The following is a 54803-nucleotide window of genomic DNA, read 5'->3' as shown; positions in this document are numbered from 1 at the left end:
GCCGCGCATCCAGCCCACGAGGCCGAGCGCGAAGTTGTAGATGCGGTTGGTGATGCCCGCCGAGTTCATCAGGTTGCCGGCGAGGATGAAGAACGGCACGGCGAGCAGGGGAAAGGAATCCAGCCCGCCCACCATGCGGTGGATCACCACGTAGTCGGGAATATTGCCCGAGACCATCACGTAGACGAGCGAGGCTCCGGCCATCGCGATGGCGACGGGAATGCCCGAGGCCATGAGCCCCAGGAACAGCAGTTTGAAGCTGATCGGTCCCATCAGCGGGCCTCGTCCGCGAGCTCGGGCCGTTCCAGCACCGAGGCACCGCGCTTCCAGTTGGCAAAGGCGACGCCGGCCGAGCGCCACGCCATGAGCGCGAAGCCGAAGGCGACGAAGCCGTAGAGGATGCCGATGGGCCAATCGATGATCGCCATGCGCTGGCTTCCGATCTTGGTCATGAGGAAAATGGTGAGGTAGACGCAGTAGGCGAGGAACAGGAAGCGCAAGGCATCGACGAGCGTCGAGAGCGCGCGGTTCATGGCGTGCGGCATGAAGCGGTAGAAGAAATCCACCTGGATATGGTTGTTCTTCCGCACGTTGACCGCGGCGCCGATGAACACCGTGGCCACCAGCAGGTAGCGCGCGATCTCCTCGGTCCAGGAGGCGGAATCGTTCAGCGCGTAGCGCGTGAAGAACTGGTAGAAGATGACGATCGCGAGCACCCAGAAGATCGCGAACGCGAGCCAGTCCTCGAAGCGGTAGTGCGAGATGTCGATGGGCTCGTCGACGACGTGGAACTCGCCCTTCTCGTCAAGAACGTGCTCCTGCGGTTCTTCGCTCATTTCCCCTCCGTCGGGATTGGGACCAGCTCGCGGAGAAGCGCTTCGCGGCATGGTCCATGTGGCGGCGCATCGCGGTGCGTGCGGCCGCCGGATTTTTCTTGATGATCGCCTGCACCACCTCGCGATGCTCGCGGATGGCGACTTCCCAAAGCCCGGGTGTGTCGAAGTGGTGCTCGAGGCGCAGGAAGAGCGGCCCCATGCGCTGGTCCCACAAGGTCTGCACCACGAGCGCCAGCGCGCTGTTGCCGCTCGCCTCGGCGATCCGCAGGTGGAACAGGCGGTCGTTGTCGAGCGGCATCTTGTTGTCGCCCTTGTCGCGCTCCATCGCCTCGAGCGACTCCTCGATGGCGCGCAGCTGGGCCTTCGTCGCATGTTTCGCGGCCAGCGCGGCGCATTCGCTCTCGATGATCCAGCGCGCGCGAATCAGCTCGAACGGACCGGAATCCTCGGGCAGGCCGGGGCTCACCGTGGCGGTGCGGCGATTGTCGGTGACGTACACGCCCGAGCCCACGCGCACTTCGACGTAGCCTTCGACCTCGAGCGCGATCAGGGCCTCGCGCACCGAGGGCCGGCTCACGCCGAGCTGCTTGGCGAGGTCGCGCTCCGGGGGCAGGCGCGCACCACGCAGGTACTCGCCCGAATCGATGAGCTCGGAGATCTGGTCCGCGATCTGGCGGTAGAGGCGGCGGCTCTCGACGGCTTGAATGGGCATGTGAATCTGGTAAAGTGGTCAGGCCAATTCCGTCGCAGTCTCCACGGGGCACCAGACCCTGTCAAGCAATGCGGCGCCTCTCGGAAACCACAGCTACCGGATACCCACCATGGCCGACCGTCTCAAGGGCAAACTCGCCCTCGTCACTGCCGCCGCCGCGGGCATGGGGCGCGCTGCCGCCCTCGCCTTCGCCCGCGAAGGCGCCCAAGTCATCGCAACCGACATCAATGCCGGCCTCCTGAAGGAGATCGAGGGCAAGGACGGCATCCGCACGACCGTCCTCGACATGCTGGACGAAAAGGCCGTGAACGCCTTCGCCGAGAAGACCGGCGCCGTGAACATCCTCTTCAACTGCGCGGGCTGGGTGCACCAGGGGTCGCTGCTCGACTGCACGCTCGCCGACTGGGACCGCAGCTTCAACCTCAACGTGCGCAGCATGTTCGTCATGACCAAGGCGATGCTGCCCCGGATGATCGACAAGGGCGGCGGCGTCATCCTCAACATGGCCTCCGTGCTCGGCACCGAGAAAGCCGCCCCCAACCGCCTCGCCTACGCGGCCAGCAAGGCGGCCGTCGCCGGCTTCACGCGGGCGCTGGCGATCGACCACGTGAAGCAAGGCATCCGCGTGAATTGCGTCTGCCCCGGCACCGTGGATACGCCCTCGCTCGGCGACCGCATTAACGCGTTCGCCGATCCCGCGCAAGCGCGAAAAGACTTCATAGCGCGCCAACCCATGGGACGGCTGGCCACGGCGGAGGAAATCGCGGAAACTTTCGTCTACCTCGTCTCCGAAGAATCGTCCTTCATGACCGGACAGGCGGTTTTCGTCGATGGCGGCATGAGTCTTTAACTACAAGATCAAAGGCAATATCCACGGATAAACACGGATACACACGGATGTGCCTCGAAGCTGAATCCGTGTTTATCTGTGTTTATCCGTGGATGTCGCCCTTAGAGGAGAGCGAAGCGTGAAACTACTCAGATACGGCCCCTCGGGCCGCGAAAAGCCGGGCCTGCTGGACGACCAGGGCAACATCCGCGACCTCTCGAAGGTCATCGTGCAGATCGACGACGCGATGCTGGCGCCCAAGAACCTCGCGCGCATCGCCCGCCTGAAGCCCGAGACGCTCCCGATCGTGAAGTCGAAGCCGCGCCTGGGCGTCCCGTACGCGGGCGTGAGCAAGTTCGTCGCCGTGGGCCTGAACTACACGGACCACGCGGCGGAATCGAACATGCCGATCCCGAAGGAACCGATCCTCTTCATGAAGGCCACGACGTCGCTCTGTGGCCCCAATGACGACATCATCCAGCCGAAGAACTCCACCAAGCTGGACTGGGAAGTGGAGCTCGGCATCGTGATCGGCACCAAGGCGCAGTACGTGCCGGAGAGCAAGGCGCTCGATTACGTCGCCGGCTACTGCACGATCAACGACGTGTCCGAGCGCGACTTCCAGCTCGAGCGCGGCAGCCAGTGGGACCGCGGCAAGGGCTGCGATACCTTCGGCCCCGTCGGCCCCTACCTCGTCACCACCGACGAGATCACCGACCCGCAGACGCTCGGCATGTGGCTCGACGTGAACGGCGAGAAACGCCAGCGCGGCAACACCAAGACGATGATCTTCGGCTGCGCGCACCTCGTCTCGTACATCAGCCACTTCATGACGCTGCTGCCCGGCGACATCATCACCACCGGCACGCCCCCCGGCGTGGGCCTGGGCATGAAGCCCGCGCCGATCTGGCTCAAGCCCGGCGACGTGGTGACGCTCGGCATCGACGGGCTCGGCGACCAACGCCAGCGCGTCGTCGCGTACCCCGGCAAGTGAGCACGCGGGTCCCGCACACGCGGCTCACGCAGTGGGCCGTGGACTGCCTGCAGGCCGTCGGCTGCTCCGAGGCCGACGCGCAGCTCGTCGGCGGCTCGCTCGTGCAGACGAGCCTCTGGGGCGTCGATTCCCACGGCATCCTTCGCCTCACCCATTACCTGCGCCGCCTCACGATGGGCTCCATCGACGCGAAAGCGGAGCCGATGGTGAGGCGCACCGGCCCCGTCACCGCGCAGCTCGATGGCATGGATGGGCTCGGCATCATCCACGCCATGCGCGCGATGGAAGTCGCGATGGAGATGGCGCGCGCCAACGGCGTGGGTGTCGTCGGCGTCTCGGATTCGAGCCATTGCGGAGCGATGGGCCTCTACACACGCACCGCCGCGCGCGCCAAGCTGATCGGCATCGCGATGACGCACTCCAGCTCCGTCGTGGCACCGCACGGGGGCAAGGCCAAGTTCTTCGGCACCAATCCCCTCTCCATCGCCTTCCCGCGCACCCAAGGCGAGCCCATCTGCCTCGACATGGCCACCGCCCAGGTCGCGTGGAACAAGGTGTTGAATGCTCGCATCGAAAACGTGCCGCTCGAGCCGGGCCTCACCATCGACGCGAAGGGCGAGCCCACCACCGATCCGCACAAGGCCGAGGCGCTGATCCCCCTGGGCGGCGAAACGTATGGCTACAAGGGCTACGGCCTCGCGTTCATGATCGAGCTCCTCTGCGGCATGCTGAACGGCATGACCTACGGGCCGCACGTCACCAAGATGTACGAGGAACTCGACAAGCCCCGCAAGCTCGGCCACCTGCTGATCGCCATCGACCCGAAGCGCTTCGCCGGCGCCGCGACGATGGAAGGCACGGCCGAGATGATGATCAACGAGCTCCGCGGCGAAGGCGAAATCCTCTTCCCGGGCGAGCCGGAGCTGCAGGAAGAGCACCGCCGCCGTTCCGACGGCATCCCCATCGAGCCGGCCGCGCTCGCCGACATGAATGCCTGGTCCGAGAAGCTCGGCCTCCAACCCCTCACTCACGCAGAAGCCGCATGAAACCCGACCTCCTCCAGATGGGCCCGATGTACCCGCCGACACAGAAGGTGCTCGACGAGACCTACACCCTCCACAAGCTCTGGGAAGCGACCGACTGCGATGCGTTCCTCGCGTCCGTCGCGGACAAGATCACGGCCGTCGGCTCGACCGGCGGCAAGGGCATCGACGACGCGACGATGGGCAAGCTGCCGAAGCTCAAGGTCATCGCGCATTTCGGCGTCGGCGTGGATTCCGTGGACGTCGATGCGGTGAAGCGCCGCGGCCTCACGCTCACCAACACACCCGATGTGCTCACCGAAGAAGTCGCGGACCTCACGCTGGCGATCCTGCTTGCGGCCATCCGGCGCGTCCCGCAAGGCGATCGCTACGTGCGAGACGGCAAATGGCTCAAAGGGCCGATGCCGCTCACCGCGAGCCTGCAGTACGGCAAGACGGCGGGCATCCTGGGACTCGGCCGCATCGGCAAGGCGATCGCCAAGCGCCTCGAGGCTTTCAACGTGAAGGTGGCCTACCAGGGGCGCTCCAAGCAATCCGGCGTGCCCTATCCCTACTACGCCGACCTGCTCTCGATGGCGAAGGACGTGGACATCCTCATCGTCGCCGCTCCGGGTGGGCCGGAGACGCGCGGCATCGTGAGCCGACAGGTGTTGGAGGCTCTAGGTCCGGAGGGCGTGATCGTGAACATCGCGCGCGGCTCGCTGATCGACGAGACGGCGATGATCGAGGTGCTCAAGTCCGGCAAGCTGGGTGCCGCCGGGCTGGACGTCTTCGACAAGGAGCCGAAAGTCCCGGAAGAGCTGCTCGCGTTGGAGAACGTCGTGGTGCAGCCGCACGTGGGCAGCGCCACGCATCCCACGAGGAAAGCCATGGGCCAGCTCGTGATCGACAACCTCGCCGCGCACTTCGCCGGCAAGCCGCTCGTCACGCCCTACAGCGGGTAGGTAAAGGGCTAGCGGCTCTTCAGCGCGGGCCGCGACGGCGGCCTGGCGAGCGGAGCCGGTGCGCGTGCCGCGCCGGGACCCGCGTCGCGAAGCTGGAACACGCTCACCGCTTCCTCGAGCTGGCGCGCCTGCTCGCTCATCGAATGCGCGGCGGCGGAGGTCTCCTCCACCAGCGCGGCGTTGTGCTGCGTCACGCCCTCGATGTGCGTCACGGCACGGCCGATCTCGCTGATGCCCGACGATTGCTCGAGCGACGCCGACGAGATCTCGCCCACGACGCCCGACACCTTGCCGATGGAGCCGACGATCTCGGCCATCCGCTCGCCCGCCTCGGAAACAAGCTTGCGTCCGAGGCCTACCTTCTCCACGGAGACCTGGATCAAGCCCTTCACTTCCTTGGCCGAGGCGGCGCTGCGCTGCGCGAGGCTGCGGACTTCGGAGGCGACGACCGCGAAGCCGCGCCCATGCTCGCCCGCGCGCGACGCTTCGACCGCGGCGTTGAGCGCGAGGATGTTGGTCTGGAACGCGATGCCGTCGATCACCGCCACGATGTTGGCGATCTCCTTCGAGCTCACGTTGATCTCGTCCATGGTCGCGACGACGTTCTGCACGACTTCACCGCCGCGAGTTGCAACCGCGGTGGAAGTCTGCGCGAGGTCGCGCGCCTGCACGGCGTGCTGCGCGTTCTGCTTCACCGTCGCGGTGAGCTCTTCCATCGTGGAAGCGGTCTCCTCGAGCGACGAGGCCTGCTGCTCGGTGCGCGCCGAGAGCTCCGCCATGCCCTGCGAGATCTCGTGCGACGCTTCGCGCACGGAGCTGGCCGAGTTGCGGATATTGGCGATCAGCGCGGTGAGCTCGCCTTGCATGCCCTTCAGCGCGGCCAGCTGGCTCCGGGTGTCCCCGCGCTCGACATTGATCTGGACCGCGAGGTTGCCGCGGGCGATCTCGCGCACGATGCGCGTGGCGTATTCCGGTTCACCGCCGAGTTGCTTCCAGATGGAGCGCACGATCAGCGAGGAGACGATCGCGAGCGCCACGGCCACCAGCACCCCGGCCGCGATCATGGCCGCGAGCACGTTGCGGATGTTGCCCTGGGCGTTGTCCAGGCTGTCATAGAACCCGGACGACGCGGCCTTGGTGCCGACGTCCAGCTCTGTATTCAGGGATTTGAGCGCGGTTTGCATCGCGGCGACCGCCACCTGCGGATCGCCCTTCTCCATGCCCAGCATCAAGCGGGCGCTTTTGCCGGCGGGCGTGTAGTAGGCATCGAACATCGGGCCCACCTTGCCCGCGAAGGCTTCCTGGCCCGGCAGCGCGCCCACCTTGGCAATCAGCTCGCGGATCGCGTCGGCGCGTGCCGCCGCTTCCTCGAGCTTCTTCTTCTCGCCCTCGGCCACCGCGGCGTTGAAGTCGTCCGCGATGCGCGTCACTTCGGCGGAGAGCGCCTTCATGCCGTCCAGGCGCGGGTAGTCGACGACCGCCATGCTGCGAACGTGCATCAGCGCCTGCGACGCGAAGCCGATGCCCGCCGTGATTCCCACGGCAAACACCAGCACCGCGATCGCGGGCAGCGACCAGATTTGCTTGCGCACGCCGAGCTTCATGGCGGACCTACTGGATCGCGAGGACGCTCTTGACGGTCCCGTCCAGTGCGCCCTTCTCGATGTAGCCGATCGCGTTGGGGTCGGCAGCGACCGCCTTCTTCACGTCCGCGGAGGAACCGAGCTCCTTCGGAGGCTGGCCCTTGCCGCTGAACATCTGCTTGGCCCAGAAGGCCTTCACCTGGCCGGGGTTCTTGTCCGCGACCTTGGTGTAGAACTCGTCGCGCAGCGCCGAGCCTTCCTTCTGGTCCACGGGGGCCGCGGTGCCGCCGCCCGGGAACGAGGTGGAGCGCCCGAGGAAGAGCTGGGACACCTGGTCCGCGCTCATCGAGGCCGCGGGGTTCTTGGGGTTCACGATGACCACGAATTCAGCCTGCGCCGAAAGCGCAGCGAATCCCAGGGCCATGCCGATCACGAAAGTCTTCATGGCGTCCTCAGAACACGAAGTCGACAGCGGCGCTGTAGACGTTGACCTTGGAGCCGGCGAAGCCCGGATCGGCCTTCTGGAAGTTGCCCACGGCACCGTTCGGCAGGTCGACGCGGTCCCACTGGACCTTCACGTCGGCGTTCTTGTGGAACTGGTAGCGCGCGCCGATAGCGATCGTCTTCTGCGCGACGTTCTGGCCGGAGAGCAGCGTGTTGACGCCGCCGGCGACTGCAGCGAGCGGACCCACGGACGGCACGATCGACTGCGAGGTGGGGCTGTCGACCTTCACTTGCGAGAAGGTGATGTGCGGCATGAAGTTGCCGAAGCGATAGCCGCCCATCACGTACCACGACGACGTATCGGCCAGGAACAGGTCGGCCTTGCGCTTGCCGTACTCGCCCATCAGCAGCACGTTGCCGCTTTCGTACGAGGCGCCCACGGTCATGAACGTGATCTTCTTGTCGATGGTGTCGAGGTCATCGGCCAAGGCCGCGGCGCCCGGAACCAGCGCGTTGATCTGGCGCAGGCCGTCGAAGAGCGGCTGGATCGCCTGGTCGCGGTACGTGAAGTCCGTCTGCAGGTAACCGAGGCGGAAGTTCCACGGGCCCGACTCGGCGGTGAGCTGCACGCCGAACATGTTGTCGAGGTCCGCCGTGTTGTGTCCGCCCGTCGCCGAAACCGGGATATCCGTCGGCGCGCGGCCGATGTAGGCCTGGGCGCTCAGGTTCACGCCGCTCACGTCGTGGCGATAGGTGATGTCGCCGCCCTGGAACTTCGTGGTGGGCGACTGCGAGTACACGGCCGTCGGGGGACGCACCCAGGCGTAGGAGAGGCCTACGAGGCGCGAATCCGAGAGCATGAAGATGGGCACGGCCATGATGCCGCCGCGCACGGTGAGATCCGGCGTGAATGCGTAGCGCGCGAAGGCCCACTCGATGTGCGGGACGAAGTCGTCGTCGGCGGTGCGGTTGGCCACGGCCTGGATCACGGCGGAGAACTGCGGCGTGAACTGCGCGTCGACCTGGCCGGCGATCAGTGAATCGACGCCGAAATCGGCGCTCTTCTTGGCACCGCCGGGTTGGAGAACCGACGTGGCGTACTGGGCCTTGTCAGTGTCCGTCGCTACCGCGCCCAGCGTGCCGAAGCCGCTGAAGCGGAACATGGACGATGCGGTGGATGCGGACTCCTGCGCGAAAACGGCCACAGGCGTGCTGAGGGCGATCGCAATCGCGATCGCCATGCTCTTCTTTTGCATGGGGTTTCCCTGATGTCGATGTCAACTCGATTAGCGACATCTTATGCAGGGAGACTCAAAGCGCCTGTGACGCATCGCACTCGCGGCACTCGCGCGCATTGCAAGCGCAATGTCGGAAGGGGGAAATTCCAGCCCGCGAACCCTCGCGGAAACCTAGCGAAGGCCGTTCGTGCGGCGGAGCTCAGCGGCTTCGCGGGCCTTGATCTGTGCGGCCTCTTGCTGGGCGCGGTAGTGCTTGTCGGAGCGGATGTAGGCTTCCTCCGCCTCGCGGTTCTCCATCCACTGCACCTGCCGGTTCACTTCGGCCTGGGCGGCGTAGCGGTTGATGAGCTCGCTGCGCTGCCGGCGATCCTCGATGTAGCGCTCCGTGCGGGCCTCGGTCAGCACGTAGTGGCGCTGGCTATACCACTCGTTGCGGGAGGCGACCTCGTTGTAGCGCGACTGGGCGTTGCTGTAGTTGCGGTCGCGTTCTATCCAGTAGCGCATCTCGCGTTCACGGCGCAGGGCGTACTCCGCTTCGCGGGCTTCCTTCGCCTCGGCGAGCTGAGCCAGCTGCACGGCGGCTTCGGCGCGCACCTTGGCCTGCTCGGCTTCGACGCGCAGCGCCTCGGCGTAGCGGCGATCACGCTCCTGCGAACGATCGACGGCATGCCACGCGAAGCTCGTGAATCCGACGGTCACCATCGCGACGATCGCGACCGCTCGCCAGCGCGGGGGCATCGCCGTGAGGGCTGCACGATCGCGCTCGAGCTGCATGTCGTACCAGGTCTTGCGGGCGGGATGGGTGAGTGTCACGAACGCCTGGCGCAGCAGCCGGTCCTCGGCCATGCGCTCGGTTTCGTTCATCGGACACTGGTGAAGGGCCTTGAGCTTGCCCTCGAAGGCGATCTGGATGACCGCGGGCGTGGCTTGCTCGGAGACGCCCAGGACCTGGTAGTAGTCCTGCATTCGCGCCTACCGCTCGTAGAGTCGGGCGTCGAGCTGGCGGGTGAGCCGGTCGGCCTCGGCGTCGGTGCGACGCTGCTCGACGGCGCGCTCGTAGCGGTCATCCGCCTCGACGACCACGGCACGCGGCTCGTAGTAGCTGCGCTGCGAGGCGACGTCGCGGTAGTCCGAGTCGTAGGAACGGCTATCGGGCTGGTAGCGGACGGAATCGTAATCCTGGGGGGAGCGCCAGTCTTCTTCCACGGCCGGGGCCGCATAACGGACCGGAGCCCGGGCGCGCAGGCGCTGCTGCTGGATCTGGGCCTGCTGGTCGCGCTTGGCGACCACCTGTCGCTGCGCCTCCCCCTTCATGGTGAAGGCGAAGACCAGGACGAACATGAAGGCGGCGGCGCCGAAGCCGATGATGCGATGGGCGGGATTTCTCATTTGTGGATTCACGCTCCTGCCCGGATCTTAGGGCCGGACGCCCGGTATTCCTGTGAAGAACCGCACAATCCCGGCGTTTTGGCCCTATTTCTGGGGCGGGTAGACGGTTTTCCAGTCGGTTTTCATGTCCACGACCGTCCAGTTGCGCAGCTTCGCCTCGTCCCAGGCCTTGTCCAGCTTGCCGATGTGCGAGGTGCGGTCGTAGCTCCATTCCCGCTCGGCATCGGTATGGTGCACCAGACCCGCGAAACGCGCACCCGCGCCGGCGGCCGTCCACTGCAGCATCTGCAGGTCGCCGTCGGAGTTGCCGAACGCGAAGATCGGGCGCCGGCCGATGAAGCGGTTGATGCCGGCGGGCTTGCCGGGTCCGTCGTCGATGAACTCCACCTTGGGCGTCTTCAGCAGGATGGGCTTGCCGTCCGCGCCGGCCTTGAACTGCGTGGCGCCCGACGAGCCGATCACCTGCTCCGGAGGAATGCCATAGGCACGCTCGGCGAACGCGCGCATGAACTCGACGCCGCCCCCCGAGACGATGAAGGTCTTGAAGCCGTTGGCGCGCAGGTAGTCGAGGAGCTCCAGCATCGGCTGGTAGACGAGCTCGGTGTACGGCCGCTTGAAGCGCGGATGGCGCGCCGTTGCGACCCAGTCCTTCACGATGGCGTTGAACTCGTCGGTGGACATTCCCGAGTGCGTGGCCGCCATCATCTCGAGCAGGCCTTTCTGTCCGGCTGCCATCACGCCCTTCATGTCGCCGTCGATCGCCGCCTTGAACTGCGGCTTCTGCAGCCACTCCGGATGCTGCGGCGCCGTCGCTTTCACCCGATCGAGGACGAAGGCGAACTGGAAATAGATCGGCTGCTCGCTCCAGAGCGTGCCGTCGTTGTCGAAGGTGGCGATGCGATCGGCGGGCGCGACGAAGTCGGGAGAACCGCTCGTGGTGACGCGCTTCACGAAGTCGACGATCGATTTCTTCGCGGCGCCCTCGTTCCACGAAGGCAGCGGATCCGCCGGGGATCCCTGTGCGAAGACCGGCGTGGCAAAAAGAGGCGCCGTGGCAAGCACGGCGCTCCCGATCAGGAGACGGCGACGCGGGAGGTTCGTCATGGGCCCTCGCTCACGACTGCTACTTCACGGTATAGCCGCGCCCTTCGAGGCAAGCGCCGCGTGCCTTCTGGTACGCGCTCATCCCCGCTTGCGACTGCTGGGAAGCGGCAGCCTGTTGCTGCTGGCCCGCGGCGGCGTTCTGCCGGCGGCTCGCGCCGCGTGCAGCAACCGCACCGACGGCCGCACCCGAGCTCGCGTCCCCGTTGATGATCTCGCCGGCCACGGCGCCTCGCGCCGCACCGCGCACGCCCGAGCCTGGCGTCGCACCCTGGGGGGGTGGCGGGGCTGCAGCCTGCTGCGGCGGATTGGTGGGGTCGTACTTGCTCTGGTCGACGGCCCACGTGTGGCACGCGCCCTCGTCTTTCTTCTGCTGGTCGGGCGTCTGGCCCTTGGCGGGATAGACGTATTGCTGCGCTGACGCGCCTGCGGCAAGCATCAATCCGACCAGGAGGGCGGAGACTCGAACGGGATTGGCGATTCGCATGGTGGGATCCTCCTTTGCAAAGCCCAGCTTAGAGAGGGCATCGGCCGAGCGACATTGGCCCTTGGTGCACGCCTACTCCTTCACCGCGCCCGTCATCCCGGAGACGTAGTACTCCACGAAGAAGGAGTACATGACGGCCACCGGCAAGGATCCCAGCAGCGCCCCGGCCATGAGCGAGCCCCAATGGTAGACGTCGCCCTCCACGAGCTCCGTGATCACGCCCACCGGCACCGTCTTCACTTCGGACGACGACACGAACGTGAGCGCGTAGATGAACTCGTTCCACGACAGCGTGAACGCGAAGATCCCTGCCGAGATGAGCCCCGGCACCGCGAGCGGCAGGATGATCTTCACCAGGATCTGCCAGCGCGTCGCCCCGTCGATCAGCGCGCACTCCTCCAGCTCGAACGGGATCGAGCGGAAGTAGCCCATCAGCAGCCAGGTGCAGAACGGGATGAGGAACGTGGGATAGGTGAGGATCAGCGCCCAGCGCGTGTCGAAGAGGCCGAGCTTGAAGACGATGGCCGCGAGCGGGATGAAGAGGATCGACGGCGGCACGAGGTAGGCGAGGAAGATCAGCAGGCCCGTGATCTTGGAGCCACGGAAGCGCAGGCGCTCGATCGCGTACGCCGCGAAGACGCTCGCCGCCAGCGACGTGAACGTGGCGACCACGGACACGATCACCGTGTTCAGCATCCACTCCGGGTACGGCGTGTCGAAGATCAGCTTCTTGAAGTGCGCGAGCGTCGGCGCGATCACCCAGAACGGATTGCCTTCGCGCGAGAGCAGCTCCGCGTTCGGCTTGAACGACGTCACCACCATCCAGTAGAACGGAAACAGCAGCACGAACAGGAAGATCGCCAGCGGAATGTAGAGCGTGACGACCCGCCTCGGGATCGACTCGAGGTAGTTCATGCCCTGCGTGACTTGGTCTTCCTGCTTCATCAGTCCTTGCCACCTTGCTGCCAGGCACGTCTCTGCAAACCAAAGTACGAGAAAAGAATCGCCGCGAGCAGGAACGGCACCATCAGCGTCGCGAGCGCAGCGCCCTCCCCCAGCGATCCACCGGAGATCGCACGCTGGAAGGACAGCGTCGCCATGAGGTGCGTCGCATTGAGCGGCCCGCCGCGCGTGAGCACGTAGATCAGCTGGAAGTCGGTGAAGGTGAAGAGGACGGAGAACGTCATCACCACCGCGATGATCGGCGTCAGCAGCGGCAGCGTCACGAAGCGGAAGCGCTGCCAGGGCGTGGCGCCGTCCAGGGCCGCGGCCTCGTAGAGCGAGGGCGAGATGGTCTGCAGGCCCGCGAGGAGGCAGATCGCCACGAACGGCACGCCGCGCCAGATGTTGGCGGCCACGGCGGACAAACGCGCATTCCACGGGTTGCCGAGGAAGTCGATGTACTGGTTGATCAGCCCGAGCTTCATGAGCGTCCAGCTGATCACGGAGAACTGCGAGTCGTACAGCCACCAGAAGGCGATCGCCGAGAGCGCCGTGGGCACGATGAACGGCAGGAGCACGATGGCACGGAAGAAGGACTTGAACGGCAGGTGGCGGTTCAGCAGCAGGGCGAGCCACAGGCCCAGCACGAACTTCGCGACCGAAGCGACCGTTGTGTAGAAGAGCGTGTTGAAGAGCGAGAGCTGCGCGACGCTGTCGCCGACCAGGTACTTGAAGTTGTCGAGGCCGACCCAGACGCCCTCGCGCCCGAGCTTCGCGTCGGTGAAGCCCAGCCAGGTGCCGAGGCCGAGCGGATACGTGAGGAAAATCAGCAACAGGACGCCCGCGGGCAGCATGAACAGCAGCCCGAGGACGTTCCTGTTGTTGAAGAACTTTTGCATCACACCTTGTAGTAACGTTCGGCGCGTTTCTGCGCCTCGGCCGCCGCTTCCTGCGGCGTCTTGGAGCCGCTGGCTGCCGCGGCGATCATGTCGAGCACGATGTAGTCCGCGAGGCACGCGGCCGACGCATAGCCCAGCGGGCCGGCATGGCCGTGGTCCAGCATCAGCGCCGCGGAGTCGCGGTACGGAGTCGCCTTCGGGTCGTCCGTCCACACCGAGTTCTTCTCGTAGGCCTTGAGCGGCTGGCAGGTGTAGCCGATGGACGCCTTCATCCACGGGCCGTACTGCTCCTCTTCCATCATGAAGGCCATGTACGCCTTCGCCGCGTTCGGGACCTTGGAGTACTTGAACAGGAACATCTGCGTGATCTGCATCAGCTCCGTGGGCTTGCCCACCGGCCCGATCGGGAAGCGCGCGTGCTGGATGTCCGCCGCCAGCGCCTTCACCTTCTCGTCGGTGGAGTTCTTCGCCGCGTAGTAGACCGAGATGCCGTTCGCGGTGAGCGAGATCTGCCCGTCGAGGAACGCCTTGTTGTTCGACGGGTCCTGCCAGGAGAGCGTGCCCGGGATGAACGTGTCGTAGAGCTGCTTCGCGTACTCGAGGCCGGCAATCGTCTCCTTCGAGTTCACGACGACGTTGCCCTTCTCGTCCACGAGCTTGCCGCCATGCGACCAGAGCAGCCAGTGGCCCCAGTTGTTGCCGTCGCCCACGGCCTTGCCGAGCGCGAAGCCCGACGGCGTTCCCTTGGCCTTGAGCGCCTGGCAGAGCTTGAGGAAGCCTGCCGTGTCCTTGGGGATCGAGTCGAAGCCCGCGGCCTGGATGTGGCTCTGGCGATACACGAGCGCGTTGCCGATGATGCCCAGCGGGAACGCGATCCACTTGCCGTTCTTCATGCCGTACTTCTTGCAGACGTCGTACCAGCCGCCGTACTTGGCACCGAGGTAGTTGGCGACGTCGGAGACGTCCACCAGCTTGTCGGGATACTGGTGCGGGTCGTCGAACCAGCCGACGATCACGTCCGGGCCGCTGCCGATGTTGGCCGCCACGGCCGCCTTGGGCCGCACGTCCTCCCAGCCCTCGTTGTCCACGCGGACTTCGATGCCGGTCTTCTCGGTGAACTTCTTGGTGTTCGCCATCCAGAGGTCTTCATCACCCTGGACGAAGCGCTTCCAGCGGAGCACGCGCAGCTTCGCGCCCTTCTCCGGGACCCACTTCGCCTGGGCAAAGGCCTCCGGCGTCCACAGCGCGCTGCCTACGCCGACCGTGGTGGCCGCGGCCGCCCCAGCGGTGTTCTTCAGGAACTCACGTCTCGTGATCTTCGACATCGTTGTCTCCTCCGTATGAATAAAGGGGTCAGACTCCTTTATTGCTCGGTCAATAAAGGAGTCTGACCCCTTTATTTCCGCCTTCTCCTATTGCATCAGCGTCTTGCCTGATTCTGCGTCGAACAGATGGGCGTGCGCCGGGTCGGGCGCCAGCGAAATCGTTTCGCCCGCCTTGAAGGCGTGGCGCTCGCGGAAGACGGCGGTGATCTCCGAGCCGCCGATGCGCGCGAAGACCTGCGTGTCGGCACCGGTCGGCTCGACGACGACGACATGGGCCGGAAGGCCATTGCCGGGGGCGATCGCGAGATGCTCCGGGCGAACGCCGTAGACGACCTTCTGGCCTTCGGCGCCGGCCGCGCCGCGGGGCGCCGGGATGCGTGCACCTCCGGCCAGCTCCACCGAAGCGCCCTCGCCCGAACGGCGCAGCGTGCCGGTGAGGAAATTCATCGCCGGCGAGCCGATGAAGCCCGCCACGAAAATGTTGGCCGGGTTGTCGTAGAGCTCGAGCGGACGGCCGCGCTGCTCCACGATGCCGTCGTGCATCACGACGATCTGGTCGGCCATCGTCATGGCCTCGATCTGGTCGTGGGTCACGTAGATCGAGGTGGTGCGCAGGCGCTGGTGCAGCTCCTTCAATTCCGTGCGCATCGCGACGCGCAGCTTGGCGTCCAGGTTCGAAAGAGGCTCGTCGAAGAGGAAGACCTGCGGATCGCGCACGATGCAGCGGCCCATGGCGACACGCTGGCGCTGGCCGCCCGAGAGCTGGCGCGGATAGCGATCGAGGAGCTCCGTGAGGCCGAGAATCCCTGCAGCCTTTGCGACGCGCTCGGCGATCTCCGCCTTGGAGCGCTTGGCGAGCAGCATGCTGAACGCCATGTTGTCGCGGACCTTCATGTGCGGGTAGAGCGCGTAGTTCTGGAACACCATCGCGATGTCGCGCTCCTTCGGCTGCATGGTGTTGATCACCTTGCCGCCGATGGAGATCTCGCCCTGGCCGATCTCCTCCAGGCCCGCGATCATGCGAAGCAGCGTCGATTTCCCGCAGCCCGACGGCCCCACCAGCACCGTGAACTCGCCGTCGGCGATCTCGACATCCACGCCGCGAATGACGTGCGTGGTGCCGAAGTACTTTTGCACGCCCTTGATCGAGACGGCTGCCATCAGGCCCTTCCTTCCGAGACGACGTAGCGGGGACGGCCGGTCTTGGCCCAGTCGACGAGGTTTTGCGCGGCCTTGCGGCGCAGCTCGCACTCGGCTTCGGCGGAATAGAACGCGGCGTGCGGTGTCAGCAGCACGCGCGGGTGCTTCACGATCGGATGGTCCGCGGGCGGCGGCTCGAACGGCAGCACGTCGAGCGCCGCCCCGTCGAGTTGCTCGCTGTCCAGCGCGGCCAGCAGCGCCGGAATGTCCACGACCCCGCCGCGGGCCGTGTTCACGATCCACGAGCCGCGCTTCATCGAGGCCAGCGACGGCGCGTCGATGATGCCGCGCGTCTCGTCGTTCAGCGGTACGTGCGGGCTCACGAGATCGGACTCCTTGAACAGCGTGGCGTGGTCGACGCGGCGAACGTACGGTGGGAAATCCGAATCGGGGATGTAGGGATCGCAGGCGATCACCTCGCGGAAGACCTCGTGCGAGATCGACGCCATGCGCTTGCCGATGCGTCCCAGGCCGAGCAGGCCCAGCGTGAGCTCCGCGGGACGGCGCAGCACGCCCGGCGAGGTGTAGTGCCACGTGCCGCGGTGGACGTCGCGATCGTAGAAGCCGACGTGGCGCACGAGCGAGAGCGCCATGGCGAGCGCGTGCGTGGCAACCTCGCCCACGCCGTAGTCCGGGGAATTCGCGACCCACACGCCGTGCTTCTTCGCGTCCGGGACGTTGACCGTGTCGAAGCCCGCTCCGAAGCGGCTCACGATGCGCACCTCGGGCCGGGCGCCGAAGACCTTCGCGTTCATCGGCGCATATTGCGTGAGCAAGCCGTCGTAGCCCTTGGCCGCGGCGATCACGTCCTCTTCCGTCTTGCACTGGGCTGTCGCGACCTCCATGCCGGCTTCGCGCAGCAGGCCGACCTCGAGGTCCACGTCGTGGAAGTCGTAGTCGGTGATGAGGAATCGCGCCATCGTCAGTGGTTATCGCGAGGGACGGCCGAGCCGCTCTTGCCGACGAGGAAATCCAGGTCGCAACCGTCGTTCGCCTGGTTCACGTGGTCGACGTAGAGCTTCCAGTAGCCGCGCTGCATCGGCGGCTTCGGGGCCTTCCACTTCGCGCGGCGCTTCGCGAGCTCCTTCTCGGAGACGTGGAGCTCGAGCTTGCGGTTGGCAACGTCCAGCTCAACGAGGTCGCCGTCCTTCACGAGGGCGAGCGGGCCGCCCAGCGCCGCCTCGGGCGCCGTGTGCAGGACGACGGTGCCGTAAGCCGTGCCGCTCATGCGCGCATCCGAGATGCGCACCATGTCGGTGATGCCCTTCTTGAGGATGCGCTCCGGCAGCGGCATGTTGCCCACCTCGGCCATGCCGGGGTAGCCCTTCGGGCCGCAGTTCTTGAGGACCATCACGGAATTGGCGTCGATCTTCAGCTTCGGGTCGTCGATGCGCGCGTGGAAGTCCTCGATGTTCTCGAACACGACCGCGGGGCCCTTGTGCTTCATCAGCTTGGGCGTGGCCGCCGAGGGCTTGATGATGGCGCCGTCGGGGCAGAGGTTGCCGCGCAGGACCGCGATGCCCGTGTCCTTCTTGAAGGGCTTCTTGAACGGCATGATGACGTCGGGGTTGAAGTTCTCCGCGTCCTTGTTGTTCTCCCAGATCGACTGGCCGTTGGCCGTGATCGAGTCCTTGTTGAGCAGGCCCTGCTTGCCCAGCTCGCGGATCACGACCGGGAGGCCTCCGGCGTAGCAGAAGTCCTCCATCAGGTACTTGCCGTTGGGCATCAGGTTCACGAGCGTGTGGATGCCGCGGCCGAGCTTGTCCCAGTCCTCGAGGTTCAGCTTCACGCCGATGCGCCGCGCGATGGCAATGAGGTGGATCACCGCATTGGTGGAGCCGCCGATCGCTGCATTGACGCGAATGGCGTTCTCGAACGCTTCGCGCGTGAGGATTTTCGAGAGCGGGGCGTCCTTCTTCACGAGCTCCACGATGCGGCGCCCGGCTTGCCGCGCGAGCACGTTGCGGCGCGCGTCGACCGCGGGGTAGGCGGCATTGCCGGGAAGACCGACGCCGAGCGCTTCGACCATGGAGGCCATCGTGGAGGCCGTGCCCATCGTCATGCAGTGGCCATGTGAGCGATGCATGCAGCTCTCAGCCTCGTGGTACTCCTCCTTCGTGATCTTGCCGGCGCGCAGGTCTTCGGAAAGCGAGAACGTGTTGGTGCCGGAGCCGATGCGCTGGCCGCGATACATGCCGGAGAGCATTGGGCCGCCGGAGACGCCGATGGTCGGGAGGTCCACGCTCGAAGCACCCATCAGGAGCGCCGGCGTGGTCTTGTCGCAGCCCATCAACAGTACGACGCCATCGATCGGGTTGCCACGGATCGATTCCTCGACGTCCATCGAGGCGAGGTTGCGATAAAGCATCGCGGTCGGCCGGAGCAGCGTCTCGCCCAGGGACATCACCGGAAACTCGAGGGGAAAGCCGCCCGCCTCCCACACGCCCGTCTTCACGTGTTCCGCGAGCGTGCGGAAATGCGAGTTGCAGGGGGTGAGCTCGGAATAGGTGTTGCAGATACCGATGACCGGGCGGCCGTCGAACTGGTCGTGCGGAATGCCGCGGTTCTTCACCCACGAGCGATAGATGAAGCCCATCTTGCCGCCGCGGCCGAACCACTCCTGGCTGCGGCGTTTCTTGGTACCCGCCATTCGTCACTCCTCCGGATGAAGCGAGGGTCCACCGAATTAGGGTCAGGCCACCATTTCGCGCGCGGAGTCGAAATGGTGGTCTGACCCTAATTCGGTATGACCCCTTGATTTTGTCTTGGCAGACTACGTTGACCCCTTCCCGTTGGTCAAGTGGTCAGGCCAATTTGGTATCCTTGCCCGCTGGATTCCCGCCTTCGCGGGAATGACGTGGCCACGCCCGACGTGGCCCCACACCGTGACGGGAGCCTCATGAACCAGCTCGACCTGAAGGGCCGCACCGCCGTTGTGACCGGGGGCGCGGCGGGAATCGGATTCGCCATCGCCCAGCGCCTGACCGCCAGCGGGGCGCGCGTAAGCCTGTGGGACCGCGATGCGAAGGCGCTCGCCGAGGCCGCGAAGGCGATCGGCGGCACGACGCACACCGCCCAGCTCGACGTCTCGGACGAAGCGCAGGTGCAGCGCGCGCTGAAGGAGACGCTGGCGGCGATGAGCAAGGTCGACGCCATGGTCTGCAGCGCGGGCATCACCGGTCCCAACATGAAAGTCTGGGACTACCCCCTCGCCGACTGGAAGCAGGTGCTGGACATCAACTTGACCGGCGTCTTCCTCTGCAACAAGACTCTGGCGCCGCACATGTCGGCCAACAACTACGGGCGCATCGTGAACATCGCCTCGGTCGCCGGCAAGGAAGGCAACCCCAACGCGAGCGCCTATAGCGCCTCGAAGGCGGGCGTGATCTCGCTCACGAAGTCGCTCGGCAAGGAGCTCGCCGGCACGGGCGTGCGCGTGAACTGCGTGACGCCGGCCGCCGTGAAGACCGGCATGTTCAGCCAGATGACACAGGCGCACATCGACTTCATGCTCTCGAAGATCCCGATGGGCCGCTTCGGCGAGGTCGACGAGGTCGCCGCGCTCGTCGCCTGGCTCTGCACCGAGGACTGCTCGTTCTCCACCGCCGCCGTCTTCGACCTTTCCGGAGGGCGTGCTACGTACTAGTACGAGGCAAAACAGGGGGTGGAAAGGGTAGAATCGCGGTCTCATCGATCGAGGTTCGCCATGAAGAACAAGACTCTCCTGCTCGCCGCCACGCTCTTCGCCGCCTCGCCGGCCTTCGCCCAGGTCGAGGTCTGCGACATCCTCAAGATCGAAGAGGTCAACACGATCACGGTGCAGGTCGCGACCAAGACGAAGACCCAGCCCACGAAGGACGGCAAGGAGTGCCAGTACTTCGACGCCAAGCAGAAACCGGTGCTGACGCTGGAAGTGCGCGGCGCGAAGCTTCCGAAGGCCGAGCTCGACGTCGAGGCGGAGAACCTGCAGAAGATCTACCGCACGTCGGTGAAGCCGGTGGAAGTCGGCGACGGCGGATTCTGGCTCACCTCGAAGCAGGAGCTCTTCTTCCGCAAGGCGAAGAACATCGTGCGCATCGTGATCGCCCCCGCCCCCGACGCCAAGACCACGCAGGCGCGCAGCGAAACCATCGCCCGCCTCGTCGAGTCCCGCCTGAAGTGATCCGCGGCGCCGCCTGGCGCCTCGCTGCCGGTCTCGCGCTGCTGGCTGCGGCGATCGGCGCCCACGCCGCGCCCGAGCCGCTTCGCATCGGCTCCAAGCGCTTCACCGAATCGTATGTGCTGGGCGAGGTCCTCGTGCAGGCCGCCTCGCGCGCCGGCGTGCCCGCGGAGCACAAGCCCGGCCTCGGCAACACGGCGATCCTCTTCGCGGCGCTGCGCAGCGGCTCGATCGACGCCTATCCCGAATACACCGGCACCATCGCCGCCGAGATCCTCAAGTCTTCCGGACCGCTCGATCTCGCCACGATCAACGCGCGTCTCGCGCCGCTCGGCGTCGCGGCCACGGTGCCGCTCGGTTTTTCCAACAGCTACGCGATCGGCGTTCGCGAGGACGAGGCCCTGCGAGGCAATCTCGTGACGCTCGGCGATCTCGTGCGCGCGCCCCGTCTCGCGCTCGGCCTCTCGCACGAGTTCCTCGGCCGCCGCGACGGTTGGCCCGGGCTCAAGGCGGCGTACAGCCTGCCGCACTCGCCCACGGCGCTCGATCACGGCCTCGCCTACGAGGCCCTGAATGCCGGGCAGGTCGCCGCGATCGACGTCTACACGACCGATGCCAAGCTCGCGCGCGGCAACATCGTGCTGCTCGAGGACAACAAGAAATTCTTCCCCCGCTACGACGCGGTGATCCTGCATCGCGCCGACACGCCGAAGCACTACCCGATGGCCTTCGCCGCGTTCGCCGGGCTGGAGGGCCGCATCGACGAGGTCACGATGCGTTCGCTCAACGCGCGCGCCGAGATCGACCACGTGCCGTTCGCCGAAGTGGCGCGCACCTTCCTCGATGCCACTCCGACGACGGTTGGCACCGGTGGGCAGCGCGGGTTGTGGAAAGCGATCTTCGCGCCGGACTTCGGGCGCCTCACGCGCCAGCACCTGGTGCTGGTGTTCGGGTCGCTGTTCGCCGCGGTGCTCGTGGGCGTTCCGCTCGGCATCCTCGCCGCCAAGGTCCGCGCCGTCTCGCAGCCGGTGCTCGCGGTGACCGGCATCGCGCAGACCATTCCGTCGCTCGCCCTCCTCGCGATCCTGATCCCGATCACGGGCACGATCGGCGCGGTGCCGGCGTTGATCGCGCTGTTTCTCTATGGGCTGCTGCCCATCGTGCGCAACACGCATGCCGGGTTGCTCGGCGTGTCGAAGGGGCAACGCGACGCCGCCCGCGCCCTGGGACTGAAGCCGGGCACGATCCTCGCGCGCATCGAGCTGCCGCTGGCGCTGCCCACGATCCTCGCCGGCATCAAGACCGCCGCGGTGATCGGCGTGGGCACCGCGACCATCGCCGCCTTCGTCGGCGCCGGAGGCTACGGCGAGCGCATCGCGCAGGGCCTGGCCCTCAACGACAACGAGGCGCTGCTCGCCGGCGCCATTCCCGCGGCCGTGCTGGCGTTGCTGGTGCACGGTATCTTCGAAGTCATCGAACATCTCGCAGGACAGCACACATGGAACTCCAGCCAGGACGACTGACCCTCCCGCAGCTCGCGGAGTTCGCGCGCGCGCCGCAGCCGCTCACGCTCGGTGCCGCGAGCCGCAGCGCGCTTTCGGCCGGTGCGAATGCCGTCGCCGCGATGGTGCGCGCCGGAAAGCCCGTCTACGGGATCAACACCGGCTTCGGGAAGCTCGCGCAGACGCACATCCCCGACGACCAGCTCAATCTCCTCCAGCGAAATCTCGTGCTCTCGCACAGCGTCGGCGTCGGAGCGCCCCTCGCGGACGGCGTCGTTCGCCTCGCGATGCTGCTCAAGGTGGCGAGCCTCGCGCGTGGATATTCCGGCGTTCGGCCCGAGGTCGTCGACGCGATGCTGGCGTTGCTCGCCGCCGAGGTCTATCCGGAGATTCCGTCGAAAGGCTCCGTGGGCGCCTCCGGCGATCTCGCGCCGCTCGCGCACATGAGCGCCGTGCTGATCGGCCTCGGACGCGCCCATCACAAGGGCAAGGCCGTCTCGGCCGAGGAGGGCCTTCGCATCGCGGGCCTCAAGCCGCTCACGCTCGGCCCGAAGGAAGGCCTGGCGCTGCTGAATGGAACGCAGATCTCCACCGCGCTGGCGCTCACCGGCCTCTTCGCGATCGAGAACGTGTTCGCCGCGGCGATGGTCGCCGGCGCGATGAGCGTGGACGCCGCGATGGGCAGCGATACGCCTTTCGATGCGCGCATCCATGAGCTGCGCGGACATCTGGGGCAGATCACGGTCGCCGCGCAGTACCGGAAGCTCCTTGCGCAAAGCGCGATCCGCGCCTCGCACGTCACCGGCGACGACAAGGTGCAGGACCCCTACTCGCTTCGTTGCCAGCCGCAGGTGATGGGCGCGTGCCGTGATGTGATCGATGGCGCAGCGGCCACGCTGCTGCGCGAAGCCAACGGCGTGACCGACAACCCGCTCGTGTTTCCCGAGACCGGCGAGTCGCTCTCGGGCGGCAACTTCCACGCAGAGCCAGTCGCCTTCGCGGCCGACCACCTCGCGCTCGCCATCGCGGAGATCGGCGCGCTTTCGGAGCGGCGCATCGCGCTGCTGATCGACTCGTCCATCAGCGGCCTTCCGCCTTTCCTCACCGCGGCTTCGGGCGTGAACTCCGGCTTCATGATCGCGCACGTGACGGCGGCGGCGCTCGCGTCCGAGAACAAGTCGCTCGCACACCCGGCTTCCGTTGATTCGCTCCCGACGTCGGCCAATCAAGAGGATCACGTCTCGATGGCGACCTTCGCGGCGCGCCGTCTCGGCGACATGGCGGACAACACGTGCGGCATCGTGGCGATCGAGCTGCTCGCCGCGGCGCAGGGCATCGATTTCCGCCGGCCGCTCAAGACTTCGGCTCCGCTCGAGAAGGCCCACGCCATCATTCGCGGCGTGGCGGAGCACCTCGACGGCGACCGCTTCCTGGCCCATGACATCGAAGCGGTGAAGCCGCTTGTAGCGCGGGGCGCGTTCAAGGCGCTGGCGGGGTAGCGAGGTGGAAGCGCCGGTCCGATCGCTCCAGTCGATGATTTTCTCGGTGGTCCTGAGGATCATCGGCTCGGCGATCGTTGTCGGGGTAATCCTCGTCCTGGGGATCCTGAGCGCCATTCCCTATGGAGGCGGCGGGGAATTCCTGTCGCTGCTGAAACCCACGGTGCCCCTGCTCTGCATCTGGATCGGGTATCCGTTCGTGATGTACTTCGCGACGCCGGCGGGCAAGGGACGGGCGTTGGCGTCGTTCGTCGCGCTCCTCGCCGTAGCCTGGTGGTTCGCGTTTGGACAGCCGCATTGGGCGACCGACAGGCGCATGGCGCTTCGGGAGGAGGCCGTCGCGCTCTGCCGATCACAACCCGCGGGTACTCCGGAAGACTACAAAGTCGACGGCATCCTCGACGGCGCAGGCGCCTTGCACGGCGAGGAACTCCTCTCGCTGTTGACGACGCGGGGCATCCGTTCCGTCGCCCTGGGGCCCGGGCTTGGGAGCTCGTCTCCCGGTGTCTTCAACGGATCGGAGCGCCACGTGTTGCGCGTCCCGGACGGCGCCCAGTACGTGAAGCTCGAGTTGGTCGATCGCGATGATCGGCGATGTGCACCGGACGCGGCGTCCCGGCTGGGACTCTACTTCGAGGGCCCGCCTTTCACGCCACGGACGTGCCTCGCAACAACGCCGTCCGTCGCGAACCCGGTCTCCCATGTCCTGCGCAGCGAACCGCTCGCAGGGCACCGAGGCATGATCCGATGGTCACTCGTCGAGCAGGCGTCGGGGCGCGTCCGCGTCGGAATCGCGTCGGGCGATGAGCCGGGTCCCCCGATGAGGCAGGACTCCCGTGACGAGGCCGACTGGAAAAGCGTGGGAGACAAGGGCCGCATCAACTGCCGCAGTCCCTACAGCTCGATGTTGCAAACGCTTTGGGGACCGTTCACGCCCAGCCCGGCGTTGCTACTCTCGCGCCGCCCCGTCCCGGCCTCCGTTCCCTTCGAGGGCGCCGCCGCGCCCGATCTCCGGTTCCGGCAGGAGAAGCCCGAGTTGTCCAACCGGGAATGGAGCGACATCGTCAACGGACCCTCCTGGACCGAGGCGTACGAGCAAGCCGCGCGCACCGGATGGGGAAACTATCGCGGTGCGCTGGTTCGCCCCGTATCCGGAGAGTTGATCGAGCTGGGTGTGCTGGACAGAAGCGTCCCACGGCAAGTCCTGGCGCTGGCCGACGGCTTCATCGAGGTGCAGGCCATCGCTCGGTACACGAATGTCCGGGTCATCCGATACGACCTCGAAGGACGCGCGCTCTGGCATGGCGTGATGAAGCATCCGCCGCCGGGTCCCGACGAGCTCGTGCGGTTCGATCCCATGGCGCTCGCGGTACGGGACGGTGACCTCGTCGTCTACGGCTTCAAGCGCTTCGGGCAGCCGCAGAAAACCGAGGTCTACGTCTGGCGCACGGCGCTTCGCTGAGTCAGCCTTTGCGCGCGGTCACCGGCAGCGCGTTGGGCGCCGCGTTGCCGGACAACGCATCCACGCCCTCCTCATCCGAGACGTCGTTGTAGCTCGCACCCAGGACCAACGAGGCATTGGCGAGGCGCGTGCCGGGCGTGGCCTGGCCGAAGCCATGCGGAAGACAAACCGTGTCGGGCATCACGCGATCGGTGACCTTGGCGGTGACGCGAACCTCGCCGACGCGCGATGCGAGCGCCACCTGCCCGCCGTCCTCGATGCCCCGCGCAGCCGCGTCGTCGGGGTGGATCCAGAGCTGGTCGCGGCGCGGGCCCTTCGTGAGGCGATGCGAGTTGTGCATCCAGGAGTTGTTGCTGCGCAGGTGCCGGCGGCCGACCAGCTTGAGTCCGCCGGGCTTGTCTCCGAGCAGCTCCGCATTCACGCGCTGCAGGTCGGCGACGAAGGCTTCGGGCGCGCAAGCGATCTTCCCGTCCGGCGTCTCCAGGCGCTGCATCAACGACGGCGCGAGCGCCCCGAGGTCCACGCCGTGCGGAGCGTCCTTCAGGGACTCCATCGACACCTTGTCCTTCTGCGGCCCTTGCTTGAGCGCCATGCCGACCAGCACTGAAGGAGGCGGCATGGCCTTGTACTCGACGCCGGCCGCTTTCGCGTACGCGGCACCGAGTGCGTTGTAGATCTCCCAGTCGAACTTCGCGTCGGCCGGTTTCGCGAACACCGGCGCGTTGTAGCGCGCGACGTTGCGCACCGCGAACGCATTGAAGACCACGTCGTAGTTCTCGTGGGCCAGCATCGACGCGGGCGGCAGGATCACGTGCGCATGCCGCGTCGTCTCGTTGATGTAGATGTCGATCGAGGCCATGAACTCGAGGCCGGCGAACGCACGATCGAGGCGCCGTCCATTGGGCGTGGACGACACGGGGTTGCCCGCCATCGTGAGCATCGCTCGGATCTGCCCTTCGCCGGGCGTCTCGATCTCCTCGCTCATCGCCGCCGCCGGCAGCTCGCCGCCGAAGATCGGGCGGCCGCCCACGCGGCTCTTCGACTTGCCCCAGTTGCCGGGACGCGTGCCGGGCCCGGTCATCGCCACCGCGGGCAGCGTGGGCATCGCGCCACCGACGGCATCGAGATTCCCCGTGACGATGTTGAGCACCTGGATCAGCCATTGGCAGACCGTGCCGAACGGTTGCGTCGAGACACCCATGCGCCCGTAGACGACCGCCGAGGAAGCGTCGCGGAGCTCCCGGGCGATCGTGCGAACCTCCGTCGCCGAGATTCCCGTGCACGCCACGGCTTCCTCGACACCGAAGGCCCGGATCGCGGCCAGCGCCGCTTCAAGCCCACCGAGCTTGTCGCCATAGCGCTCGACACGCGGGGGCCCCAGCTCGAGCACCGCATTCACGAGCGCCAGCAGGAACGCCGCGTCGGTGCCAGGACGAATGAAATGGTGCCGCGTGGCCACCTCGGCCGTGTCGGTGCGCACCGGATCGATCACGACGACCTTGCCGCCGCGATCGCGGATCGCCTTCAGCCGCTTCGCCACATCCGGCACTGTCATCAGGCTGCCGTTCGAAGCGAGCGGGTTCGCGCCCAGCATCAGCCAGTACGCCGTTTGGTCGATGTCGGGAATCGGCAGCATGAACATGTGGCCGAACATCTCGCGCGCCACGACGTGATGCGGGAGCTGGTCCACGGAGGTCGCGGAGAAGCGGTTGCGCGTCTGCAGCGCGCGGATCATCGCCGGCGCATTGAGGATGCTGCCGACGTGATGCGCGTTCGGATTGCCGAGGTAGATGCCGAGCGCGTTGGGTCCGTGTGTCTTCTGGATCGCGGCGAAGCGATGGGCCACGAGGTCGATCGCCTCGTCCCACGCCATCGGCTCCCACTCGCTACCCTGCCGCCGCATGGGCGTGCGCAGCCGATCGGGATCGTGGTGGATGTCGATCAGCGCGACCGCCTTCGGGCAGACGTGGCCGCGGCTGAAGGGATCGTCCTTGTCGCCCTTCACGCTGACGATCTCTTCGCCGCGCGTGCGGATCTCGAGGCCGCAGATCGCCTCGCACAGGTGGCAGGCGCGGTACGTTGTCTTCGCTTCGGTCTCGGGCCGATCGTCGGGCATGGGTTCCTCCACGCGGGAGTCTATCCCTTCAGTAGAGGGCCCGGACGCCGTGCCACAGGTAGTCGCGCTCGCGGGAAGCCTCCGCGTCTTCAGGACGGTCCACGGCAAGGCGCACCATGACGAGCTGCTTGGGAACGTCGACGTAGATCGCCTGGCCCCTCAGCCCGCGAAAGCAGAACACCCCGGGCTTGGGATCGAGCCAGAGCTGGTATCCGTAGCCGAAGTAGAAATTGGCGACGCGAGGCTGCGTTGCCGGCAGCTGCGCAGTGGTCATCTCCGTCCAATATTGCCGCGACAGGATCGCCTCGGTTCCGCGCGCCGTGCCGCGATTGGCCAGCAGCAGGCCGAGCCGCCCGTAATCGCGCAACGTCGCGGCAAAGAACCCGTAGAAGCTCTCGACACCGTGCCGGTCCACCATCCACGCGGCGTCGCCTTCGGCACCCAGCCGGCTCCACAGCCGGCGCTCGGTGAACGCGGTCACGTCCTGGCCCGTCACGGCGCGAAGCACATGGCCCAGCGCCATCGTGTCGCCGCCGGAGTAGCTGAAGCGGCTGCCCGGCGTCCACTCCTGCTCGCGGTGGGCCGCCAGCAGCGCCAGGCTGCTCTCGCAGCCGCGGTGGCGCACGTGGCAGTCGGAGAGTTTCAGCAAGTCGGAGCTCGAGCTGCCCGTCGGAGCGTCGTCCCAGCGCGCGCCCGAGGTCATGGTGAGAAGCTGGCGCAGGGTGGCCTTGCCGTACGCGCTGTCGCGAAGCTGCGGCACGTAGCTGGCCGCCGTGTCGTCGAGGCTGAGGATCAGGCCGTCCTCGAGAGCGATGCCGACCAGGATGGCGGTGACCGTCTTCGCCATCGAGAACGACAGGAAGCGCTGGTCGGGCGTGCGATCGTACTGGTACTTCTCGAACACGATCTTCCCGTCCTTGATGACCAGCAGCGCCGTCGTGCGCGTCTTCTCGAGGTACTCGGAGAGCGTGGGATTCCGCCCCTTGAAGGCATACGTCGCCTTGTCGGGGTCGATCGGGGTGCCGCGCGGCAATTCCCAAACCGGCCCCGATCTCGCGACGCGCTTCGAAGCGAAGACCTTGTCGGGATGGCTGGCCGCGTCGACGATGAATGCTTCCTGCAGGCCAGTATCGGGGGTGCCACGGGAATAGCCGAACGGGCCGCGCAGCTCGGCCTTATCGGTTTCTGCGTGGGCACCGCACGCGATGGCCACGCCGATCGCGAGAGTGACCGCGCTACGCAACGTGAACGCCCTCGTAGTGCTCGACGGTCGGGAACGGATCGTAGAAGTGGTGCAGGAGCGCCTTCCACCTCAGGTATTCGGGCGAGCCCCGGAAGCCGACCGTGTGGTCCTCGAGCGTGGCCCACCGCACCAGCAGCAGGTAGCGGCTGCGATTCTCGACGCAGCGTTGCAGCTCGAGCCCGTTGAAGCCTTTCATCGAAGCGATGATGGCCTTCGCCTCGCCGAAGGCCGCTTCGAAGTCGGCCTCCTGTCCGGGTTTCACATCCAGGACTGCGGATTCCAGGATCATTTCGTCAGAGCCTGATGAAGTACGGCAGGGCCGTGAGGACGACGCCGATCACCACGAGAACGATCGTGTTGGAGACGAAGTAGGGGTAGACCATGAGCGCGATGCCGCAAACCATCGGCACGATCGCGGCCTGTTTCTTCCCGTACATGAAGTAGCCGAGGCCAATGGCCCCGAACACGATGCTCCAGAAGATCACCGCAGGGGACGGGAGATCGATCATCGCCTAGCGTTCGGTGGCGAGGCGAGCGGCATGGCAGCGCAAGTGATCGGAGATGAAGGTCTGGATGAACCAGTAGCTGTGGTCGTAGCCTTCGTGCTCCCGCAACCTCGGGGCGATCCGTGTCCCGTCGCAAGCGGCCACGAACTTCTCGGGCTGCAATTGCGTGCGAAGGAATTTGTCGCCGAGGCCCTGGTCGATGAGGATCTCGCCCGCGAACCCCGAGCCCTTCGCCAGCGCCGTCGCATCGAACGAGGCCCACGCCGCGCGATCGGCCCCGAAGAACTTCGAGAAGGCCTTCTCGCCCCACGGCACCTGCGAGGGCGCCACGATGGGAGCGAAAGCAGAAACGCTCCGATACTCGCCGGGATTGCGCAGCGCACAGACCAGGGCGCCATGCCCGCCCATCGAGTGGCCCATGATCGCCTGGCGTTCGACGTCGGCCTGGAAATTCGCGCCGATCACGCGCGGCAGCTCCTTCGTGACGAAGCTGTACATCCGATAGTTCGCGCTCCACGGCGCCTGGGTCGCGTCCACGTAGAAGCCCGCGCCGATGCCGAAGTCCCAGCTCTCGTCGTCGCCGGGGATGCGCGCCTCGCGCGGGCTCGTGTCGGGAGACACCAGCATCAATCCCAGCTCGGCGGCCACGCGCTGCGCGCCCGCCTTGATCATGAACGTCTCTTCGGTGCATTCGAGGCCGGCGAGGAAGTAGACGACGGGCACGCGGCGCGTCTGGGCCTGAGGCGGACGGAAGACCGAGAAGCGCATCGGCGTCGCGCACTCCTGCGACGCCACGCGATACGAGCCCTGCACCCCGCCGAAGCAGGGCCGCTCGCCGAGGATCTCGAGGGCCATCAGTTCACCTTCAATTCGTACTCGACGTCCTGCTCGAGGCCGTTGGCGATCACGCTGCCGTAGCGAGCCGTGAACTTGATCACGTGCCGCCCCTTCGAGGGAGGCGTCACCAGCAGCCAGTAGCCGTCCGATGCCGAGGGGTAGGGCTCCGCCTTGCCGAGCATGGGCGAGACCTTGCCGTAGACGTCGAAGCACTCCTGCGAGGAAACGCGAAAGCGCTTGGGATTCGCTATGGGTACGCCGTCGATCTCCGCGGTGAGCTCCAGGGCATCCGTCATCTTCAGCCTCGCCCCGGCACGTGCCGCGTCGCAGGTGCGCGAGCGATCGCCCTTTTGCAGGATCGGGAAGAAAAGGAACTTGCCCGCCGGCACCTCGCAGGTACGCCGCACCTTCGAGGAGCCAAAGCCACCGGCGAGGAACCACACGTCGCCGTTCTGCCCGGCCGCGCAGTTGGCGCCGGTCGGATCGTTCACGGGACTCGACGACCCTGGCACCGACATCGCCCACTGCCACCACTGCACCGTGAGTTGCTCGGGCGTGCGGTTGGGCAGGCCGGTACCCGGCGCCACCACGTCGGCGGCCGCGATGGTTGCTACCAGCAGTCCCAGCGAGGCAAGGAGGATTCGCATACCCGCATGATAGCGGGCCGATTATTTCCGGACGAGCGCGAGGCGCACCACCGGCCGCGTCGGCTTCCGGCGCGCGATGACCTCGAACCCGGCCTGGTCGAACATGCCCTTCGTTCCGAACCAGAGGTTGACGTCGTTCTGCGCCCCCTTCTTGTCCACGGGATAGCCCTCGACCAACCTCGCGCCGTGCTTCTTCGCATACGCGATGCCACCCTCCAGCAGCGCATGCGCCACGCCCTGCCCGCGGTATTCGGACGGCACGACGAAACAGATCACCGACCACGTGGGCTTGCCGTCCACCGGTTTCATGATCGGGCTCTTCTCGAGGCGCTTGAAGTCCTCGCGCGGGCCGAGGGAGATCCAGCCGACCGGCGTCTTCCCGCGGTAGGCGATGAGGCCCGGCGGCGTGCCGGAATCGGCGATCGCCTTCAGCTCGGCGCGATTCGCCTTCGACTGCGTCATGCCCTTCGGCAGCTCGCGCTTGCCGCTGTGGCGATACGCCATGCACCAGCACATCTTCGCGATCGAGCAGCCCTTCGCGGCGAAGATCGCTTCGAGATCGGGCCAGCGCCCGGGCGTGAGCGGACGGATCGTGAGTTTCGCGCTCATGTCTCCGCCCGCCGTGACGACTAGAACACCACCACGGCCCGGATCGATTCCCCGGCATGCATGAGGTCGAAGCCCTTGTTGATGTCCTCGAGCTTCAGCGTGTGCGTGATCAGCGGGTCGATCGAGATCTTGCCGTCCATGTACCAGTCCACGATCTTCGGCACGTCGGTGCGGCCGCGCGCGCCGCCGAAGGCCGTGCCCTTCCAGGTGCGCCCGGTCACGAGCTGGAACGGCCGCGTCTTGATCTCCTGGCCCGAGCCCGCCACGCCGATGATCACCGACACGCCCCAGCCGCGGTGGCAGCACTCGAGCGCCTGGCGCATCACGTCCACGTTGCCGATGCACTCGAAGGAGTAGTCCGCGCCGCCGTCGGTGAGCGCCACGAGGTGCGCGACGAGATCGCCCTCGACCTCCTTCGGGTTCACGAAGTGCGTCATGCCGAACTTCTCGGCCATCGCGCGGCGCCCCGGGTTCAGGTCCACGCCGACGATCTTGTTGGCGCCCACCATGCGCGCGCCCTGGATCACGTTGAGCCCGATGCCGCCGAGACCGAACACGACGACATTCGCGCCCGCCTCCACCTTCGCCGTGTTGATCACCGCGCCGATGCCCGTGGTGACGCCGCAGCCGATGTAGCAGACCTTGTCGAAGGGCGCGTCCTCGCGGATCTTCGCGAGCGCGATCTCCGGCAGCACCGTGTGGTTGGCGAACGTGGAGCAGCCCATGTAGTGGTAGATGGGCTGGCCGTCCAGGGAAAAGCGCGACGAGCCGTCGGGCATCAGGCCCTTGCCCTGCGTGGCGCGGATGGCGGTGCAGAGGTTGGTCTTGCGCGACAGGCAGGATTTGCACTGCCGGCATTCGGGCGTGTAGAGCGGAATGACGTGGTCGCCCTTCTTCAGCGTCGTGACGCCGGGGCCGACATCCACCACCACGCCCGCACCCTCATGGCCGAGGATGGCGGGAAAGATGCCTTCGGGGTCCGCGCCGGAGCGCGTGAATTCATCGGTGTGGCAGAGGCCGGTGGCCTTGATCTCCACCAGCACCTCGCCGGCCTTCGGGCCTGCGAGCTCCACCGTCTCGATCGTCAGGGGTGCGCCGGCCTTCCAGGCCACCGCAGCGCGCGTCTTCATGGTCGTTTCCTCCGACCCAGAAGCTTACTTCAAGCGCGCTACAGCGGGAGCCAGGTGAAGCCGTCGCCCGAACGGAAATACACGCGCGTCGCCTGGGCGTAGATCGACGTCTCGGGGACGAAGCCGAAGTAGCGGCTGTCGCGGCTGTTGCCGCGGTAGTCGCCCATCACGAACACGTGGCCGGCGGGGATGCGAATCGGCCCCACGTCCGGCCCGCCACCGCTCTTCAGCTCGAGCCGGGTCTTCTCGTCGTGGGCCACGCCGCCGATGTACACGCGGCCGGCGCGGACCTCGAGGACATCGCCCCCCACCGCGACGATGCGCTTGATGAGGCGAACGCCGTCGTCGGGCGCGTCGAAGATCACCACGTCGCCGCGGGCCGGTGCCTCGCCCTTCGTGAGCTTCGCGAGCGTGAAAGGCACGCGAAAGCCATAGGCCCGCTTGTCCACCACCACCCGGTCGCCCGGGAAGAGCGTGTTCTCCATCGAGCCGCTCGGCACGATGTAGTGGTCCGCGAACGACGAGCGGGTGACCAGCAGGCCCAGCATGAAGAGGATGAAACCGAGGTTCTGGCGGATCAGGCGCATGGATCTCTCCTGTCGATGCCGGTTGGACGGCGCGACGGCAGCGCGCGGATTCACCCGCGCCTAGTTCCCCTGCTTCTCCCCGTAGCTCTTGAAGGCTTCGACCGATTCCGTCTTGGGCGGCGTCCAGAGCACGACCCACTCCTCGGCGTTGATGCGGGCCCTCAGGGCTTCGCGCTGGGAGAGGAAGGTCTCGCGCGCCTTTGCGTTCAGCCCATCGGCGCGGGCGAAGAGGATTTCGAAATCGGCTCGCGTGGCACCGTGGTTCTCGAAGGCGACGAAGGCGTCCTTCTCGAGCGCCGTGCGGTCCGCCGTGTAGGACTTGAGGTCCGTCTCGATCGCGTCGAAGGTGCGGCTCACCGCTTCGCGCCGCAGGTCGTCCTGGATCGCATTGTTCGCCCGCTCGCGGAGGTCCCGGACCTGCTGGCCCGTGTGGAACAGGCCCGAGCTGCCGCCCATGGCGCCGCCGATCAGCAGCGTGCCGAGGAAGATGATGATGAGGGCCTGGCCGCGCTGGCTGCGTCGAAGGGTCGCCATGTCAGCGTCCCGACGCGACGAGGGCCGCGCGTTCGTACTTGGAGAGGTGTTTCCACTCCTCGGCCGTCGTGGCCGCGGTCATCTGCAGGTGGATGTCCAGGACGCGCGTGCGCGCGGCCTTGCGCTCGAGGTCGAACTGGTCGAGCCGCTCGGCGAGCTGCGAACGCTGCACGTCGCGGCGCGCGTTCATCATGCGAAGGTCCAGCTCGAAGTTCTCGAGGGTCGTGCGAAACCCCACCAGCTCGGACTCGAGGCGGCCGATCGAGGCCTGCACGATCGCGGCGCGGTTGGCATCGGTCACGGTCCTGGGCACCGCTTCGCTCATCTCGCGAAGCTCCTTCACGATCCTCTGCTGCTGCTTCTCGGGACCTGTCGCGCGGCTTGCACAGCCGGCGGCGGTGAGGACGAGGGCGGCGAGGGCCGCGGTGAAGGCAAGGACAAGGCGTGCGCGTGGAACTCGGTTCATTCGGCTTCCGGTATCGGGGATTCGAGCAGCCATCGTATCGCAGCCTCGCGCTCGGTGAAGTTGCGCACGTTCACGCCGCGGTTGAGGGCGACCGTCTCGGCGAAGGCGGCCCGGCCCGGCTTGTCGGGCGAGCTCTCCAGGTACGCAAGCTTGCGCAGTCGCGTTCCCGAAGCGCTGCGATCCGAGATCACGCGGAGGATGCTCGTCATGTCGAGGCTGGGGCCGGTGAACGCCAGCTCGAGCAGCACCTCGTAGCGGTTCAGGCGACGGCACGCGTCGCCCACCTCCTTCAACGCCCGCAGCGTGTTCTCTTCCGTGCGATCGCCGCGCACGATGGCATCCACATAGCCGGGCCGCTCCTCGACGATGAATTCGTACTCGGGCATGGGTCAGGCCGCGCGGGTCACCCGCGGGATCGGCGAAGGCAGCGCGAAACGCTCCGGCTTCGCGGGACACATGCCGCAATGCGATTCCTCTTCGCGATCGAAGAAGGCCTGGAGCTCCGCGTCCGTGCAGCCGGGCTCGAGCGGGGCGTAGCCGAGATAGGGCTTCCACGCTTCGGACAGGCCGTACTTCTCGTGCTGCATGCCGAGGTAGGCCAGCGGAGCGCACTTCCAGATGCGGCCTTCGAAAACCTGCGGGCAGACCTTGGCCGTGCAGTGCTCCCAGCTGCTGCGCGGCTGGCGGTCGTCGTACGGCTCCATCGCCGCGCCGAAGCCCTTGTAGCGCCGCGTCCACTGCCCGACGGAGGGATAGATCACGAGATGCGTGCCGTGCTCGCGCTGCCATTCGCCGAGCAGCTCGTACACCGGCGCCAGCTTCTCGCGATACTCCGGCCCGTCGTGGTGGACGGAGAGGCGAAGCGCGGCGTTGCCGTGCTCGCGAAGGGCGCGCGGCAGCTCCGGATGGCGATGCAGGAAGAATCCGTTCGTGACGATGCGCAGGTGGGCCTGCGGGAAATATTCGCGGGAGAGCGCCACGAAGTCGGTCAGCCGCGGGTTGATCGCCGGCTCCCCGCCCAGGAGCGAGAAGATCTGCGGGTCGAGGCGGCCGGCCCAGGGCGAGAGCCACTGCCGCGCCTCGTCGAGGCCGAGCATGCCCTTGTGCCCCTGGTTGGAGTAGTGCGAGCAGCTCTCGCACGTGAGGTTGCAACCGTGCGCGACGTGCAGCTCGAGGTTGACGATGCGTCTCACGGCACGGTCATTCGGTGCGCCACCACGCATCGGTCCCGTCGATGTGGATGAGGAGATCGCCTTCGAGATAACCGCCGTCCGCGGCCCGCAGCCGCAGGCCCGGTGCGACCAGCGCCTCGTAGACCTCTTCCCAGTCATCCCACTGCGCGGAGTCGTCGGACTCGTTCGCCTTCAGCAGCGCCAGCTCCTGCGCGAAGAGCGCGCGCACTTCCTCGAAGGCCATGGACGGGCGGAATGCCCCGGCCTGCCACGGAAAATCCGCCGCCTCGGGCTTGATCTCGATGCTGCCCAGGAGGACATCGCCCCGGACCAGGTCCAGGCTCACGGGCATCTTGCGGCTCGACATCGCTTGCTCCTTCTTCGTTGTTCTTGTGGGTACGGAGTTCACAGGCCCAGGTCGGACAGCCCGGGATGATCGGCGGGGCGCGCTCCCGCGGGCCAGCGGAACTTGCGCTCGGCCTCGGTGATCGGCAAATCATTGATGCTCGCATGGCGCTGGCGCATGAAACCGTGCTCGTCGAACTCCCAGTTCTCGTTGCCGTAGGAGCGGAACCACTGCCCGGCGGTGTCGTGCCACTCGTAGGCGAAGCGAACGGCGATGCGGTTGCCCTGCCAGGCCCAGACTTCCTTGATGAGCCGGTACTCCAGCTCCTTCGCCCATTTGCGTGTGAGGAACTGCACGATCGCCTCGCGGCCGCTGAAGAATTCGGAGCGGTTGCGCCACGCGCTGTCGGGTGTATAGGCGAGCGACACGCGCTGCGGATCGCGGCTGTTCCACGCGTCTTCGGCGGCGCGGGCCTTCTTCGCCGCGCCCTCGGCGTCGAACGGCGGCAGCGGGGGTCTGGGGTTTTCCATCGATGAAGATCCTCGGAGAGTCGGAAAACTATGCGCCGTTACGACGGCGACGTCATCCGGAACATGTAGAACAGGAAGGCGACGATGATCACGACCTTCCACAGCAGCGAACGCATGTACCACGGCGGTGGCCCGGTCACGTCGGTGTCCGTCGCATCGGGATTGGCCTTCCGGAAATCCTCCGCATATTCCGCGTCGCTGAAGCGCACCTCGACGACGTCCATGTCCGGGTCGAAGCGCACGGGCCAGACGCTCGTGTTCTTGCGCGCCCAGTAGAGGAGGAGGATCCCGAAGAATCCGATGAAGGGCAGCAGCGCCAGCACCCCGAGCTCGAAGAGCCGCCGGATCGCCTTGGGATCGACCACCGCCCGGAGCGCGAACAGCACGAAGTACAGGAACCCGATGTAGACGATCGCCCGCAACAGCAGCATGAGCGGGCTTTTCTCGAGGATCTTGTTCGCGAGCTCGTTGGAGCCGGCGTGGGCCGTGCACATCGGCGCGGTGAGATAGAGCACGTCGCTCTTCATCGTCATGCCGCCCGCGAGGTTGGGCCGCATCGACTTCACGCGGCCCACGCGGCTGGTGGAGCCCTTCAGCGGCTTCGCCTTGCCGCAGCGGGCACAGCGCGGGGGCCAGGAGAACGACTCGACATCCTCGCCGACGGAGACACGGACGACTTCGGTCATGGAAAAACGACTCTTTGGAATGGGGGGGTACGTTTGCGGGATAATCTTGCCATGACCCATCGACGTATCGGCGATACCTCGCGCATCATCCGCGCCCCTCGAGGCAGCACCCTCGCCTGCAAGAGCTGGCTCACCGAAGCCGCCTTCCGGATGATCCAGAACAACCTCGACCCGGACGTGGCGGAAAATCCCGCCGAGCTGGTGGTCTATGGCGGCATCGGCCGCGCCGCCCGCGACTGGGAGTCCTTCGACGCCATCCTCGCCGCCCTGAAGCAGCTCGGCGACGACGAATCGCTCCTCGTGCAGTCCGGCAAGCCCGTCGCGGTCTTCCGCACGCATGCCGACGCGCCGCGCGTGCTCATCGCCAACTCCAACCTGGTGCCGAAGTGGGCCACGTGGGACCACTTCAACGAGCTCGACCGCAAGGGCCTCATGATGTACGGCCAGATGACCGCGGGCTCGTGGATCTACATCGGTTCGCAGGGCATCGTGCAGGGGACATACGAGACGTTTGCGGAAGCCATGCGTCAGCACTACGGCATGGATTCCCGCCTTCGCGGGAATGACGGAAAGGAAGCGGGAACCCAGCCGATCCGATGGATCCTCACGGCGGGCTTGGGCGGCATGGGTGGAGCGCAACCGCTCGCGGCCACGATGGCCGGCGCGTCGATGCTCGCCATCGAATGCCGCCAGTCGCGCATCGACATGCGGCTTCGCACCGGTTACCTCGACAAGCAGGCGGCGACGCTCGATGAAGCGCTCGCGATGCTGCGTGAGACGAAGAGCGCCATCTCCATCGGCCTGCTCGGCAACGCGGCCGACCTCTTCCCGGAGATGGTGAAGCGCGGCATCCGCCCGGACCTCGTCACCGACCAGACCTCCGCGCACGACCTGGTGAACGGCTATTTGCCGTCGGGCTGGAGCGTCGAGCGCTGGGAGGCCGAGCAGAAGACGAACCCGAAGGCGGTCGAAGCCGAAGCGAAGAAGTCGATCGTCCGCCACGTGCAGGCCATGCTCGATTTCCACAAGGCCGGCATTCCCACCGTCGACTACGGCAACAATATCCGCCAGGTCGCGAAGGATGAAGGCGTGGCCGACGCGTTCGCGTTCCCCGGCTTCGTGCCCGCCTACATCCGCCCGCTCTTCTGCGAGGGCAAGGGACCGTTCCGGTGGGTCGCGCTCTCGGGCGACCCGGAGGACATCTACCGGACGGACGAGAAGGTGAAGCAGCTCTTCCCGGACGACGCGCACCTGCACCGCTGGCTCGGCATGGCGAAGGAGCGCATCAAGTTCCAGGGTTTGCCCGCGCGCATCTGCTGGCTGGGCCTGGGACAACGCCACGTCGCCGGCCTCGCCTTCAACGAGATGGTCGCGAAGGGCGAGCTGAAGGCCCCGATCGTGATCGGGCGGGACCACCTGGACACGGGCAGCGTGGCCAGTCCCAACCGCGAGACCGAGTCGATGAAGGACGGCAGTGACGCCGTCTCCGACTGGCCGCTGCTGAACGCGCTGCTTTCCACCGCGGGCGGCGCCACGTGGGTGTCGATCCACCACGGCGGCGGCGTCGGCATGGGCTACTCGCAGCACGCGGGCGTGGTGATCGTATGCGACGGAACGCCGGCCGCGGCGAAGCGAATCGAACGCGTGTTGTGGAACGACCCCGGGATCGGCGTCGTGCGCCACGCGGATGCCGGCTACGAAGATGCACGGGCGGTCGCGCGCCGCGAGGGGCTCAACACCCCGATGCTGCCGCGCTGACCGGCATGCTCCTCACCGAAGCCACCGCACCCCCATACCACTTGCGGCGGGGCTCGAGCCCGCTGATCGTCTCGATCCCCCATGCGGGCACGCTGATCCCCGCCTCCATCGCCCGCACGCTCACCGACGCGGCCGCGATGCGCACCGATACCGACTGGCACCTGCCGAAGCTCTACGACTTCCTCGGGGCGCTGGACGCCACGGTGATCGCGGGCACGCACTCGCGCTATGTCGTGGACCTCAATCGCCCGCGCGACGATACGAACCTCTATCCGGGCCAGGACACCACGGGCCTGTGCCCCGTGGACACGTTCGACCGCCGGCCCCTCTACCGGAATGGCCCTCCCGATCGCAAGGAGATCGAGCGCCGGATCGCGCGCTACTGGGAGCCATACCACTTGCGGCTTGCGTCGGAGATCGCGCGCGTGAAGGCCGAGCACGGGCGAGTGGTCCTATGGGACGCGCACTCGATCGTGGGCGTGGCGCCGCGGTTCTTCGAGGGCCGGCTGCCCGACCTCAACTTCGGCACGGCGGACGGAAAGTCCTGCGCGCCGGGTTTTTCGGCCACTATCGCATCCATGGCGGCCCGGCACCCGTACTCGCATGTGCTGAACGGCCGCTTCAAGGGGGGGTACATCACGCGGCGCTACGGCGCCCCCTCCAACGGCGTGCAAGCCATACAACTCGAAATGGTCCAAGCCATCTACATGGACGAGCACGCGCCCTACCCTTTCCGCGACGATCTCGCGGCCCGGATACGTCCTGTACTGCGGGTATTGCTCGAAACCGCTTCAGGTTGGGCAGAATAGCGGCATGGCGACCGAGGGGACCCGAGAAAAGCAGTCGACGCCCGTGCACCTGCGCACGCGGCTCACCATGGCGTTCGGCCTCTTCGCGCTGGTGGTCGTCTCCGGCCTCGGTACGCTCGCGTGGCACATGTGGAAGTCCACGCCCGGGCAGATCGTCCCGATCCTCCTCACGGCCGGTGCGTTCGTGGTCGCCATTGCCGCGTTCACCGGCTACCTCGTCGCGGGCAAGCTCGCGCGCCCGATGGAGATGTGGGCCAAGGCCGCGGACCGCATCGGCCTGGGCGAGCGCGACGTGGTCTTCCCGTCCTCCGGCGGCTCGCACGAGCTCGCGCGCGTGTCGGCCGCACTTCAGTCCATGTTCCACCGCCTCTCCGAGAAGGAAGAAGCTCTGCAGGCGCGCATCAGCGAGCGCACGGCCGAGCTCCAGTCCGCGACCGAGGCGCTGGCCCTCGAGCGCGAGCGCCTCGCCAACGCCCTCGACGGCTCGCGCATCGCCTATTGGGACCTCGACATTCCCTCGGGCCAGGTGCGCATGTCCGCCGAGTGGTCGCGCTTCCTCGGCGAGGACAAGGGCGAAACCCTCACCACGGTGAAGGATCTCCTGCAGCGCGTTCCCGAGGAGGAGCACGGGCTCCTGTCCGCGCGCATCTTCGCCGTGATGAAGGGCAAGCAGCCGCTCTACGACCTGGACCACCGCGTGCGGCGCAACGACGGCACGTGGATGTGGGTCCGCTCGCGCGGCCGCGTGATGGCGCGCGACGCGAAGGGCCACGCCATCCGCATGATCGGCACGAACGTCGACATCACCGCACGCCACCTCGAGCACGCCGAATGGCGCGCGCGCGAGCAGCGCCTGCGCCGCCTCATGGACGGCGTGGCCTCGGCGATCTGCCATGTCGACCTCGAGGGCCGCATCCTCTTCGCCAACGCGCGCTATCACGAGTACTTCGGCCAGGCCCCGGGCGAGGCCATCGGGCGCACGATCCTCGACGTCGCGAAGACCGAGGGTGCCAGCGCCTTCGAGGAAGCCCTGCCCCAGCTGAAGCAGGGCGAGACGGTGCACTACATCCGCGATGCCCTGTTTGCCAACGGCACGCTCGCGCTCCTCGAGGTGCGCCTGGTTCCCCACCGCGACGAGGCCGGAACGATCGACGGCGTCTACGCGATGCTCACCGACATCTCGGATCGCAAGTGATCGCGAGGCTGTTGGCAGTCGTAGCGCTCGCGGGCGCAGTCGGGTCCGCCGCGGCGCTGGAAGAAGTCCCGTTCGTCACCACGCCGGACAACGTCACGCTGAAGATGCTCGAGATGGCCCGCGTCGGCCCGCGCGACTTCGTGCTGGACCTGGGCTCGGGTGACGGGCGCATCGTGATCGTGGCGGCCAAGCGCTTCGGCGCGCGCGGCATGGGCGTGGAAATCGTGCCGCAGCTCGTGGCCGACAGCCGCGAGAACGCGAAGCGCGCGGGGGTGGCCGACCGTGCCGAATTCCGCGAGCAGGACCTCTTCGCGACCGACCTCGCGCAGGCCAGCGTGCTCACGCTCTATCTCCTGCCCGACGTGAACCTGGAGCTGCGCCCGAAGATCCTCGCGTTGAAGCCCGGCACGCGCGTCGTCTCGCACGACTGGGACATGGCCGACTGGAAGCCGGACCGCACCGAAAAGGTCGCCGCGCCCGACAAGAAGATCGGCCTGGAGAAGTCGAGCCGCGTGCACCTGTGGATCGTGCCCGCCCGGTTGGAGGGCGTGTGGTGCGCGAAGGGCGAGCGCCTCGAGATCGCGCAGCAGTTCCAGAAGGCCCGGGTCGAGGGGCGCGATGCGACGATCCAGGGGACGAAGCTGGTGCTGGCCCAGGGCACGACGCTCGAGCTCGAAGGTGAAAGCCTGCGCGTGACCGCCGCCAAGGGCGACCTCAGTCGGTTGCAATTGCTTACGTTTGCCCGCGCCCAGGGTCAACCCGCCTCCTGCGCCTCCCGTTGAACGGTCAGGACACTTCGTCCTGACTTCAGGAGGCAACCAATGAAGAAGCTGCTCACCGCAACCGTGATCTCGGCCCTGGGCCTTGCCAGCGGCGCCGCCCTGGCGCGCCCGTACGGCGACATGGGGCGCGTGATCGAAGCCCGTCCCGTCTACGAATCCGTCGCCACCACCACCCAGCAGTGCTGGACGCAGCCGGTGACACGAGTCGAGACGCAATACGTCCCGCAAACCAGCGGTGCCGGTGCCGTGCTCGGCGCGCTGGTCGGCGGTGCCCTCGGCGCGCAGGCCGGTGACCGCCACCATGGCCGCGACCACGGCGCCACCGTGGCCGGCGCGCTCATCGGCGGCCTGATCGGCAACGCGGTCGAAGGCTCGCGCAGCCCCGCGTATGCGCAGCCCGTGGCGTACACGCAACCCGTGCAGCGCTGCCGCCCGGTGCAGTCGGTCGCCAACCGCGTCGTCGCGTACGACGTGCGCTACGAGTATCGCGGCCGTGAGTACCGCACGCGCACCGTCCAGGCGCCCGGCCCGTACATCCCGGTCAACGTCGCGGTGTATGGGCGCCCGGCGCCGGTTGCGCCGGTGTACGTGCGCGGCTACGGCTACTGAGCTGCGTGACGAACGAGGGTCGGCCGCTTCGGGCCGATCCCGTAGGCCAGCTCGGCGGGCTCCTCCGCATCCCAGATCGCGAAGTCGGCCCGCTTCCCCACCCCCAGCACTCCGCAGTCATCGAGACCCAACGCCGCCGCGCCGTGGCACGTGGCGCCCGCGAGCGCCTCTTCGGGCGTCATGCCGAAGAGCGAGCACGCCAGGTGGATCATGAGGGTGAGCGATGTCGTGGGCGATGTGCCCGGGTTGGAGTCGGTCGCAATGGCCATCGGCACGCCGCGCTTTCGCAGCAGCTCCACCGGCGGCAGGCGCGTCTCGCGAAGGAAGTGAAAGGCTCCGGGCAGCATGACGGCCACGGTGCCCGCCTTCGCCATCGCTTCGATACCCGCTTCGCCCGTGTACTCCAGGTGATCGGCGGATAACGCACCGTACTCCGCGGCCAACGCCGCGCCGGCGAGATCCGAGAGCTGGTCGGCGTGCAGCTTCACCGGCAATCCGTGCGCGCGCGCCGCTTCGAAGACGCGGCGCACTTGTCCCGGGGTGAAGCCGATGCCCTCGCAAAACGCGTCCACCGCATCCGCAAGCCCGGCCATCGCCGCCTGCGGGATCATCTGCTCGCACACGAGGTCGACGTACTCGTCGGCCCGGCCCTTGAACTCGGGCGGCAGCGCATGAGCACCGAGGAGCGTCGTGCGGATGCGGACCGGACGGCCGTCCTGCAGGCCGCGCGCGACGCGAAGGCATCGAAGCTCGTTCTCGACGTCGAGGCCGTAGCCGGACTTGATCTCCACCACGCCCACGCCTTCGGCCACCAGGGCATCGAGGCGCTTCGCGGTCTGCGCGGACAGCGCTTCGTCGCTGGCGGCGCGCGTGGCGCGCATGGTCGAGGCGATGCCGCCGCCGGCCTTCGAGATCTGCTGGTACGTCGAGCCCTCGAGGCGCATCTCGTACTCGCGCGCCCGGTTGCCGGCATACACGAGGTGCGTGTGGCAATCGACCAGCAGCGGCGTCACCAGCGCACCCTTCGCGTCGATGCGCTCGCCGGCCGCGACCTCGGGCAGCGCCGTGGAGCCGGTGGGACCCATCCAGCGAATCCGCCCGCCCTCGGCGAAGATCGCGCCGTCTTCGATGAGGCCGTAGCGGCCGCCGCGCATCGTCGCGATGCGCCCGTGCAGGAGGAGGAGACGGTCCATGGAGGCCGTATCATAGCGCCCCATGACGAAAGCACTTTTCGCGCGCGATGCGCTGCTGCCCACCGGATGGACACGCGACGTCCTGCTCGAATGGAACGACGCGGGCGAGCTCACGCGCGTGTCACCCGGGGCAAGCGCAGCCGATGCGCCTGCCGCCCCCGGTCCGTTGTTGGCCGGCATGCCGAACCTCCATTCGCACGCGTTCCAGCGCGCGATGGCCGGTCTCGCCGAGACGCGCGGCCATCCCACCGACGACTTCTGGACCTGGCGCGAGGCGATGTACCACCTCGTCACCACGCTGGAGCCGGAGGATGTCGGCGCGATCTCCCTGCAGCTCTACGTCGAAATGCTGAAGCAGGGCTATACCTCGGTCGCGGAGTTCCACTACCTGCAGCACGATCGCGCCGGAGTCCCGTATGCGGATCGCGCCGAGCTCGCCGAGCGGGTGATCGCCTCGGCGCAGGCGAGCGGCATCGCGATGACGTTGCTGCCGGTGCTCTACACGCACGGCGGCTTCGGCCACCGGCCGCTCAACGCGGCGCAGAAGCGCTTCGGCGGCAATGCCGAATCGATCGCAGCGCTGCTACGTGATCTCGTCGATCGCCATGCCGGCACGCCGCTGCTGCACTTCGGAGTCGCGCCGCACTCGGCCCGAGCCGTCGATGCCGTGCAGCTGACCGACCTGATGCAGGCCATGGAGGGCATCGACGCCACCGCGCCCATCCACATGCACGCCTCGGAGCAGACCGGCGAGGTGCGCGAATGCTTCGAGACGCAGGGCGTGACCCCGATCCACTGGATCATGGACCTGGTGGATGTCGACCGCCGCTGGTGTTTCGTGCACTCGACGCATGCGACCGAGGAGGAACGCGAGCGCATGCGCGAGGCCGGTGTCGTCGCGGGCCTGTGTCCCATGACCGAGGCCAACCTCGGCGACGGCATCTTCCCGTTCGAGGAGCACTTCGCGCTCGGCGGGCGCTGGGGCGTGGGCGGCGACAGCCACGTGTCGCGCAGCCCCTTCGAAGAGCTCCGCGCATTGGAGTACAGCCAGCGGCTCTCGAGGCGCGTTCGCAACGTGACGGCAAGCGAGGCGGTACCCGACGTGGCCGCCAATCTCTGGCAGGGCGCGTGCGCCGGCGGCGCCCAAGCCCTGGGGCAGCCGGTGGGAATGATCGCCGTGGGCCGGCGCGCCGATCTCGTGGTGCTCGATGCCGAAGGCCCCGATTTCGAATCGCTCGCGGCATCCCCCGCCCTCGCGGTCGCCATGTTCTCGGGCATCCCCGCGCCGGTGCGCGACGTCTACGTGGGCGGCGTGCGCGTGGTGCACGACGGGCATCACGAAGCCGAGGAAACAGCGCGCGAAAATTTCCGCTCCGCCCTCAAAAGGGTGCGGAACGGGGGGCGTTTGTAGGACGGACTCCTACGAGAGGTGTCAGCAGAGTCCGATACACCCCGCGCGTCCCCGGAAGCGACACTCCCTTCAAGAAAGCCCATCCAGGGCTCCATGGAGTGGACATGGCCACGACGCACGACGCCTCGCATCGCACGTACGGCTTCCAGCCGGCGGTCCTCGATGCCCGCACGCAGGTCGTCTATCCGTGCCGCTACGAAGACGGCCGGCTCGCGCCCTTCCACATCTTCGACGGCCTTCCCGACGAGGTCGCGCCCCGGCACGGCACCTCGGCCCCGCCCGAAGACGAGAAGCCCCGGCTCGTGTGCGGCTTCCTCATGGCAGGCCGTTTCGTGACGCGCGAGGAAGTGCTGGCCCTGCCGCAGCGGTGAGCCCGGGCGCCATTGGCACCGCCAATCGCGCGAATCGGAACAACCAATTGGACTTCGGCCTCCAACGAGGCATAGGCTGGGCTCACCCAGCCGGATATCCGTTCGGTTCTCACTGAGGAGGCAGCCCGATGAAACCCCTTAAAGGCACCAAGACCCACGACAACCTCAAGGCCGCGTTCGCCGGCGAATCCCAGGCGAATCGCCGCTATCTCTACTTCGCAAACAAGGCCGACGTCGAAGGCCAGAACGATGTCGCCGCGCTGTTCCGCTCGACGGCGGAAGGCGAAACCGGCCACGCGCACGGCCACCTCGACTATCTCGCCCAGGTGGGCGATCCCGCGACCGATCTTCCGATCGGCTCGTCGCGCCAGAACCTGAAGGCCGCCGTCGCCGGCGAGACGCACGAGTACACCGACATGTACCCGGGCATGGCGAAGTCCGCCCGCGCCGAAGCCTTCGACGAGATCGCCGACTGGTTCGAGACGCTCGCCAAGGCGGAACGCTCCCACGCGAACCGCTTCCAGAAGGCCCTGGACCAGCTCTCCGACTAACCCACCGCAAAACCGGGGTCAGAGTAGAGTTTTTTCTTCACGGCGCAGGGCGTGAAGAAAACTCCACTCTGACCCCGGTTTTGATTTATCTCCCGACACCATGACCGTGCGAGAAGGCAGCCTCGAGGCGCCCACGCGCCATCCGATCGACTGGCAGAACCCCGAGTACTACGACAAGGGGAAGGCCTTCGCGGAGATGGAGCGCGTGTTCGACATCTGCCACGGATGCCGGCGGTGCGTGAGCCTCTGCGCTTCGTTCCCCACGCTCTTCGACCTGGTCGACGAGAGCTCCACGATGGAAGTGGACGGCGTGAAGAAGGAGGACTACTGGAAGGTCGTGGACCAGTGCTACCTCTGCGACGTCTGCTACATGACCAAGTGCCCCTACGTTCCGCCGCATCCGTGGAACGTGGACTTCCCGCACCTCATGCTGCGCGCCAAGGCGATCCAGCATCGCGAAGGCACGCCGCACAAGTGGCGCGACACGCAGCTCTCCAGCACCGACCGCAACGGCAAGCTCGCGACCATCCCGGTCGTCGTGCAGTTCGTGAATGCCGCGGCCAAGATGAAGCCGATGCGCGCGCTGGGCGAGAAGGTCCTCGGCGTCGACAAGGATGCGTGGCTGCCGGAGTTCGCCGCGAAGCCCTTCCGCAAGCACGCGCTCTCGAACATGACTCCGCCGGTGAAGGATGGGACGCGCACGCCGGGCAAGGTGGCGATCTTCTCCACCTGCTACATGAACTACAACGAGCCCGGCATCGGCCACGACCTGCTGAAGGTCCTCGACCACAACTCGATCGCCTACGAGATCGTCGAGAAGGAGGCGTGCTGCGGCATGCCGAAGCTCGAGCAGGGCGATCTCGATGCGGTGGCGGCGCTGAAGGACAAGAACGTCCCGGTGCTGGCCCGCTACGCGCGCGAGGGCTACGCCATCCTCACGCCGATTCCCTCCTGCACGCTCATGTTCAAGCAGGAGCTGCCGCTCATGTTCCCCGCCGACGCGGACCTGAAGGCGATCCAGGAGGCGATGTTCGATCCCTTCGAATACCTCGTGCTGCGCAACAAGGACGGCCTGCTCAAGAATGAATTCCCGACCGCGCTGGGGAAGGTCTCGTACCACATCCCCTGCCACTCGCGCGTGCAGAACGTGGGCCAGAAGACGCGCGAGGCGCTGGAGCTGGTGCCCGGCACCGAGGTCAAGGTGATCGAGCGTTGCTCTGGACACGCCGGCACCTACGGCGTGAAGAAGGAGTACCACGCCACGGCGATGAAGATCGGACGGCCGGTGTTTCGCCAGGTCGCCGAGTTCGAGCCGAATTACTTTTCGTCCGACTGCGCCCTCGCCGGCCACCACATCGAGCAGGGCCTGGGCGAGGACAAGAAGAACGCCCAGCTGAAGCATCCCCTCACGCTCCTCCGCATGGCCTATGGCCTGCCCGACTGAGCCGACTCATCCGTGTTTATCCGTGTTTATCCGCGGACAACGCTTTTCGCCTTAGGGTTTTGAACATGAAGATCGCCAGAGAAAGCCTGATGACCCTGGAGGCCTACGCGAAATCGCGAAAGGACTTCCGCGCCAAGGTCATCGCCCACAAGAAATCCCGCACCGTCCACCTGGGCGACCACGTGACGCTCCTCTTCGAGGACGAGCTCACGATCCGCTACCAGGTGCAGGAGATGCTGCGCATCGAGAAGATCTTCGAGGAGGAAGGCATCCAGGACGAGCTCGATGCCTACAACCCGCTGATCCCCGACGGGCGCAACTTCAAGGCCACGATGCTGATCGAGTACGAAGACGTGAATGAACGCGCCGCCGCGCTCGCCAAGATGAAGGGCATCGAGGACCGCACCTGGGTGCAGGTCGAAGGCAGCAGCAAGGTCTACGCGATCGCCGACGAAGACCTCGACCGCGAGAACGAGACGAAGACGTCGTCCGTGCACTTCGTGCGCTTCGAGCTCACGAAGGAGATGGCCGAATCGCTCAAGTACGGTGTGGCGCTCGCCATGGGCGTCGACCACGACGCCTACACCGTGTCCCTCGATCCCCTGCCCGCCGAAACCCGCGCGGCCCTGGTGAAAGACCTCACCTAGAAATGAATGGGGTCAGACTCCATTCATTCTTGGAACGGCAGGCTAAATGGAGTCTGACCCCATTCATTCTTTGATCTGCAGGCTAAATGGAGTCTGACCCCATTCATTTTCGGCTGCCGAGGATGGCGCCGCCGAGGATGAGGACCATCGCCACGATGGAGAGCGGTGTCAGCGCGCCGCCGCCGAAGAGCACCAGCAGCAACGTGGAGAGCAGCGGCGTGAGGTAGGCGAGGTTGCCGAGCGCGCGCGGGTCACCGCGCTTCAACGCCCGGTCCCACAGGAAAAACGCGAGGCCCATCGGTCCGAATCCGAGCGCGGCGATGAACGGCCACTCCGGGGCTTTCGGGACATAGGACGGCTCGAAGATCGCGTGGCACGCGAGCGCGAGCACGCCCGACAGCGCGCAGAACCACGCCACGTACCCCGTGGGGAAATGCGAGAAGCGCCGGGTCGCGAGCGAGTACGTGGACCAGATCACCGCCGAGGCGAGCGCGAACGCATAGCCCAGCCACGCCCCCTGCCCCAGCGATCCCGCGCTCGAAGCGATCAGCAGCGCGGCGCCGCTGAATCCCACCAGTGCGGCGATCCCGTGCCGCGTGCTCCACGCGATGCCCGGCACGATCACCGGTGCGAGCACGACGATCAGCAGCGGCCAGAGGTAATTCACGAGGTTCGCTTCCACGGGCGGAGCGAGCCGGAGCGCCAGGAACAGGAAGAAGTGGAAGCCGAAGAGGCCGTACACGCCGAGTGCGAGCGCGGCGGCCGGCGGCGGCTTGTGGCGAAACGCCTTGAAGCCGACGAGCGAGCCCATCAGGAGCGCCAGGCCCGTCAGCAGGAAGGGCGGAACGGCGGTCACCCGCGTCGAGATCGCCGCCAGCGTGCCCCAGAGCCCGATCGCTCCCAGGGCCAGCAGCGCGGCGCTCGCTCGACGGGGATCGACCGCGTCGCTCACGCCGTGTCGCTCACAGGCGCGCGATGTCCGGCATGGCAGCCCCGCCCAGCCAGGTGCGCGCGTACGCCTGGCGTGCGGACTTCTCCGCCGCCGCATCGCCCTTGCGCTTGTAGACCTCGGCCAGCCCCGCGAGCGCCCAGCCGTTGTTGCGCACGCGGCCGAGCGAATCGCGCAGCGCCTTCTCGGCCGCCTCGAGCCTGCCCTGCCGCAGGTACACCGAGCCCAGCGACTGGCGGATGGGGTAGTACCAATAGGCGGGCTCGGTATAGGCGAGCGAGTCCTCCACGACGATCGCCTCCTCGTACGCTTTCGCGGCGGCCGAGAGATCGCCCTGCGCGTCGGCCAACCGCCCGGTGGCGACGAGGCGCGCGGTCTGCACGATCTCCTTGCCGGGCACGTTCCAGTCCGCGTACGGCTTGAACTCCGCCTTCTGCTCGATCGCGGCCAGGGCGTCGATCTCCTTGCGGGCGTTCGGGAAGTCCTTCTTCTGCGCGAACGCGATCGCGCGCGTGTAGTGGCTCATCGAGCGCACGAGCACCTGTTCCGCGGGCGGCGCCTTCAGCGCGAGGATCGTGTCCGCGTCGCTGAACATGGCGTGCGCGAGGAACGGAGCCGCCTTCACCGGCTCCAGCACCGCGAAGGCCTTGATCACCTCGTCGGGCAGCGAGGCGTCGAGCTTGCCCGCGGCATCCAGCGCCGTGCGTCCGTCGCCGCCCATCAGCGCGGAGACCAGCACGAAATGGATGTTGTGCGGGTAGTACGCCGACTTGTACATCGGGTCCGACGGAGAGCTCTTGAAGTAGCGTTCGTCCGCCGCGATCGCGCGGCGATTGGCCTCGAGCGATTCCTTGTAGAGCCCCACGCGGAAGTAGATGTGCGCGGGCATGTGCACGATGTGCCCCGCGCCCGGCATGAGCGAAGCCAGGCGGCGCGCGTGCGGCAGCGCCTTCTCGGGCTTCGTCGACGCTTCGACGGCGTGGATATAAAGGTGGATTGCGCCGGGGTGGCTGGGATTGCGCGCGAGCACCTTTTCCAGCGTGCCGACGATCTCGCCCGCGCGGCCCTTCGGCTTGGCGCCCGCGGCATCCCAGTAGTCCCAGGGCTGCGTGTCCATCACGGACTCCGCATAGAGCGTGAGGACGGTGTCGTCCGCGGGGTACTTCGCCGCGACGGCCTTCATCGCATCGGCGAACGCGGTCTCGAGCGGAGCGCGATCCGCCTTGGCATCGGCCGTGTAGCGAACCTTCAGGGCCTCGATCAGCGCACGGTCCTTCGCGGGCGCACCGGCCGAGAGCTCGACGGCCTTCGCCAGTGCGGCCATCGCCGGCGCGATCGCCTCCGGCATCATCGGCGCGTTGATGTTGGGCCCGAGCACGAAGGCCTCGCCCCAGTACGCCATCGCGAGCTTCGGGTCTTCGCGCTGAGCGGCCTGGAAGGCGCGCTGCGCCTCCGCATGGTTGAACGCAAACGCCCAACGCAAGCCCTGGTCGAAATAGGCCTGCGCTTTCTTGTGGGTCGTGCCCACCTTGAAGGTGAGCGTGCCGAGGTTGTCGTACAGCGGCACGTCGCCGCCGGCGGCCTTCATGGGTTGCGGCTTGAACGGCTGCGTCTCGGTCTTCGCGAGCATCAGCTTCTGCAGCAGGCCCGGGCGGCCGGAGGTGCCGGGCTCGCAGGCGACACCGGGCTCGGCGAAGAGCGGATCGTAGGCGACCGGATCGCGGTCTCCGGCCGTGACGCGGCTCGCATAAAGGGTCGCGGATGCGATCACCCCGGCCGCGGCCAGGGCCAGCGCCACGCGACGCAGGGAAGGGTGGGGAACGTCGTTTTGGTCTTGGGAAGCCATGGAAATGTCCTTCGGGGTTGCGTCTGGACCGAACTATACCAACCAGTTGGTATGTTGGAAAGCCCTGTTACTACTGAAAATTCAGCACTTCTTGCTAATTGTCCGTATACAACATACCTTACGGTACGTATGAATGCCCAGCCGGATGCACCCCGCACCCCCCGGGACCCCGAGAAGACCCGGGACCGGATCCTCGACGCCGCCCAGGCCCTGATCCTCGAAGCCGGATTCAGCGCCACGACCGTCGACGCCGTGGTGGGCCGGGCGGGCATCACCAAGGGAGCGTTCTTCCACCATTTCGCCAGCAAGGCCGCCCTCGCCCACGCCGTCATCGAGCGCTTCGCCGAGTGGGACCGCAAGATGCTCGAGCAGATGGTCGTTCGGGCCGAACGGATCGCCAGCGATCCGCTGCAGCAGCTCCTCACGCTCCTGGCCCTCTACGAGGAAGTCTTCGAGACGCAGGGTGATCCTTCGTCGGGCTGCCTCTTCGCTTCTTACATCTACGAGAAGAAGCTCTTCGGGCCGGAGACGATCGACGTGCTGCGCGGCTCGGTGCGGGAATGGCGGCGCGTCATGCGCCACAGGCTCGAGCTCGTGCTCGTGAAGTACAAGGCGCGGCGCGAGGTGGATCTCGACACCCTGGCCGACCTCTTCTATTCGCTCACCGAGGGCGCGTACGTCATGACCAAGACCCTGGACGACCGCCGGCTGCTCGCCAGGCAGACGCGCGAGCTGCGCAATTACTTCGAGCTGCTGTTCGAACCGCGCTGATCAGGCGGCGACGGGTCGGGCCATGCGGATGGCCGGAAGCTTCACCGCGCGGATGGCCGCGGAGATCGTCTCGACGGCCAGCGGCCGGTCGAAACTGGTGCGCCATGCGAGCGCGATCTTGCGCGACGGTGCCGGCGACGAGAACGGCACGATGCGAAGCAGCTTCGACGCGTAGCGCGGCACGAGTGCCGTGGCCGGCAAGACACTGACACCCAACCCCGAAGCCACCATGTTGCGGATGGTCTCCAGCGAGCTGCCGGCGCGGCCGTCGGGAAGCGCCGTGTTCGACTGGCCCGGGCAGGCTTCCAGCACCTGGTCTCGGAAGCAGTGTCCGCTGTTCAGCACCAGCAGGTTCTCGTCGTTCAGCTCCGCGGGCTTCACCGTCTTGCGGTTGGCCCAGGGGTGGTCCTGCGGCACGACGATGGAGAACGGCTCCTCGTAGAGGAAATCGGTCTTCACGCCCGGCATGGAAAAAGGCAGAGCGATGATCACCACGTCCAGGTCGCCCTCGCGAAGCATGGGGGCCAGGTTGCCGGTGAGGTTCTCCTCGATCACCAGCGGCATGGCGGGAGCGGTCTTGCGCAGGATGGGGATGAGCTCGGGGAGCAGGTAGGGACCGATGGTCGGGATGACACCGATGCGAAGCGCCCCGGCCAACTGGTCCTGCGCCCCGCGGGCGAGATGCGTGATCTTGCCGACCTCGTCCAGTACCCGGCGCGCCTGCTCCACCACCGCCTGGCCGCGCGGCGTGGCGCGCACCTCGTTCTTGTTGCGCTCGAAGAGCTTCATCCCCAGCTCATCCTCGAGCTTGGCGAGGGCGAGCGAGAGCGTGGGCTGCGTCACGAAGCACTTCTGCGCGGCGCGGCCGAAGTGGCGCTCCTGCGCGAGGGCGACGACGTATTTCAGTTCGGTGAGGGTCATGGCGGCGAGCGGATTCTCGAGAGCGCGAGCGAAATGAAACGGCTCGATAGGGGCTGGCTATCGAAAGTATAACCACAATCAATTGGAAGAATCAATCAGAACTCTTCAAACTCGGGGCTGTCCTAATTGAACAATCGAACCGGAGACATCCCATGCTGAAGACTCGCGAAGGCCAGAAGATCCCCCAGGTCACGTTCCGCACCCGCAACGACGGCCAGTGGGGCAGCGTCACCACGGACGAGATTTTCAACGGCCGCAACGTGGTCGTGTTCGCCCTCCCCGGCGCGTACACGCCCACCTGTTCGTCCACGCACCTGCCGCGCTACAACGAGCTCGCCGCCACCTTCTCCAAGCTGGGCGTGGACGAGATCGTCTGCCTGTCGGTGAACGACCCGTTCGTGATGGCCGAGTGGCAGAAGGACCAGAACGCGCCCGAGATCACCTTCATCGCCGACGGCAACGGAGAGTTCAGCGAGAAGATGGGCATGCTGGTCGACAAGTCCGACCTCGGCTTCGGCAAGCGCTCGTGGCGCTACTCGATGCTCGTGAAGGACGGCACGATCGTGAAGCAGTTCGTCGAGCCCGAGAAGGAAGGCGATCCGTTCGAGGTCTCCGACGCCGACACGATGCTGAAGTACCTCTCGCCGACGACGGCCGCGCCGGAGCCGGTGGTGATCTTCGCCAAGCCGGGCTGCCCGCACTGCGCCCGCGCGAAGGAAGTGCTGGAGGCGAACAACGTCGCCTACGAGGAAGTCGCGATGGGCAAGGGCGTCACGTTCTCGACGATCCGCGCGGTCTCCGGCAAGGGCACGGCCCCGCAGGTCTTCATCGGTGGCAAGCTGATCGGCGGCGCGGACGAAGTCGAAGCGTACTTCTCGAAGGACAAGCGTAAGGCGGCCTGAGCACGGCCGACTCAAGGGGACATGGACACGCTCAAAGTGATCGACACCCTCAAGGTGGATGTGGCTGTCATCGGAGCCGGCACCGCCGGGCTTGCCGCCTATCGCGCCGTCAAGGCGCGGGGCGGCAAGGCCGTCGTGATCGAGGGCGGCCCGTACGGAACGACCTGCGCCCGCGTGGGTTGCATGCCGTCCAAGCTGCTGATCGCCGCGGCCGAGGCGTCGCACGCGATCGACCGCGCTCCGGGTTTCGGCGTGCACGTGGATGGCGTGAAGCGCATCGACGGGCGCCAGGTGATGGCGCGCGTGAAGGCCGAGCGCGACCGCTTCGTGGGCTTCGTCATCGCGGGCGTGGACAAGATCCCCGAGGCGGACCGCATCCGCGGCTTCGCCGAGTTCGTGGACCGCAACACCCTCCAGGTCGTGAACGGGCCGAGAATTTCCGCGCGCTCGATCGTGATCGCCACGGGCTCGCGTCCGAATGTCCCGCCGATCCTCGCCAACCTCGGCGACCGGCTCGTCATCAACGACGACGTCTTCATGTGGGACGACCTGCCCAAATCCGTCGCGGTCTTCGGCCCCGGCGTGATCGGGCTCGAGCTGGGCCAGTCGCTCGCGCGCCTCGGCGTTCGCGTCGTGGTGCTGGGGCGCGGCGGCCGCGTCGGTCCGATCTCGGATCCGGTGGTGAAGGCCGCGGCCGTCAAGGCCTTCTCGCGTGACTTCTGCCTCGATCCCGATGCGCACGTCGCGCGCGTGGAGCGCAAGGGCGACGAAGTCGAAGTGGAGTACGTGAACTGCGACGGCAAGACCGTGATCGAGCGTTTCGAGTACGTGCTCGCCGCGACCGGCCGCACGCCCAACATCGACAAGCTCGCGATCGCCAATGCGCATCTCGAGCCGGGCCTCTTCGGCGTGCCCGCGTACGACCGCAAGACGCTCCAGGTCGGCGACACGCCGATCTTCATCGCGGGCGACGCGGCGAACGACATGCCGCTCTTGCACGAAGCGGCCGACGAAGGCCGCATCGCCGGCGAGAACGCGATGCGCTTCCCGGCCGTCTCGCCGGGCCTGCGCCGCGCTCCGCTCGGCGTGGTTTTCTCCGATCCGCAGATCGCGATCGTGGGCGGCGGCATGGCGGCGCTCGCCAAGGGCACGTTCGTTTCGGGCGAAGTCTCGTTCGAGGACCAAGGTCGTTCGCGCGTGATGTTGCGCAACCACGGCCACCTCTGCGTCTACGGCGATTCCGCCGACGGCCGCTTCCTCGGTGCCGAGATGGTGGGCCCGGACGCCGAGCACATCGGCCACCTGCTCGCGTGGGCGCTGCAGGCGCGCATGACCGTGGCGCAGATGCTCGACATGCCCTTCTACCACCCGGTGGTCGAGGAAGGCCTGCGCACGGCGCTGCGCGACCTGGACGCCAAGCTGCGAGAAGCCCGCAAGATCGCCGCCTGAAGCGCGCGACCCGGTTACCGATAGCGGAGCCGGCCTCCTTCATTCGAACGGTGTATTCTCGCCGCACAACGAATGAAGTGGTCTGGCCCCGTTATTGTTTCAACCAAGAGGGTCCCGCCAACATGAAGAAGTTCGGTTTCAAGATCCAGACCCGCGCCGGGGGAACCGTCGACAACCTGGTGATCCAGGGGCGGGACCGCGACGAAGCCGAGCGGAAGCTCCGGCAGGTCTACCACCACTGCCAGATCCTCGAGGAGAAGCTGCTCGCCGACCCGGTGCCGGACGACGCGAGCCAGCTGGAGGGCGTGATCTCGCTCATCACGAGCGAGACGGATGCCGCGCCGGACCCCACGAAGGGCAGCCCGGGCACCTAGGCGCTAGGCGACGGCGGCGATGAACTGCGGCACGGCAACAGGTGCCGGTGCCGCGGGACGGTGGCCGAAGAACCCGGCCTGGCCCAGCTCCTCGTAGAGCGCGCGATAGTCGGCCGCGCCGCGAGAAGAATTATCGTGCGTGAAGACGTCCTCGTTCTTGTACGGGCTCTCGGCGATCGACACCGTCTCCGAGATGCGCGACTCGCAAAGATCCGCGCCCAGCTTCTCCTTGAACGTCGCGAGGATGTCCCAGGACATCTTGCGGCGACCGTCGAAGCGCGTGATCACGTAGCGGCGCTCCATGCGGTGGCCGAGCACGCGCTGCAGCGCGTTCAGCGTCTTCTCGACTTGAATCGCACCCTTCACGGCGAGGTAGTCCGCGGACACGGGGATCAGCACGCGATCGGCGGCGAACAGCGCGGAGAGCGACAGCACGCCCAGCATCGGGCAGCAGTCGATCACCACGGGGCGGTCGCCGTTCAGGCGCTCGCGATCCAGGCCATGCCGAAGCTTGTTGAGCACGTTCGGCCCCTTGCCGAACTGCGTGTCCACTTTCGAGAGCTCGAGATGCGCGGGAATGATCTCCCAGCCGCCGTGCGCGTTGCGCACGAGGTCGGCGAGCGGCCGCGATCCCTTGAAGTATCCGTACACGCTGTCGTCCGCCCCGACGGTGCCGGGACAAGCGATCGCAGTGAGGTGGGCCTGCGCATCGAGATCGATGGCGAGCGGGTCGTAGCCTTCGCGCGCGAGCGCGGCGGCGAGATTCAGGGTCGTCGTGGTCTTTCCCACGCCACCCTTGTGGTTGAAAACGGCGATACGAGCCA

General features: G+C 67.0%; 60 protein-coding genes (2 of these 60 cut by a window edge). 23 read left to right on the top strand and 37 right to left on the bottom strand.

Going from position 1 to position 54803, the window contains the following annotated elements; genetic code table 11:
• The 3 genes in view from DSM104443_RS08560 to DSM104443_RS08550 are tightly spaced (each overlapping or abutting the next) and all read right to left on the bottom strand, a layout consistent with a single transcriptional unit that may run on beyond the window.
• A protein-coding gene (locus tag DSM104443_RS08560) for a TRAP transporter large permease (RefSeq protein ID WP_212757050.1) crosses the window boundary here: on the bottom strand, positions 1–273 show its start. It extends 1131 nt beyond the left edge of the window; the window shows 273 of its 1404 coding nt (coding positions 1–273); it begins with the start codon at positions 271–273; its stop codon lies off the left edge, out of view.
• Positions 273–836, bottom strand: coding sequence for a TRAP transporter small permease (locus DSM104443_RS08555; RefSeq protein WP_171091278.1), 564 nt, complete (start codon positions 834–836; stop codon positions 273–275). The genes DSM104443_RS08560 and DSM104443_RS08555 overlap by 1 nt, the downstream gene beginning before the upstream one ends.
• Positions 805–1548, bottom strand: a complete 744-nt coding sequence (locus DSM104443_RS08550) for a FadR/GntR family transcriptional regulator (protein ID WP_171091277.1) — start codon at positions 1546–1548, stop codon at positions 805–807. The genes DSM104443_RS08555 and DSM104443_RS08550 overlap by 32 nt, the downstream gene beginning before the upstream one ends.
• Positions 1549–1657: 109 nt before the next feature.
• On the opposite strand from DSM104443_RS08550, the gene DSM104443_RS08545 reads away from it, so the two are divergent.
• From DSM104443_RS08545 to DSM104443_RS08530, 4 genes are all read left to right on the top strand, one after another.
• On the top strand, positions 1658–2398 hold the full coding sequence (locus DSM104443_RS08545) for an SDR family oxidoreductase (RefSeq protein WP_171091275.1): 741 nt from the start codon (positions 1658–1660) through the stop codon (positions 2396–2398).
• A 118-nt stretch (positions 2399–2516) separates the two neighbouring features.
• On the top strand, positions 2517–3371 hold the full coding sequence (locus tag DSM104443_RS08540) for a fumarylacetoacetate hydrolase family protein (RefSeq protein WP_171091273.1): 855 nt from the start codon (positions 2517–2519) through the stop codon (positions 3369–3371).
• Complete coding sequence (locus DSM104443_RS08535; protein WP_171091271.1) at positions 3368–4417, top strand: Ldh family oxidoreductase; 1050 nt, start codon at positions 3368–3370, stop codon at positions 4415–4417. Before DSM104443_RS08540 ends, DSM104443_RS08535 begins: the two co-directional genes overlap by 4 nt.
• A complete protein-coding gene (locus DSM104443_RS08530) occupies positions 4414–5358 on the top strand; it encodes a 2-hydroxyacid dehydrogenase (RefSeq protein WP_171091269.1) in 945 nt (314 codons plus the stop codon). The genes DSM104443_RS08535 and DSM104443_RS08530 overlap by 4 nt, the downstream gene beginning before the upstream one ends.
• A gap of 8 nt (positions 5359–5366) precedes the next feature.
• Here the strand turns inward: DSM104443_RS08530 and DSM104443_RS22030 are convergent, their stop codons facing one another.
• The 13 genes from DSM104443_RS22030 to DSM104443_RS08465 all read right to left on the bottom strand — a co-directional run bounded on the left by DSM104443_RS22030 (position 5367) and on the right by DSM104443_RS08465 (position 18616).
• Complete coding sequence (locus DSM104443_RS22030; protein WP_171091267.1) at positions 5367–6950, bottom strand: methyl-accepting chemotaxis protein; 1584 nt, start codon at positions 6948–6950, stop codon at positions 5367–5369.
• Between the two features lie 19 nt (positions 6951–6969).
• A complete protein-coding gene (locus DSM104443_RS08520) occupies positions 6970–7386 on the bottom strand; it encodes a substrate-binding domain-containing protein (RefSeq protein WP_171091265.1) in 417 nt (138 codons plus the stop codon).
• A gap of 7 nt (positions 7387–7393) precedes the next feature.
• Positions 7394–8641, bottom strand: a complete 1248-nt coding sequence (locus tag DSM104443_RS08515; protein WP_171091263.1) for a porin — start codon at positions 8639–8641, stop codon at positions 7394–7396.
• A gap of 153 nt (positions 8642–8794) precedes the next feature.
• Positions 8795–9589, bottom strand: a complete 795-nt coding sequence (locus tag DSM104443_RS08510; protein WP_171091262.1) for a hypothetical protein — start codon at positions 9587–9589, stop codon at positions 8795–8797.
• Positions 9590–9595: 6 nt separating this feature from the next.
• Positions 9596–10012, bottom strand: a complete 417-nt coding sequence (locus DSM104443_RS08505; RefSeq protein ID WP_171091260.1) for a hypothetical protein — start codon at positions 10010–10012, stop codon at positions 9596–9598.
• An 84-nt stretch (positions 10013–10096) separates the two neighbouring features.
• Entirely contained in the window at positions 10097–11116 is a 1020-nt protein-coding gene (locus DSM104443_RS08500; RefSeq protein WP_171091258.1) for an HAD family hydrolase, read from the bottom strand.
• 19 nt (positions 11117–11135) lie between these two features.
• On the bottom strand, positions 11136–11600 hold the full coding sequence (locus DSM104443_RS08495; RefSeq protein ID WP_212757047.1) for a hypothetical protein: 465 nt from the start codon (positions 11598–11600) through the stop codon (positions 11136–11138).
• Between the two features lie 72 nt (positions 11601–11672).
• Positions 11673–12545, bottom strand: coding sequence for a carbohydrate ABC transporter permease (locus DSM104443_RS08490; protein ID WP_171091257.1), 873 nt, complete (start codon positions 12543–12545; stop codon positions 11673–11675).
• Positions 12545–13441 carry a carbohydrate ABC transporter permease gene (locus DSM104443_RS08485; protein ID WP_171091256.1) on the bottom strand — a complete coding sequence of 299 codons (897 nt, stop codon included), beginning with the start codon at positions 13439–13441 and terminating at the stop codon, positions 12545–12547. Before DSM104443_RS08485 ends, DSM104443_RS08490 begins: the two co-directional genes overlap by 1 nt.
• Complete coding sequence (locus tag DSM104443_RS08480) at positions 13441–14766, bottom strand: ABC transporter substrate-binding protein (protein WP_171091255.1); 1326 nt, start codon at positions 14764–14766, stop codon at positions 13441–13443. Before DSM104443_RS08480 ends, DSM104443_RS08485 begins: the two co-directional genes overlap by 1 nt.
• An 87-nt stretch (positions 14767–14853) precedes the next feature.
• Positions 14854–15927: an ABC transporter ATP-binding protein gene (locus tag DSM104443_RS08475; protein ID WP_171091254.1), complete on the bottom strand. Its 1074-nt coding sequence runs from the start codon at positions 15925–15927 to the stop codon at positions 14854–14856.
• The gene (locus DSM104443_RS08470) at positions 15927–16886 is read right to left on the bottom strand and encodes a C-terminal binding protein (protein ID WP_171091252.1); all 960 of its coding nucleotides are present in this window, start codon (positions 16884–16886) and stop codon (positions 15927–15929) included. Before DSM104443_RS08470 ends, DSM104443_RS08475 begins: the two co-directional genes overlap by 1 nt.
• 2 nt (positions 16887–16888) lie before the next feature.
• Complete coding sequence (locus tag DSM104443_RS08465) at positions 16889–18616, bottom strand: IlvD/Edd family dehydratase (RefSeq protein WP_171091251.1); 1728 nt, start codon at positions 18614–18616, stop codon at positions 16889–16891.
• A 249-nt stretch (positions 18617–18865) separates the two neighbouring features.
• Here DSM104443_RS08465 and DSM104443_RS08460 point away from each other — a divergent pair, with 249 nt between their 5' ends.
• Genes DSM104443_RS08460 through DSM104443_RS08440 form a run of 5 tightly spaced genes read left to right on the top strand, consistent with a single transcriptional unit; the run spans position 18866 to position 24588 of the window.
• Positions 18866–19612 (top strand): SDR family NAD(P)-dependent oxidoreductase, encoded by a 747-nt coding sequence (locus tag DSM104443_RS08460; RefSeq protein ID WP_171091248.1) that lies wholly within the window; start codon positions 18866–18868, stop codon positions 19610–19612.
• 60 nt (positions 19613–19672) lie between these two features.
• Positions 19673–20128, top strand: a complete 456-nt coding sequence (locus DSM104443_RS08455; protein WP_171091247.1) for a hypothetical protein — start codon at positions 19673–19675, stop codon at positions 20126–20128.
• Positions 20125–21648: a glycine betaine ABC transporter substrate-binding protein gene (locus DSM104443_RS08450; protein ID WP_171091246.1), complete on the top strand. Its 1524-nt coding sequence runs from the start codon at positions 20125–20127 to the stop codon at positions 21646–21648. Before DSM104443_RS08455 ends, DSM104443_RS08450 begins: the two co-directional genes overlap by 4 nt.
• The gene (hutH, locus tag DSM104443_RS08445) at positions 21624–23126 is read left to right on the top strand and encodes a histidine ammonia-lyase (RefSeq protein ID WP_171091245.1); all 1503 of its coding nucleotides are present in this window, start codon (positions 21624–21626) and stop codon (positions 23124–23126) included. Before DSM104443_RS08450 ends, hutH begins: the two co-directional genes overlap by 25 nt.
• 4 nt (positions 23127–23130) lie before the next feature.
• Positions 23131–24588: a hypothetical protein gene (locus tag DSM104443_RS08440; protein ID WP_171091243.1), complete on the top strand. Its 1458-nt coding sequence runs from the start codon at positions 23131–23133 to the stop codon at positions 24586–24588.
• A 1-nt stretch (position 24589) separates the two neighbouring features.
• On the opposite strand, the gene DSM104443_RS08435 is transcribed toward DSM104443_RS08440, so the two are convergent.
• From DSM104443_RS08435 to DSM104443_RS08360, 16 genes are read right to left on the bottom strand one after another with little or no spacing between them, the layout of a single operon-like run.
• On the bottom strand, positions 24590–26704 hold the full coding sequence (locus DSM104443_RS08435; protein ID WP_171091241.1) for a molybdopterin-dependent oxidoreductase: 2115 nt from the start codon (positions 26702–26704) through the stop codon (positions 24590–24592).
• A 28-nt stretch (positions 26705–26732) separates the two neighbouring features.
• Positions 26733–27947, bottom strand: a complete 1215-nt coding sequence (locus tag DSM104443_RS08430; RefSeq protein ID WP_171091239.1) for a serine hydrolase domain-containing protein — start codon at positions 27945–27947, stop codon at positions 26733–26735.
• Positions 27940–28209 carry an antibiotic biosynthesis monooxygenase family protein gene (locus DSM104443_RS08425; RefSeq protein ID WP_246232698.1) on the bottom strand — a complete coding sequence of 90 codons (270 nt, stop codon included), beginning with the start codon at positions 28207–28209 and terminating at the stop codon, positions 27940–27942. Before DSM104443_RS08425 ends, DSM104443_RS08430 begins: the two co-directional genes overlap by 8 nt.
• 31 nt (positions 28210–28240) lie before the next feature.
• Positions 28241–28456: a hypothetical protein gene (locus DSM104443_RS08420; protein ID WP_171091234.1), complete on the bottom strand. Its 216-nt coding sequence runs from the start codon at positions 28454–28456 to the stop codon at positions 28241–28243.
• A gap of 3 nt (positions 28457–28459) precedes the next feature.
• A complete protein-coding gene (gene fghA, locus DSM104443_RS08415) occupies positions 28460–29308 on the bottom strand; it encodes an S-formylglutathione hydrolase (protein WP_171091233.1) in 849 nt (282 codons plus the stop codon).
• Entirely contained in the window at positions 29308–29937 is a 630-nt protein-coding gene (locus tag DSM104443_RS08410) for a hypothetical protein (protein WP_171091231.1), read from the bottom strand. The genes fghA and DSM104443_RS08410 overlap by 1 nt, the downstream gene beginning before the upstream one ends.
• Before the next feature lie 21 nt (positions 29938–29958).
• Complete coding sequence (locus DSM104443_RS08405; RefSeq protein ID WP_171091229.1) at positions 29959–30546, bottom strand: GNAT family N-acetyltransferase; 588 nt, start codon at positions 30544–30546, stop codon at positions 29959–29961.
• A gap of 20 nt (positions 30547–30566) precedes the next feature.
• The gene (locus DSM104443_RS08400; protein ID WP_171091228.1) at positions 30567–31676 is read right to left on the bottom strand and encodes an S-(hydroxymethyl)glutathione dehydrogenase/class III alcohol dehydrogenase; all 1110 of its coding nucleotides are present in this window, start codon (positions 31674–31676) and stop codon (positions 30567–30569) included.
• Between the two features lie 38 nt (positions 31677–31714).
• Positions 31715–32263: a signal peptidase I gene (gene lepB / locus DSM104443_RS08395; RefSeq protein ID WP_171091226.1), complete on the bottom strand. Its 549-nt coding sequence runs from the start codon at positions 32261–32263 to the stop codon at positions 31715–31717.
• Between the two features lie 60 nt (positions 32264–32323).
• On the bottom strand, positions 32324–32797 hold the full coding sequence (locus DSM104443_RS08390; protein WP_171091223.1) for a hypothetical protein: 474 nt from the start codon (positions 32795–32797) through the stop codon (positions 32324–32326).
• Position 32798: 1 nt separating this feature from the next.
• Positions 32799–33263 (bottom strand): hypothetical protein, encoded by a 465-nt coding sequence (locus DSM104443_RS08385; protein ID WP_171091222.1) that lies wholly within the window; start codon positions 33261–33263, stop codon positions 32799–32801.
• Positions 33260–33649: a hypothetical protein gene (locus DSM104443_RS08380; protein WP_171091219.1), complete on the bottom strand. Its 390-nt coding sequence runs from the start codon at positions 33647–33649 to the stop codon at positions 33260–33262. The genes DSM104443_RS08385 and DSM104443_RS08380 overlap by 4 nt, the downstream gene beginning before the upstream one ends.
• Before the next feature lie 3 nt (positions 33650–33652).
• Positions 33653–34456 carry a radical SAM protein gene (locus DSM104443_RS08375; RefSeq protein WP_212757045.1) on the bottom strand — a complete coding sequence of 268 codons (804 nt, stop codon included), beginning with the start codon at positions 34454–34456 and terminating at the stop codon, positions 33653–33655.
• Positions 34457–34463: 7 nt separating this feature from the next.
• On the bottom strand, positions 34464–34802 hold the full coding sequence (locus DSM104443_RS08370; protein WP_171091215.1) for a hypothetical protein: 339 nt from the start codon (positions 34800–34802) through the stop codon (positions 34464–34466).
• A gap of 38 nt (positions 34803–34840) precedes the next feature.
• Complete coding sequence (locus DSM104443_RS08365; protein ID WP_171091213.1) at positions 34841–35311, bottom strand: nuclear transport factor 2 family protein; 471 nt, start codon at positions 35309–35311, stop codon at positions 34841–34843.
• Positions 35312–35349: 38 nt separating this feature from the next.
• Complete coding sequence (locus DSM104443_RS08360; protein ID WP_171091210.1) at positions 35350–35997, bottom strand: hypothetical protein; 648 nt, start codon at positions 35995–35997, stop codon at positions 35350–35352.
• 51 nt (positions 35998–36048) lie between these two features.
• Here DSM104443_RS08360 and hutU point away from each other — a divergent pair, with 51 nt between their 5' ends.
• Genes hutU through DSM104443_RS08335 form a run of 5 tightly spaced genes read left to right on the top strand, consistent with a single transcriptional unit; the run spans position 36049 to position 41150 of the window.
• Positions 36049–37755, top strand: a complete 1707-nt coding sequence (gene hutU / locus DSM104443_RS08355; RefSeq protein ID WP_171091208.1) for a urocanate hydratase — start codon at positions 36049–36051, stop codon at positions 37753–37755.
• A 5-nt stretch (positions 37756–37760) separates the two neighbouring features.
• Positions 37761–38564 (top strand): N-formylglutamate deformylase, encoded by an 804-nt coding sequence (hutG, locus tag DSM104443_RS08350; protein WP_171091206.1) that lies wholly within the window; start codon positions 37761–37763, stop codon positions 38562–38564.
• A gap of 4 nt (positions 38565–38568) precedes the next feature.
• Positions 38569–39759 (top strand): PAS domain-containing protein, encoded by a 1191-nt coding sequence (locus tag DSM104443_RS08345; RefSeq protein ID WP_171091205.1) that lies wholly within the window; start codon positions 38569–38571, stop codon positions 39757–39759.
• 11 nt (positions 39760–39770) lie between these two features.
• Entirely contained in the window at positions 39771–40541 is a 771-nt protein-coding gene (locus DSM104443_RS08340) for an SAM-dependent methyltransferase (RefSeq protein ID WP_212757043.1), read from the top strand.
• Between the two features lie 39 nt (positions 40542–40580).
• On the top strand, positions 40581–41150 hold the full coding sequence (locus tag DSM104443_RS08335; protein WP_171091202.1) for a glycine zipper 2TM domain-containing protein: 570 nt from the start codon (positions 40581–40583) through the stop codon (positions 41148–41150).
• Here DSM104443_RS08335 and hutI read toward each other — a convergent pair.
• Positions 41144–42343, bottom strand: coding sequence for an imidazolonepropionase (hutI, locus tag DSM104443_RS08330; protein ID WP_171091199.1), 1200 nt, complete (start codon positions 42341–42343; stop codon positions 41144–41146). The two genes, DSM104443_RS08335 and hutI, sit on opposite strands and share 7 nt — an antisense overlap.
• A 22-nt stretch (positions 42344–42365) precedes the next feature.
• Here hutI and DSM104443_RS08325 point away from each other — a divergent pair, with 22 nt between their 5' ends.
• From DSM104443_RS08325 to DSM104443_RS08305, 5 genes are all read left to right on the top strand, one after another.
• Positions 42366–43754 carry a formimidoylglutamate deiminase gene (locus DSM104443_RS08325; protein WP_171091197.1) on the top strand — a complete coding sequence of 463 codons (1389 nt, stop codon included), beginning with the start codon at positions 42366–42368 and terminating at the stop codon, positions 43752–43754.
• Between the two features lie 104 nt (positions 43755–43858).
• Positions 43859–44125 carry a hypothetical protein gene (locus DSM104443_RS08320; protein ID WP_171091196.1) on the top strand — a complete coding sequence of 89 codons (267 nt, stop codon included), beginning with the start codon at positions 43859–43861 and terminating at the stop codon, positions 44123–44125.
• A gap of 128 nt (positions 44126–44253) precedes the next feature.
• Positions 44254–44676, top strand: coding sequence for a rubrerythrin family protein (locus tag DSM104443_RS08315; protein WP_171091194.1), 423 nt, complete (start codon positions 44254–44256; stop codon positions 44674–44676).
• 100 nt (positions 44677–44776) lie between these two features.
• Positions 44777–46120 (top strand): heterodisulfide reductase-related iron-sulfur binding cluster, encoded by a 1344-nt coding sequence (locus tag DSM104443_RS08310; protein WP_171091192.1) that lies wholly within the window; start codon positions 44777–44779, stop codon positions 46118–46120.
• A gap of 65 nt (positions 46121–46185) precedes the next feature.
• A complete protein-coding gene (locus DSM104443_RS08305) occupies positions 46186–46767 on the top strand; it encodes a DUF3501 family protein (protein ID WP_171091191.1) in 582 nt (193 codons plus the stop codon).
• 103 nt (positions 46768–46870) lie between these two features.
• Here DSM104443_RS08305 and DSM104443_RS08300 read toward each other — a convergent pair whose 3' ends face one another.
• Together DSM104443_RS08300 and DSM104443_RS08295 are read right to left on the bottom strand one after the other, a co-directional pair.
• A complete protein-coding gene (locus DSM104443_RS08300; RefSeq protein ID WP_212757041.1) occupies positions 46871–47719 on the bottom strand; it encodes a DMT family transporter in 849 nt (282 codons plus the stop codon).
• Between the two features lie 10 nt (positions 47720–47729).
• Positions 47730–49562, bottom strand: coding sequence for a tetratricopeptide repeat protein (locus tag DSM104443_RS08295; RefSeq protein WP_171091189.1), 1833 nt, complete (start codon positions 49560–49562; stop codon positions 47730–47732).
• Between the two features lie 129 nt (positions 49563–49691).
• Between DSM104443_RS08295 and DSM104443_RS08290 the strand changes: the two genes are divergently transcribed.
• A complete protein-coding gene (locus DSM104443_RS08290) occupies positions 49692–50333 on the top strand; it encodes a TetR/AcrR family transcriptional regulator (protein ID WP_171091188.1) in 642 nt (213 codons plus the stop codon).
• Here the strand turns inward: DSM104443_RS08290 and DSM104443_RS08285 are convergent, their stop codons facing one another.
• Positions 50334–51254 (bottom strand): hydrogen peroxide-inducible genes activator, encoded by a 921-nt coding sequence (locus DSM104443_RS08285; RefSeq protein WP_171091186.1) that lies wholly within the window; start codon positions 51252–51254, stop codon positions 50334–50336.
• A 152-nt stretch (positions 51255–51406) separates the two neighbouring features.
• Between DSM104443_RS08285 and DSM104443_RS08280 the strand changes: the two genes are divergently transcribed.
• The 3 genes from DSM104443_RS08280 to DSM104443_RS08270 all read left to right on the top strand — a co-directional run bounded on the left by DSM104443_RS08280 (position 51407) and on the right by DSM104443_RS08270 (position 53979).
• On the top strand, positions 51407–52156 hold the full coding sequence (locus tag DSM104443_RS08280; protein WP_171091185.1) for a glutathione peroxidase: 750 nt from the start codon (positions 51407–51409) through the stop codon (positions 52154–52156).
• A gap of 21 nt (positions 52157–52177) precedes the next feature.
• The gene (locus DSM104443_RS08275) at positions 52178–53605 is read left to right on the top strand and encodes a dihydrolipoyl dehydrogenase (protein ID WP_246232684.1); all 1428 of its coding nucleotides are present in this window, start codon (positions 52178–52180) and stop codon (positions 53603–53605) included.
• Positions 53606–53727: 122 nt separating this feature from the next.
• The gene (locus DSM104443_RS08270; protein WP_171088672.1) at positions 53728–53979 is read left to right on the top strand and encodes a hypothetical protein; all 252 of its coding nucleotides are present in this window, start codon (positions 53728–53730) and stop codon (positions 53977–53979) included.
• Positions 53980–53982: 3 nt separating this feature from the next.
• Here the strand turns inward: DSM104443_RS08270 and DSM104443_RS08265 are convergent, their stop codons facing one another.
• Positions 53983–54803, bottom strand: the 3' portion of a protein-coding gene (locus DSM104443_RS08265) for a ParA family protein (RefSeq protein ID WP_171091183.1). It continues 1 nt past the right edge of the window; 821 of the gene's 822 nt are visible here — the last part of the coding sequence; the start codon is cut by the window's right edge — 2 of its three bases fall inside, at positions 54802–54803; the stop codon is at positions 53983–53985.

This window comes from Usitatibacter rugosus, assembly GCF_013003965.1.
Taxonomy (GTDB): Bacteria; Pseudomonadota; Gammaproteobacteria; order Burkholderiales; family Usitatibacteraceae; genus Usitatibacter; species Usitatibacter rugosus.
Note: the sequence above shows the minus strand (reverse complement) of the source record. Positions and strands in the feature narration are given on the sequence as shown.

Excerpts from the sequence above, each read along its gene's own strand:
- DSM104443_RS08510 (WP_171091262.1), bottom strand. The coding sequence starts at position 9,589 with ATGCAGGACTACTACCAGGTCCTGGGCGTCTCCGAGCAAGCCACGCCC.
- DSM104443_RS08400 (WP_171091228.1), bottom strand. The coding sequence starts at position 31,676 with ATGAAGACGCGCGCTGCGGTGGCCTGGAAGGCCGGCGCACCCCTGACG.
- DSM104443_RS08335 (WP_171091202.1), top strand. The coding sequence starts at position 40,581 with ATGAAGAAGCTGCTCACCGCAACCGTGATCTCGGCCCTGGGCCTTGCC.
- DSM104443_RS08420 (WP_171091234.1), bottom strand. The coding sequence starts at position 28,456 with ATGATCGATCTCCCGTCCCCTGCGGTGATCTTCTGGAGCATCGTGTTC.
- DSM104443_RS08490 (WP_171091257.1), bottom strand. The coding sequence starts at position 12,545 with ATGAAGCAGGAAGACCAAGTCACGCAGGGCATGAACTACCTCGAGTCG.
- DSM104443_RS08325 (WP_171091197.1), top strand. The coding sequence starts at position 42,366 with ATGACGAAAGCACTTTTCGCGCGCGATGCGCTGCTGCCCACCGGATGG.
- DSM104443_RS08365 (WP_171091213.1), bottom strand. The coding sequence starts at position 35,311 with ATGGAAAACCCCAGACCCCCGCTGCCGCCGTTCGACGCCGAGGGCGCG.
- DSM104443_RS08315 (WP_171091194.1), top strand. The coding sequence starts at position 44,254 with ATGAAACCCCTTAAAGGCACCAAGACCCACGACAACCTCAAGGCCGCG.
- DSM104443_RS08475 (WP_171091254.1), bottom strand. The coding sequence starts at position 15,927 with ATGGCAGCCGTCTCGATCAAGGGCGTGCAAAAGTACTTCGGCACCACG.
- DSM104443_RS08345 (WP_171091205.1), top strand. The coding sequence starts at position 38,569 with ATGGCGACCGAGGGGACCCGAGAAAAGCAGTCGACGCCCGTGCACCTG.
- DSM104443_RS08505 (WP_171091260.1), bottom strand. The coding sequence starts at position 10,012 with ATGAGAAATCCCGCCCATCGCATCATCGGCTTCGGCGCCGCCGCCTTC.
- DSM104443_RS08385 (WP_171091222.1), bottom strand. The coding sequence starts at position 33,263 with ATGAACCGAGTTCCACGCGCACGCCTTGTCCTTGCCTTCACCGCGGCC.
- fghA (WP_171091233.1), bottom strand. The coding sequence starts at position 29,308 with ATGGCCCTCGAGATCCTCGGCGAGCGGCCCTGCTTCGGCGGGGTGCAG.
- DSM104443_RS08515 (WP_171091263.1), bottom strand. The coding sequence starts at position 8,641 with ATGCAAAAGAAGAGCATGGCGATCGCGATTGCGATCGCCCTCAGCACG.
- DSM104443_RS08320 (WP_171091196.1), top strand. The coding sequence starts at position 43,859 with ATGGCCACGACGCACGACGCCTCGCATCGCACGTACGGCTTCCAGCCG.
- DSM104443_RS08295 (WP_171091189.1), bottom strand. The coding sequence starts at position 49,562 with ATGGCTTCCCAAGACCAAAACGACGTTCCCCACCCTTCCCTGCGTCGC.
- DSM104443_RS08480 (WP_171091255.1), bottom strand. The coding sequence starts at position 14,766 with ATGTCGAAGATCACGAGACGTGAGTTCCTGAAGAACACCGCTGGGGCG.
- DSM104443_RS08280 (WP_171091185.1), top strand. The coding sequence starts at position 51,407 with ATGCTGAAGACTCGCGAAGGCCAGAAGATCCCCCAGGTCACGTTCCGC.
- DSM104443_RS08405 (WP_171091229.1), bottom strand. The coding sequence starts at position 30,546 with ATGAGCGCGAAACTCACGATCCGTCCGCTCACGCCCGGGCGCTGGCCC.
- DSM104443_RS08550 (WP_171091277.1), bottom strand. The coding sequence starts at position 1,548 with ATGCCCATTCAAGCCGTCGAGAGCCGCCGCCTCTACCGCCAGATCGCG.
- DSM104443_RS08275 (WP_246232684.1), top strand. The coding sequence starts at position 52,178 with ATGGACACGCTCAAAGTGATCGACACCCTCAAGGTGGATGTGGCTGTC.
- DSM104443_RS08370 (WP_171091215.1), bottom strand. The coding sequence starts at position 34,802 with ATGTCGAGCCGCAAGATGCCCGTGAGCCTGGACCTGGTCCGGGGCGAT.
- DSM104443_RS08360 (WP_171091210.1), bottom strand. The coding sequence starts at position 35,997 with ATGACCGAAGTCGTCCGTGTCTCCGTCGGCGAGGATGTCGAGTCGTTC.
- hutU (WP_171091208.1), top strand. The coding sequence starts at position 36,049 with ATGACCCATCGACGTATCGGCGATACCTCGCGCATCATCCGCGCCCCT.
- DSM104443_RS08500 (WP_171091258.1), bottom strand. The coding sequence starts at position 11,116 with ATGACGAACCTCCCGCGTCGCCGTCTCCTGATCGGGAGCGCCGTGCTT.
- DSM104443_RS08380 (WP_171091219.1), bottom strand. The coding sequence starts at position 33,649 with ATGCCCGAGTACGAATTCATCGTCGAGGAGCGGCCCGGCTATGTGGAT.
- DSM104443_RS08530 (WP_171091269.1), top strand. The coding sequence starts at position 4,414 with ATGAAACCCGACCTCCTCCAGATGGGCCCGATGTACCCGCCGACACAG.
- DSM104443_RS08310 (WP_171091192.1), top strand. The coding sequence starts at position 44,777 with ATGACCGTGCGAGAAGGCAGCCTCGAGGCGCCCACGCGCCATCCGATC.
- DSM104443_RS08460 (WP_171091248.1), top strand. The coding sequence starts at position 18,866 with ATGAACCAGCTCGACCTGAAGGGCCGCACCGCCGTTGTGACCGGGGGC.
- DSM104443_RS08520 (WP_171091265.1), bottom strand. The coding sequence starts at position 7,386 with ATGAAGACTTTCGTGATCGGCATGGCCCTGGGATTCGCTGCGCTTTCG.
- lepB (WP_171091226.1), bottom strand. The coding sequence starts at position 32,263 with ATGCGCCTGATCCGCCAGAACCTCGGTTTCATCCTCTTCATGCTGGGC.
- DSM104443_RS08285 (WP_171091186.1), bottom strand. The coding sequence starts at position 51,254 with ATGACCCTCACCGAACTGAAATACGTCGTCGCCCTCGCGCAGGAGCGC.
- DSM104443_RS08390 (WP_171091223.1), bottom strand. The coding sequence starts at position 32,797 with ATGGCGACCCTTCGACGCAGCCAGCGCGGCCAGGCCCTCATCATCATC.
- DSM104443_RS08470 (WP_171091252.1), bottom strand. The coding sequence starts at position 16,886 with ATGGCGCGATTCCTCATCACCGACTACGACTTCCACGACGTGGACCTC.
- DSM104443_RS08435 (WP_171091241.1), bottom strand. The coding sequence starts at position 26,704 with ATGCCCGACGATCGGCCCGAGACCGAAGCGAAGACAACGTACCGCGCC.
- DSM104443_RS08485 (WP_171091256.1), bottom strand. The coding sequence starts at position 13,441 with ATGCAAAAGTTCTTCAACAACAGGAACGTCCTCGGGCTGCTGTTCATG.
- DSM104443_RS08555 (WP_171091278.1), bottom strand. The coding sequence starts at position 836 with ATGAGCGAAGAACCGCAGGAGCACGTTCTTGACGAGAAGGGCGAGTTC.
- DSM104443_RS08455 (WP_171091247.1), top strand. The coding sequence starts at position 19,673 with ATGAAGAACAAGACTCTCCTGCTCGCCGCCACGCTCTTCGCCGCCTCG.
- hutI (WP_171091199.1), bottom strand. The coding sequence starts at position 42,343 with ATGGACCGTCTCCTCCTCCTGCACGGGCGCATCGCGACGATGCGCGGC.
- hutG (WP_171091206.1), top strand. The coding sequence starts at position 37,761 with ATGCTCCTCACCGAAGCCACCGCACCCCCATACCACTTGCGGCGGGGC.
- DSM104443_RS08290 (WP_171091188.1), top strand. The coding sequence starts at position 49,692 with ATGAATGCCCAGCCGGATGCACCCCGCACCCCCCGGGACCCCGAGAAG.
- DSM104443_RS08545 (WP_171091275.1), top strand. The coding sequence starts at position 1,658 with ATGGCCGACCGTCTCAAGGGCAAACTCGCCCTCGTCACTGCCGCCGCC.
- DSM104443_RS08410 (WP_171091231.1), bottom strand. The coding sequence starts at position 29,937 with ATGCGAATCCTCCTTGCCTCGCTGGGACTGCTGGTAGCAACCATCGCG.
- DSM104443_RS08270 (WP_171088672.1), top strand. The coding sequence starts at position 53,728 with ATGAAGAAGTTCGGTTTCAAGATCCAGACCCGCGCCGGGGGAACCGTC.
- hutH (WP_171091245.1), top strand. The coding sequence starts at position 21,624 with ATGGAACTCCAGCCAGGACGACTGACCCTCCCGCAGCTCGCGGAGTTC.
- DSM104443_RS08495 (WP_212757047.1), bottom strand. The coding sequence starts at position 11,600 with ATGCGAATCGCCAATCCCGTTCGAGTCTCCGCCCTCCTGGTCGGATTG.
- DSM104443_RS08305 (WP_171091191.1), top strand. The coding sequence starts at position 46,186 with ATGAAGATCGCCAGAGAAAGCCTGATGACCCTGGAGGCCTACGCGAAA.
- DSM104443_RS08465 (WP_171091251.1), bottom strand. The coding sequence starts at position 18,616 with ATGGCGGGTACCAAGAAACGCCGCAGCCAGGAGTGGTTCGGCCGCGGC.